Genomic DNA, 54,620 nt, shown 5'->3' with positions numbered 1-54,620 from the left:
GTGCGGCCCGGCTGATGAGGTCGGCGGCCTGGTCGATGTCAGTCTCGGTGGTGGTGCGGCTGATGCTGAGCCGGACTGTGGCACGGGCCTGGTCAGGGGTGAGCCCGATCGCCCTGAGGACATGGGAGGGCTCACCGCTGCCGGTACTGCAGGCCGAGCCGGTGGTGGCCGCGATGCCCGGAAGTCGGTCGAGGAGGTCCTGCGCCTCAATGCCGGGCAGGGTGAGGCTGAGGTTCCCTTGCAGTCGCCGGTGTGGGTGGCCGTTGACGGTGGCGCCCGGGAGTGCGGCCAGAAGGCGGCTCTGAAGCCGGTCACGCAGGGCCCGAGTGCGGGTCGGGGGCGGGACGGCGTCGGTGGTGATGAGGTGTGCGGCGGCGCCGAAGCCGACGATGGCGGGAACGTTGGGGGTGCCGGCCCTCAGGCCGTGTTCCTGTCCCCCGCCGGTCTGCAGAGCGGTGATGCGGGTGCCGCCGCGGACATAGAGGGCGCCGATGCCTTGCGGGCCATGGAGTTTGTGGGCGGACAAGGACGCCAGGTCGACTCCGAGTTCGGCGACATCGAGGAGTCCACAACCGGCGCTCTGGGCGGCGTCGGTGTGCAGGACGACGCCACGCGGTGCGGTGATCCCGGCAATGGTTGTCAGCCGCTGGATGGTGCCGATCTCGTTGTTGGCATGCATCACCGAGACGAGCACGGTGTCCGGCGTGAGGGCGGCGGCGACGTCGGCGGCGTGAACGAGCCCGTATGCGTCGACGTCCACATGGCTGAGGGTGTAGCCGTGGTGGTCGACAAGCCGCCGACAGGCGGCGAGGACGGACCTGTGCTCGATCGCGGTGGTGACGATGTGCCCGCCCGAGGGTCGGATGGCAAGGGCGGCACCGAGTATCGCGAGGTGGTTGGCCTCGGTGGCGCCGGAGGTGAAGACGATTTCCGGCTCGCTCTCGGCCGCGATCAGGTCGGCGACCTGGCGGCGGGCCGTGTGGATCGCCCGCGCGGCCGTGCGTCCGCGGGCGTGCGGGCTGGAAGGGTTGCCGTACTCACTGGTGAGGAAGGGCAGCATCGCCTCCAGAACGTTTTCGTCGAGCGGGGTGGTGGCCTGATGGTCGAGGTAGATCGGTCGGGTGTTCATGCGGCCCGCTCCCGGTGCCCGGTGGCGGCCGGTTCCGCCGCGGCGTACTTGCGCTCGCCGTCGACGAGGTCCCAGTAGACGGTGCGAGGCTGCTCGAAGACGGAGAACGCGGTGGCCAGGCACAGCCAGTTCCTGTTCGGCTGGGACCGGGCGAGAAGAAAGGCGTCTTCGAACAGTCGGCGGGCGCGTACGGCCAGAGCCTCGCGGGTCGGCTGCGGTCCGAACAGGTGCGGGTAGCTGCGCTGCCGCAGCCATGCTTCGGCCTGCGCCGCTCCTGCCTCGCCGTCCAGATGACCGCTGTCGGTGAGGGTCTGGGCCGCGAGTCGCTCCAGGCGGCGGGTGCGGCGGGCCTTCTCACCGCCGGGACACCGATCCCCGGTGATGCTCCATTCGTACCAGCGTGGCGGCTGGTAGCGAGCGAAGTCGACATCGTCGAGCTGGGCGGTGATCTGCGGAGGGATCTGCCCGCGCGTCAGGTCCGCGACGTCATAGCCGGGACCGAGGGCTTCCAGGGTCAGCGAACCGGGCCGGCCGGGGGCGGGCCGGTCCATGCGGACCAGGACGGTGAGGCGGTTGGTGAAGCGGTTGGTGGGCTCTGCGAGGATCACCGCCCGTCCATCGGCCAGCAGCCCGGCGGCCCGCTGCCCGATCTCCTCGACGGGGAACGTGTTGCCGCCGCGGTAGTACTGCCTCTTCTCCATCCCACCGTCCGAGCGGATCATCAGCGTCTCCATGCCGGTCGCGGCGGCCAGTACGTGCACGGCGGTGCGGAGAGCGGCCGCGCTGTCGCCGGGCTGGATGAGACAGGCGTTGAGCACGGGGAGGTTCAGCGAGCGCAGCAGAGCCATGGTCTGCCACTTCGGCCAGCGCCGGTCCTTTGCCGCCGTTTCCAGCTCGGGAGGTGTGAGTGCGTGCAACGGGCGGGGCAGGGGTAGTGCCATCGCGCGGCTCCTCCTTCCTCTCTGCTCAGACGGCATCCGCGCGGTGCAGGTCGGCGGTCAGCTCCGTGAAGGTGCGCTCACGGTGGGCGGTGAAGGGGTGATCCCGCCAGTCGTAGAAGTCGCCGATGCCGAGCTGGTCCGCGCAGACCCGGCGTACGAACTGCCGGGCGAATCCGGCCGAGGGCCAGTAGTAGTGCTCACCGGCTCGGGGTGAGAGGTAGAGGTAGGAGCCGCCCGCGACTTCCGGGAGAGCCTCCATGGAGGCAAGCCGCAGCCCGGGGCCGCCGGTCTTCTCGTAAGCGGTCCTGATCGCGTCCGGGTCGGGGACGGGGACCAGGTGCAGATGGCAGTGGCTGCAGCAGGAGGCGCCCAGCTCGCAGTCACGCGGGCCGTGTTCGGCCAGGATCACCGGCCCGTAGCGGGCCTGGATCAGCCTGCGCATCCGTTCGGCTTCCTCGGCGACCCGGGCGAGGGCGGAGGGGCTGACGTCGGCGGCGGCGTCCAGATGCTGCAAGGGCATGAACAGGCAGTAGCCCGGGGCCAGGGAACCGATGGTCGGCAGCAGCACCCAGCCACCGGAGGTCCGGGTGATGATCCGGGGCGCGCTCGTACGTCCGCTGAACTCGGTGCAGAACTGGCAGTCCGTCATGATCGCCTCTGACTTGGGTCTACGGGGAACTCGTCGGCGTATCGGCTCTTCAGGTCGGATTGCCGGCCGTAGAGAGGATGTGATGCGGCGGCACCGGAGTCAGCGACGTCCAGAGCGAACACGAGCAGACGCGCCAGGGGCATGCCGTGGTACAGACGCAGGACGGCGGGGCCGGCATTGACCAGCTCCAGCGTCAGGTGCCCGTTCCAACCAGGCAGAACGAAGGGGCTGGTGACGTGGACCGCCAGACCGACGCGAGCCAGGTGGCTCAGCCCGCCGATCACGCCCATCACCCCGGCGCCGAGCCGCAGAGGCTGTTCGACCGCGCCCAGCAGCATCTCGCCGGGCGTCAACTCGTAGTTCGTCCAACGGGTGATCGGCACACCGTAGAGGTTGTCGATGCTGGTCTGGTCGGCCAGGTCGATCACCTGCGTGCTCGGGGCGGCCAGCGGCTGCAGCGGCGTGCCGAGGGTCAACAGCAGCCCGTCGCCGCGAAGGGGGCCGGACCAGTCCAGAGCGTTCCGTTTGATCAGCTCGGTAATCCACTCGGCTGAGAGCATGGCTCATCCCCCATGATTCAGACAGCGCGGTGATCTTTGCCTTTGCGATCCAAGGCGTCTACCCGAAATGTTCCCCGGAATACTCAGCGATATCCGGATGTCCGGTCGGACATTTCAAGGTTTTCTTGGGATGAATTGCGGAGAAGTTCAGTTCTGCTGGCCGTGCGGACAGTGCACGCTGGGTGAGACTGCAACAGGGAGGGGGCGTCGTGATGACGTCGTTGCCGTCCGGGCCGTTGAAGGTCCCGGGGCCGGAGGGGTTTCGCGCCGATCTGCTCGCGTGCTCGCCAGGCTTCCTGGATCTGACGTGGGACCAGTTGAGGACGCTGATCGTGGTACGGGAGACGGGGACCGCGCTGGCCGCGGCGAAGGTGCTGGGGCGCGAGCAGTCCAGCGTGCAGAAGCAGCTCGACATCCTCAACCGCAACTTCCAGGCACTGACCGGTGAGTTGCTGGTGGTCAAACAGGGCCGAGGCCGCGACTTGCTGTTCACCCCGACCGGGCTGGAGGTCGTCGAACGGGCCCGGGCAACCTTCGCCCACTGGTTGCAGGGCATAGCTGATTCCCGTCGCCGGCTCGGCTCGACATTGACGGTGGGGACGACGGAGTTCACCCTCGGATTCCTGGGTCGGGTGTGGGAGCGGGTCGCCCCGCAGCTGCTGGAGCGGGAGGTCGAGCTGAAGGTCGTCCACGTGCGGACCCGCGACTTCTGGAAGCACCTGGATTCCAACCAGGTCGATCTGCTGTGTGGCGGGCTCGCGGCCGACGTCGCCTCGGAACGGGTGGCCCCCGAATACGACTTCCTTGAGTGGCACCGCGAAGGGCTGGCCCTGCTGACGAACCTGCCGGTGCGCGAACTCGCCGCAAAGACCGTCGGGGTCGACCGGCTGCGGAGACTGCCGTTGGTGATCCCCTCGCGCGGAGTGATCACCGACTTCGTCGAGCGCTGGTACGGGCCCGACTTCCGCTCGCAGCTGCAGATCACCGCCGAGATCGACGACATCTACTACGGACTCGCCCTGCTGCGGTCGCGCATGACGTACGGGTGCATGCTGTGCGCCCGCTCCATCGGCGAGGCAGCCGTCGACGGGCGCCTGCCCACCGGCGAGGGTTTCCGACTCATCGATCTCGCCGACGACTTCGCCCCTGTGCTGCAACTGGTCTCCGGCGTCTTCGCCCGCCGAGGGGAACGCGAGACGTATGACGCCTCCCACCCACTGAACATTCTGTGGGATGCCTTCCGCGACGAAGCGGCGTCGGGGAGGCCCCTGCCCTTGTGATCCCCGCTCTGGAGGATTTCGTGCTGCTGGCCTCGGTCAACCTCAACAAGCGTCTCGGCGCCACCGGCGCCCGCTCGAACGTCGCTGCCTGGCTACGCGAGCACGGCGTCGAGATCGTACTCGCGCAGGAGCCGTTCAAGCCCGCCGACCGGACGCCTCCCGTTCTGGCGGGCTTCACCTTCGCCGGCGGAGACGGTCGTCTGGCCACCTGGGCCGGTGAGAATCTCGCCCTCCCCACCGTGTCGTCGCCCGCCCCGTGGGTTCAGCGGGTGGAGCTGGAGTGGCTTGTCATCCTCCATGTGCATCTTGACGCCTATGCCGGCGTCTCCCGGGCCGCCCAGCTGGCCGAACTCGCCGCGATGGCGGTCGCCGAGCAAGGTCGCCCGCTGCTGGTCTGCGGGGACTTCAACCTCGCCCCCCGCCCAGCGGACGGCCTGTTCGGGGAGGAGGCAAGCGCGTTCACCAGCGAGGTCGAACGCACGGTCCTGCGGCAACTGCTGCGGGTCGGCGGCTTGGTCGACACCACTGCCGAGGAGGCTCCCGTCTTCACCTTCGAGCGGGCTTTCCACGGCCGGCCGACCCACTTCCGCTGCGATCTCGCTCTGCTCAGCGACCACCTGACGACGGCCACCGTCGTCACCGTCGATTCCTCGGTGCGCAGCGGTCCGGCCGCCTTCACGGATCACTCCGCGTTGCGGATCGACCTGCCTCTCTCCCCGCAGCTCGCCGAACCGGACGACGTGCTCTTCCCGCTGAGCGAGCTGACCGGCGGCGGCCCCGACGCCGCCCCGGTCGTACGGAAGTACCAGCCCCACAAGACCGCGATGGGCCGCCAGGCACCGTCCCCGGCCTCCCGGGCGGTGACCGAGCACCTGACCGGCCCGCTCGGCATCCGCAGCGTCCTGGACCATGGCTGCGGCCGCGGCGCCGACATCGCCCACTACCGCTCGGCGGGCCTGGACGCCGAGGGCTTCGACCCCTACGAGGAATTCGGCTGGCCCCGCCCGGCACGGACCGGATTCGACCTGGTCACCTCCATGTTCGTCCTCAACGTGCTGCCCGATCCCTGGCAGCGGATCCAGGCCCTCAAGGAAGCGGCATCCTTCGCCCGCTCCGGCGGGCACATCGTGGTGGTCACCCGCTCACCGGAGGAGATCGCCAAAGCCGCCGCCGACGGTGGCTGGAGCGTCCACCACGACGGGTTCTGGTCCAGCCGGCCAAAGGGGACGTTCCAGCGAGGCATCGCCCCGGACGAGATCACCGCGCTCGCCCGCCAGGCCGGACTCCGGCCCGCCCACGCAGCCCCGGTACTACCGCTGCTCGGGGTATGCCATGCCATCCTGACGAAACCGACAGCGTAGAAGAGGCCACCCGAGCATCCTTGGTCGAGGTGCGGCATGACGAAGCCCGCTTCCACCGGCCCGTTTCCACCGGCCCGCATCCACCGGTCCGAGGCCACCCGGGCGGGTGTACGCGGTCCGGTACCGGCTTCTCGGCCAGGAGTCAGCGGTTGCCGGTCCAGACGATCCGCTCGGCAAAGCCACCGCGCGCACTCGCCTTGGCCTCGCGGATCTTCTCCAATTGCTCCGTGTCGATTCCCAGATCCGCGGCGAGGGCGCGCACCACTTCGAGTACGTCCGCGAGCTCTTCCGGCGCCTCGGCATCGTCGGCCTTCAGGAACTCGGCGACCTCCTCGCCGAGCTTGTCCCGCAGGCGGTTGCGGTACTCCTCGGGGGCCGCGGTGTAGGTGAGGGGCTCGGCCCCGTGCCCGCGAATGATCTGCGGAATCCGGTCTCGCACCAACTTGCCGTGCTCGCCGCAGCGGTTCACCTGTCGTCACCCGCACCCGTCATCGCGAGGCGACACCCGTCGGCCACCCCTCATTCCGAGGCAGCTTAGGGACACCGCCCCACTACTCGCCATGCGAACCGTCATTCCCACCCGTTCGGGTACACACGGTCGCGGCGCCGACTTTCGGCTACGTGGTTCGCCGCCCGGACCTACCCGGTGGCGCCGTAGCGCACCCGCTCGGCCGGAGCCGCGACCGGATACCCCGCACGCTGCCCGGGACGGGCGACGGGGCCTGACGGCTCCGGATGCCACCCCTGCCGTATCGGTGGAGCGCGCATGCCAGGCTTGCCGTATGACGATCGTTGACGTATCCGCCGAGGTGTCCATCGCTTACCAGAGCTTCGGCGACCCCGGGGACCCGCCCGTGCTGCTGGTGATGGGGCTGGGCGGGCAGATGCTCGCCTGGCACGAGGACTTCTGCCGGGCGCTGGCGGACCGCGGCCGCCAGGTGATCCGATACGACAACCGCGACTGCGGGCTGTCCACCAGGTTCGACGCCCATCCGGTGGACACGGGCGCGTTCCTGGCCGCCGTCGGCTCGGGTGATCTCGCCGCGGCGTCCGCGATGGTGCCCTACCGGCTGTCCGACATGGCCGCGGACGGGCTCGGGCTGCTCAGCGCGCTCGGGATCGAACGCGCCCATGTGGTCGGCACCTCGATGGGCGGGATGATCGCCCAGACCATGGCCCTCTCCGCGCCGGAGCGGGTGCTGACCCTGACGTCGATGATGTCCTCCACCGGCGAGCCGGAGTACGGGCGGTCCGGCCCGGAGGCCCAGGCCGTGGTGTCTGCCCCGAAGCCCGGCGACCGCGAGGGGTATATCGCGGCGGCGGAGAGGGAGCTGGTGTGGGCCTCCCGGCGGTACGGCAACGTCGGGTGGCTGCGCGAGCTGGCCGCCGGCAGCTACGACCGGGCGTACTACCCGGCGGGGATCGCCCGGCAGCTTGGGGCGATGGTCCTCAGCGGCTCCCGGGCGGACGCGCTGCGTGAACTGCGGGTTCCCACGCTGGTGATCCACGGTCTGGACGACACGCTGGTGGACCCCAGCGGCGGGAGGCGCACCGCGGAGCTGGTGCCCGGTGCCGAGCTGCTGCTGGTCCCCGACATGGGCCACGACCGCCCGCGTGAGCTCTGGCCCACGCTCATCGACGCCGTGGTGGCCCACACCGCCTCGGCGGACCGGGGGCGCTAGCTGCCGGGCGCCTCCATGGCCGCCTTGAGATTGCGCAGCGTGGTACGGATGTTCCGCCGCTGGAAGTCGGCGAAGGTGTGCCCGCGGGTCACCACCCGGTCGAAGGCGTTGGCGAGGGGGTCGGGCCATCCGCGGCGGTCGTCCGTCCAGGTCTCGGTGACCTCGGTGCCCTCCCCCACCGGCGCGAACCGGTACTCCCAGGTCGCGATCGGCCCGCGCAGCCGGGGCTGCTTCAGCCCGATGGCGTGCACCCGGAAGCGGAACAGCCGGCCCTCCTCGGCGGCGGTCACCGTGCAGCGGGTGGTCCAGCGCACGCCCCCGCGCTTGTTGTGGCCCTCGAAGACCAGACCGGGCCGGGTGGCGGCCGCCCCCTGCCCGTCCGGCACGGTGGCGCCCAGGTTCTCCGGGCTCCACCGGCCCATCAGGGCGGGCTGCGAGACCTGCCGGTAGATCACGGCCGGGTCGGCCTCGATGAGAACGCTGTCACTGACGCTGAACACGCGCGGCATGGGGCTCCCTTTCGTCGGCCGCCCACGCTATCGCCCGGCACTGTCTACGCGGGATCCGGCCGTCCGCCCACGGGCTGAAGCGTCCCCGCGGCGGTGAACGCGTCGGTGATCGGCGCGATGAGGGAGGCGAGGCGGCGGGCACCCGCATCGCCGATCGGCGCCCACAGCGCGGCGCAGTGCTCGTCCGTCTCCCCTTCGATGCGCTCGCGCGCCGCGCTGCCGGCCTCGGTGAGCACGGCGTCGGAGTCGAGCCAGCCGCGCGCGACCAGGCGTGCCGTCGCCGCCTCCCACTCCTCGTCATCCCACCGGCGGGTCGCCCGCGCGAGAGCAGTGGGAAGGCGGCCGGTCGCGGTGTGCAGGACGAGGCAGTCGCACGGCCCGAGGCCGTTGTCGGCGAGGACGACGAGATGGGCGTCGCCGCGCCACTCGCGCGCCACCGTGATCTGCTGCCAGAGCGCGACCAGGGGATCGGGTGGCAGGGCGACCGAGGCGTTCGCGGCGGCCAGCACCTTGCCGGCGTAGTCGGCACCGGTGACGACCGGGTCGATCAGCGAGCGCGCCTCGGCGATCCGATTGTCCGTGAGCGGTACGTGGACGCGCCGCATGGCCCGTCCGGCGGCCCGGAAGCGGGCGGCCTGCCACCGCTCGGGCGGCGCGGCCTCCCAGACGCCCGCCATGGCCCGTACCGCACGCGGGCTGAAGTTGTAGAAGGCCGCGAGCGTGACCTGCCACGGCACCGCGCCCATCGCGGCCGACCGGAAGGCGAGATACGCGGCCCCGGGGTCGGTCACACCGAGCTCGGCCGCCTCCTCGGCGGTCTCGGGAGCGAGGTAGATGAAGAGGTGGGCGGCGGTGACGGCGCGGCTGACGGCCCGGACGGCGTCCAGGTCCATCGGCCCGGAGTCGGGACGGGGACGGGGACGGGCGGAGTCGGGACAGGGGTGGGTGTGAAGGTGCATGGCGATGGTGTCTCTCTGGTCGCTGTCAGGCGGATGTCTCGGCGGTGGCGGTCAGCACCGCGCGGCCGAGGGTGTGCCCGGCCATGGTGAAGCCGAGCAAGGCCGGTGTGGCGTCGGCGGGGACGCCCGTCGAGGGGACGTCGAGGGCGTGGACCACGACGACATAGCGGTGCGGGCCGTGTCCGGCCGGCGGGGCGGCGCCGAGGTAGCGGGCCACGCGGGCGTCGTTGGGCAACTGGTAGGCGCCCTCGGGCAGATGGGAGCCGGTGTCGTCGCCGGCACCCTCGGGAAGCTCGGTGACGGTGGCAGGGATGTCGGTGACCGCCCAGTGCCAGAACCCGGACCCGGTGGGGGCGTCGGGGTCGTAGACGGTGACGGCATAGCTCCTGGTGCCGTCCGGGGCGCCGCGCCAGGACAGCTGCGGGGACGCGTCCTTCCCGCCGGGCAGGCCGGAGGAGTGCTGCGCGGGCGGCCAGGCGGCACCGTCGGCGACGGTGCTGCTGGTGACGGTGAAGGAGGGGGCATGGGGGAGGCGGGCGAAGGGGTCGTTCACGGTCATGGCGGTCGTTGCGGTCATGGCGGTCGTTCCTCTCCGGACGATGGCGTCCTTCGTGGCTGGGCTACTGAATCGACCATAGCAGTAATAATCGATTATCCAGTCGATCGTCTATCGACTCGGCTAGGATGGGCTCATGACTAGTCAGACGGTGCGCTCCTCGGCCCCGCCCGGGAAGCAGATGCTCTCCGAGCAGGTCTACGGGCAACTGCGGGACGCGATCATGCGCGGGGACCACGCCCCCGGCGCCCCCCTCAAGCCGCAGGATCTCGCCAGGGAGCAGGGCGTGAGCCTGGCCGTGGTGCGCGAGGCGCTGGTGCGGGTCGTCGGCGAGGGGCTGGCCGACCGGCTGCCCAACCGCGGTTTCGCGGTCCCGTCCTTCTCCGATCGCCGCTGGCAGGAGATCGCGGAGGCCCGCCGGACCGTCGAGCCGGTCGTCCTGCGTATGTCGATCGAGCGGGGCGATGTCGACTGGGAGGCCCGCGTACGGGCCGCCCACCATCGCCTGGTGCGCACTCCGGCGTACGCCCCGGAGGAGGGCGAGCACTACACCGCCGCCTGGGCCGAGGCCCACCGGGCCTTCCACCGCGCGCTGCTGGAAGGGTGCGGCAACCACGCGCTACTGGAGACGTTCGACCGGTTGTGGACCGCCAGCGAGCTGGCCCGCCGCTGGTCGGCACACCGGAACCCCGACCGGGACGGTGCCGAAGAGCACCGAAGGCTGGAGGAGGCGGCGTTGGCCCGCGACGCCGACGCCGCGGCCGAGATCCTGGTCCGGCACCTCACGCTGACCGCGGCCGCCCTGACCGACGACCCCCAGCAGGCCACCTAGGCAGTGTCCTGCCCGCTGACCGGTACGGCAGGCCCGCGTGGTCCCGTCATACGGAAGGGCCCGCCGACCGGTCGCGGTCGGCGGACCCCTCTCACTGCGTTACCGCCGTCCCTGGCGGTGCTACGCGATGCTCAGCGGCCGGGCACTTCCAGCGACCCGACGAACGCGCCCCAGGCCGCGCCCCCGAACACAAAGGCGGGCCCGGACGGGTCCTTGGAGTCCCGCACCGCCATCCGCCCATCCGACAACCGCGCACCCTGCACACACGCGCCGCCCTGATTGTTGCTGTAGCTCGACGTGAACCAGTCCGCGTCAGTCATCACTGGCCTTCCTTGATCGCCGCCTGCACGAACGCACCCCAGGCCTCGGCCCCGAAGACAAAGGCGGGCCTGGACGGGTCCTTGGAGTCCCTCACCGCCATCCGCCCATCCGACAACCGCGCACCCTGCACGCATTCGCCGCCCTGAGCATTGCTGTAGCTGGACGTGAACCAGTCGGCACCATGCAGAGACTGGTGAGTCATCACTGCCACTCCTTGATCGCTTCCTTAATGACGCCCAAGGACTCCTCGGGTCCCGGAGCGAGACTCTGGAGGTCGGTGAAGGCGTCCCCGTACCGCTCCACGTCCTCCTCCTGGCGGTGCACCAACGCATTCGTCAGGTTCTCCAGGTAGATGATCGGCTTCAGCCCACCCTCCCGGAACCGCAGCAGGGCGAAGGCGCCATCCATGCCTGCGTGCGCGCCGGCCCTGAAGGGCAACACCTGCACACGCACCGACGGCAGTACCGCCACCTCAGCGATGTGCTGGAGCTGCGATCGCATGACCTCCACCCCACCCACCGAACGGCGTAGCACCGCCTCGTTGATGATCGCAGAGAACTTCAGCGGGGACGCCGACCGGGTCAGCACCTCCTGCCGAGTCATCCGGATCTCGATGACTCGGTCAATCTCGTCGTCACTCATCCCCGCATGAGCCCGCCGGTAGATACCCCTGACGTACTCCTCGGTCTGAAGGAGCCCCGGCACGAACTCACTCTGGTAGGTCTGCAGGGCACTCGCCGCCGCCTCCAGCCTCAAGTAGGCCCGGAAGCTCGGCTTGATCGCCTGCCGGTACTCCTTCGACTGCCACCAGTCCCGCTTGGTCTTGGTGACCGCCGCGTAGGTCTCCAGCTGGGAGCGGGTCTCACTGTCCGCCCCGTACATCTCGCACAGCGCGATCACATCGGAGGGCTCGACCACCGCGTTCTCCGCCGTCTCCAGACGGGTGATCTTGGACGCGCTCCACAGCATCCGATCGACCACCTGCGAGCCCGTCAGCCCGGCGGCCAGGCGCAGCTGCCGTAACTCGCTGGCGAGTTGCAGACGGCACAGAGCTGGCGAAGCCGACTCGGCGTCCGTGTTCATCCGGGGTTCCTCCTGTCCTGGGGCCAGTCTGACGCTCGGAGTTCCACCGGCGCAAGAAGAATTCTGCGCCAGCGCAGAATCTGCCGACCGGATGCGAACTCCTCACCCACCAGCGGGAATTAGCGGCGAATTTTGCCGAGGTAATTCCAGCGGAAGGCATCCCGAGATTAGCGGTCGCGCTGCCACGCTTACTGCGGAATTCACCGACACCACACCCCCGGAGGACGTGTCCGATGCCCCCCTGTGTCCTGACCGAGGAAGACGGCCGCGACGGCCTCTTCCCCCGCCCACACGTCGCCCCTCCTCCCGCCGCCGGGCAGCGCGTCCAGCTCTCCTTCCGGCCCGAGCCCCGGCGGGTCGCGGAGATGCGCCGGATGGCGGCCACCGCGCTGGACTGCGCCGGGCTGCTCGACCCGGATGTGGCCGGCGCCGTGGAGCTGCTGGTGAGCGAACTGGTCACCAACGCGGTCACCCACAGCCCGGGCGGACTGGTCTTCTTCTCACTGGTCTGCGACGCCGCCGACAAGGTGCGCATCGAGGTGGCCGACCACTCCCCCGGCACCCCGGTGGTCCGGCACCCCGGGCCGGACGCCGAGAACGGGCGCGGAATGCTGCTGGTCAGCGCGCTGGCCAGCGCCTGGGGCACCACCCCGCTGCCGACCGGCAAGCAGGTATGGGCGGAGCTGCCGGGCGGGGGGTGTGACCGGTGAGCGGCGAGAAGCGGACGCCCTGGGTGGGGGACCTGGTGCTGGACGAGGACACCGGGCGGGAAGGCATCGTGACCGACGTACGGGACGGTTCCGTCTGGGTGCTCCGTCCCGAACAGGGGCCCGGGACCTGGACCGTGGAGGACCCCGACCGGCTGGCCCTGCTGACCTCCCGCGAGGAACTGGGGAACCGGATGTGGTGATCACGCCAATCTGAGTGTGAGCGGCGGCCCCCGGATGACGGAACAGGGCCGCCGAGCAGGCACGGAGCCGATCCTTCCGCCCCACCCGACACTCACCGCACATCCGTTCGACACCCGTTCGGCGCGCTTTGTCCGTGCAGCGGCACCGGCGAAGCGGCATGGCCGATTCCGACCCGTATGTGTTTCAAGATCGCGGGAAGGCCCGCCGCCGTTGTGAAGGTCTCGTGGCAACGTGTGGGGCTCCCGTGGCCGTTGGGGTCTTCGGGTGAGCTTCTTCATGGGGGAGAACGATGCGCTCACGTGCCTCGGGCACGTCTCTTCGACGTGCCCGCAGATCGTCGTCGGGTTTCGGCCTCGTCGCCGCCGTCGCGGCCCTGTCGCTGGCCGCCTCGGCCGCACCGGCCCTGGCCGCGCCGACCGTTCCGGATCCGGGTCCGGCCTCGGTGTGGGGCAAGGCGGACGGGCCCCGATTCGACGTGCCACCGGTGAAGGTCGGTGTCACCCGCCCGGTTCCCAACAAGGCCGAGGCGCCCGCCTCCTCGGCCGAGGCCGCCTGGGAGGCGGCGCAGCGCGACCGCGCGGGCCAGTCGGCCTCCGCGCGGAAGTCCGCCGAACGGAAAGCGGCACCGAAGGCCCGATCCACGGCCGGGGCGTTGAGCTTCGTCCCGGAGGGGCAGGGCGCGGTGCCCTGGCACCGGATGTCGGACTTCCGGATCACCGACTCGCTGGTGGCCCGGATCAACCTGTCCAACGGCAACCTGATGCTGGCCGCCACCGACTTCGAGGTGGCGGGGGTGGGGCAGAAGCTGCGGCTGGCGCGGACGTACAACTCCTTCGACGCGAGCTGGGGCAAGGTCTCCCAGCGCTGGTGGCAGGAGTACGAGCGCTATCTGCACGTGTGGACCACCGAGGTCACCTTCTACGACGCCACCGGGGCGGCGGTCCGCTTCGACAAGGCGGCCGACGGATCCTTCACCACGCCCAAGGGCTACTCCAAGGACCTGAAGAAGAACGCCGACGGCACCTTCACGCTCACCGACCGCAAGTCGGGGTTGAAGGACACGTACGACGCGAACGGCACCCTCACCAAGGTCACCGACCGCAACAAGGGCGCCATCACCGTCACCCAGCACGACGAGGGCGGCGAGCACAAGGGCTTCAAGCTCACCGAGACCCGCTCCGGCCGCTGGGTCGACCTGGTCAGGACCGATCCGAGTCAGTGGCAGGCCAAGGACCACACCGGCCGCACCGCCGTCTTCGACCTCGACCCGGCCGGCAACCTGGTCCGCACCACCGACACCGAGGGCAAGTCCACGGCCTTCGGCTATGACGGCGACGGACGCATCACCAAGATCACCACGCCGGAGGGGCGGGTGACGGTCTTCACCTACGACGAGCAGAACCGCGTCCGCTCGATGCTGCGGGCCACCGCGTTCAACGGCTCCGGGCACACCGGCCCGACCTACACCTACGCGTACTCGCACACCACCGACCCCAGGGCGGCGGGGACGACCACGGTCACCGACCCGGAGAGCCACGCCACCAAGCACGAGCACGACAAGGACGGCCGGGTCACCAAGACCACCGACGCCCTGAACCGCAACCGCTCCACGACCTTCGACGCCAACCACAACATCCAGACGGCGACCGACGCCATGGGCACCGGTTCGACCGGCGGGAATGTCACCACGTACGGCTGGGACGGGCGCAACAACCCGACCTCGGCGGGTCTGCCCACCGGCGCCACCGCCTCGGTGACCGGCTACCAGACCATCGCCGGCGCCGATCTGCCCGGCACGATGCAGACCGCGGACAAGGAGAAGACCGACTACACCTACGACACGGTCGGCAACACCACCTCGGTCGCGGTCACCGGCACCGGCGGCGGCAAGCAGACCTTCGACTACAACAAGGCCACCCCGACCTGCGGCGGCTTCGAAGGCCAGCGCTGCAAGGTGACGGCGAAGATGACGGACACCAAGTCGGTGTCCACCTCCTTCACCTACGACGCCAAGGGCAACCTGACCAAGGTCACCCCGCCCGCCCCGCTGGGCACCACCACCTACCGGTACGACGAGCAGGGCCGCGTGGTGAGGGCGCTCGACGGGCGGGGCGTGGCGGTCCTCTACGAGTACGACCAGCGGGATCGGATCACCAAGGTCGACTCCTCGAACTACGCCACGGTCACCTACACCTATGACGGCGACGGCAACCTGGTCCGGCGCTCCGACGGCTCCGGGGTGACGGAGTACGCCTTCGACCCGCTGTCCCGCGAGACGGTCCGCACCCTGCAGAACGGCTCGCAGACGCAGCTGGCCTACACCCCGGCGGGCAACGTCGACACCTACACCGACCCGGCCGGCACCACCGACTACACCTGGAACGAGGTCAACAAGCTCACCAAGCTGAAGGACCCCGCCGGCAAGGTCACCACGTACACCTACGACAACAACGACACCCGCACCAAGACCACCTACCCCGGCGGCACCGTCCAGAGCGTCACCCCGGACAAGTCCAACCGCCCGGAGAAGATCAAGACGACCTCTCCCCAGGGCACCCTGGTCGAGCTGACCTACTCCTACGACCGCGGCACCACCAGGAAGCCGGAGGACGACGGGGGCAAGATCCTCACGAAGACCGACGCGGTCGGCGGCTACAAGACCACCTACACCTACGACAGCGCCGGCCGCTTCTCGTACGCCAAGGACGAGAAGAACGGGGCCATCGCCGACTCCTGGCAGTACTGCTACGACCAGGCCGGCAACCTCACCAGCCAGGGCACCGACAAGGGCTGCCCGCGCGGCACCACGTACACCTACAACGACGCCCAGCAGCTCACCTCCAAGTCCGGCTCCACCGGGACCTGGTCCTACGACAAGGTCGGCAACGAGACCGCCGGCGCCTCCACGCCGGAGTACACCCGTACCGGTGAGCAGTGGTCCGACTACTCCCAGATGACCTCCATCACGGTCGACTCCAAGACGTACGCGGGCCAGTACGCCTCCACCGACCAGAGCGAGCGGATCAAGCTCGGCGACACCTTCTTCCACCACGGCCCGCTGGGCCTGTCGGCGAAGACCACCGCCGGGGTGGACATGGGCTTCAACCGGGAACCCGGGGGCACCCTCAACTCCATGACGACCGGGGGCAAGTCCTACTACTACCTGACCGACGCCCTCGGCAGCGTCGTCGCCCTGGCCGACGGCGACGGCAACAAGGTCAACTCCTACACCTACAGCCCCCGCGGCGTCCGGCTGCTGGCCCGCTCCAGCGAGCCGGTCGCCCAGCCCTACCGGTTCGCCGGTGGCTACCAGGACCCCACCGGCCTGTACCACCTCGGCGCCCGCTACTACGACGCCAACATCGGCCGCTTCACCCAGACCGACCCCTCCGGTCAGGAGAAGAACCCCTACCTCTACGCCGACGGCGACCCGGTCAACCGGATCGACCCCAACGGCTTGCTGTGGCAGGAGGCCGCCGAGGCGCTGACCCCCCTCGGGGACATCAAGACGGCTGCGGAGTTCGGCGGAGCCGTTCGTGACGGCGAGTGGGGCAAGGCGGCCGGCATCGGCTTCGGCTGGTCCTTCGGGAAGGCCGTCTCCAGTGCCTGTGTGGCGGGAGCGGTGAGCCTCGCCGGACCCACGGGAGCGGTGGCGGCACCGGCCTGCGAGATCGCCGGGGACGCGGCCGGCAACTTCGCGGAGGATCAGACCACGGAAGCGTGGTCATAAGGATGTGATCCGCTTGCCGATCGCAGCACGCTGACCGTTCGCCGCGAACGGGCCGCCCGGCCCGTTCGCGGCGAGCCGGTAGGGATGGAAGGGATCGAAGGGATCGAACATGTTCGCCATTGCTGACGATGTGCAGGGCAAGGGTGCCTGGATTCCGGACGGCTGGGCAGTGCCCGTCTTCCTGATCGCGATCGCCGTGGTCGTGGCGATCGTCGGCTTCCTGCGGTGGTACGGCACCAAGTGAGGCACTCCATGAGACACCGATCAGCGGGGGCGCCCAGGGTCTTCGGGATCCTGCTCGTCCTGTGGGCCGTGCTCATGGCCGTCTTCGTGGCCGTCGCGCTGGCGAACGGAGGCGGCTGGACACCCTTCATAGCCGCCCCCGCGGTGGCGCTGGCGCTGGGCGTACTCCTCCTCCGGCGAGGGCGGCACCGGCCCTGAGGAGCTGTCCTCACCGGCGCCGCGGAAGCCGGTCCACGGGAGCGGCGGCCAGGAGGAGCAAGAGAGCAGACCGAAGGAGAGGAGCCATCACGGTGGCCACCAGTCCAGACGACGGCGAGATGCTCGGCCAGGAGGACCAGCGGTTCGGCTCTGCCATGACCTCCGTCGGACTCCGGGTCGCACTGGCGGCGAGCGTCGCGCTGATCGTCATAGGTGTGTTCGCTGCTGTCCTCGGAATGGGCCCAGCCGTCTGGATCATCGTCGCCGGTGTCGTCATGTCCGCGGGGTTCGGCCTGGCGATCCGTTTCAAGCCCTCACAAGGGACCGGATATGACTCATGACGACGCGTGGTACGCCCTGGCGGACAGCCACCTGCCGGCCGACGAAGCGCGCATGATGCCCGACGGGACGGCCGGAGCTGACTCCGTCAATCCGCCGCGTGGTCGCCAGCCTGCCTGACAGGGTCCCGGAGGTCCCGGAGGTTTTGCCATGAGTGGACCAGCGAGGGCAGGGCGTGGGCGACCTGTGCCGCATAGCCCTCCGCCGACGGGTGGCAGCCGTCCTCGCAGAACATCCGGGACGGATCGGCCAGAAAGGCGTCCGTGGGCGGCGTGATGACCTCCGCCCCGGCGGTGGCGGCGGCATCCCGCTGGAGCTCGCGGAGCCGGTCGGCGCGGTGGACGGCGGTGCGGCGGATCCAGCGCCGCAGTCCGGTGGAGGCGCGGTAGTCGGGGCAGGTGAGGACGGTGACCGTCCATCCGCGCTCGCGCAGCGCGGTGACGCAGCGGCCCAGGTGCCGCGCCGATGAGCGCAGCCGGACCGGGCGGACGGCGTCGTTGCCCCCGATCACGATCACCGCCGCTCCCGGCCCGTCCGGTGCGCGGCGCACCTGCCCACCGAGCGCCTTGGCGGTGGATCCCGTACGGGCGCGTACCCGCAGGCGTACGGGTCGCCGCAGGGCCTCGGCCAGCGCGGTGGCGAGCTGGGCCCCGACGGTCGGCTCACCGCCGCGTACGCCGACGCCCAGGGCGAGCGAGTCGCCCAGCAGCAGCACCGGCAGCGCGGTGCCGCCTTCCGTCCCGTAAGTCCCGCCAGGGTTGGGGACGCGCAGCGCGGCGGGACCGAGCGGCCGGGTCATCACCGCGTGGAGGCAGCCCATGACGACCAGCGCTCGCACCCGCCGCCGCAGCTCGGCCGCGAACCGGCGCCTCCGTGCCGCGCTCATGCGACGGGAGCCCCCTCGAACGCGGCGGCCAGCTCCCCCAGCGTCATCCCCGGAGGAACGCGCAGGTCATCGGTCCGCCTGCCGGTCCGCTCGGTGACGGTGACGGCGAGCTCGGCCAGGCTCAGCGAGTCCAGGTCCAGATCCGCGACGACCGCGTCCGGCCGCAGCAGTTCTCGTTCCAGGCCGAACTCCTCGACGAGCAGATCCACCAGCATGTCGTACACGGCGAGCACTCCCTTCACAGACGGACACGAAGCGGCCTGCGAGGACTCCCGGATCCGTCCTCCCCCTCCCCCGCCCGGCCGCGCACTGCACCGCTCCACTCCACCGGATGCGCCACAGCACCGCAGCACCACACACGACAAGCCGCCCGAACGCCGTCAGGCACCTCGACCGCCACCTGCCAAGAAGCCGAATGGCGTACGTCATACCCGCCTGTTCCGGTCCAGCGGGGCTCACGGAGCTCAGCGCGGCATGCGCCGCCGTGCGGACCGGGCGCCAACGCATCCAGCCGGACCAAGGCTCACCCTGGGCGGGCTCCGCTGACCACCAGGGTCGCGGCGCTCCGGGGCCCGTCCGTCCTCGGGGCTAGGACCTCGGTACGAACCTCAGCGAACCCCGCCTCCTCCAGGGCCTTGGCCCACACATGCTCCTGGAGCACCCAGCGCCGCATCGTGGTCGCGCCCCCTTCCGGCGTCCGGGCCGGGACCTCGGCGGCCACGACGTCCGTCCGCGCCGGTGCGCCGCCCAGGAAGTGCGCGAGGGTCGAGAACACCAGGCGGCCGCCCGGCCTGAGCGCGGTCAGCGCGGCGGGCAGCAGCTCACGCGGATCGGTGAAGTCCAGCGCCCCGAAGACGCTGTAGAGCACGTCGTACCGGGCGGGAGCTCCGCGCAGATGCGGTACGGCGTCAGACCGCACGGTACGCAGGCGGGGCGCGAGATGCCCGAAGAGGTCGAGCGCCCTCGCGTGCTGGGCGGGTGAAGCGTCCACCGCGACGACCTCGGCGGCCCCGGCGTGGACCGCGAGGTGCGCGGCATGCCGTCCGGCCCCCGCCCCGAGGTCGCCCACGACCCGACCCGACAGGTCACCCAGGAGCTCCGCTCCGGGGCCGCCGTCCTGGCTCCAGATCCAGTGGAAGGCGTCGGGTACGGCGCGGTCGCGCTCGGCGCGGGTGCGTCCGTAGTGGTGCCAGAGGTCGGTGGAGGTCATCCGCCTCATGATCGGGGGTGGGGTACGTCGGTGGGCGGGGTTCGGGAGGGCGTCACCCGGACGATGCCCGCTGCGCCCGGCAGCGGAGCTGACCTCCCGTCACGGGTGCGTACCGGATCCGCTCCCTCCGCCCCCGAGTTCACTCGAACGCGGGCATCCTTGGCACAGGTGGAGAAGCGTGGACGGTGAGGGGGCGGCGAGTGGCGCGGGCACGAGCGCGGAGGCGGGCGGCGTACGGGACGGGGCGCGGGTGGAAGACTCTGGCCGGGGTTCTGCTGTTCGCGGCTCTGCTCGGAGGCATCGTCTGGGCGGTGGCCCGGTTCGGGCTGGAGGCGTCCGACCAGATGGCGAGCGTGGTCGGCGGCACGGCGGGGGTGCTGGGGCTGGCGGTGGCGGTGGTGGCGCTGCGGGCCGCCGGGGCAGGGGGCGGCGCGGCGAGCGCGCCCGCCGGTGCCGGGGCCTGGGTGCCGGGGGCGGCCGTGCACGCCTCCTTGCGCCCGCCCACGCCAGGCGCGCCGGTACGCGGGCGGGAACGGGAACTCGCCGTGCTGGACGGGCTCCTGCGCTCCCGTACCGGGGGCATGGCCGTCGTCTGCGGGGCCGGGGGGCTCGGCAAGACCACGCTGGCCGCAGAGGCCGCCGCCCGGGCCGAGCGTGCCGGGCGGGCGGTGTTCTTCGTCCGCTGGCGGGACGACCCGGCCCGGCTGGCCGAGGACCTGACCCAGGTCGCCCAGGACCTCGGCCTGACGGACGCCCGGCTCGAAGACGCCCGGACCGGCCGGGCCGCGCTCGTGGACGTGGTCTGGGAGCAGTTCGCGGCGGCACGCGGCTGGGTGATCGTGATCGACAACGTGGACACCCCGGCCCGGGTAGGCTCCGCGACCGAGCCGGTGGCCCAGTACCGAGGCTGGCTCCGGCCCGATGGACCGGGGCTGCTGCTGGTCACCAGTCGGGACACGGCCCCTACCACGTGGGGCCCGCGCGCCGTCCTGCTGAATCTCGACCCACTGGAGGAGGCGGCGGCGGGCGCGGTGCTGCGTGACGCGGCCCCGGGTGCGGGGACGGACGAGGAGGCGGCGGCGCTGGGGGCGCGGCTGGGCGGGCTGCCGCTGGCGCTGGAGGCGGTGGGACGGTATCTCGCCTCCCCGACCAGCCGCTACCGCCGATTCGCCGACTACCAGGAGGCGTTGGGCCGGGAATTCGGCGAGCTGCTGGGGGCCGAGCAACCGGGGGCGGCCGCCGACCCGGCGCTGGCGCGGTCCGTCGTACGTCATACCTGGGACGTGTCACTGGAGCAGTTGGACGCCGATGGGCTCCCGCTCGCCCGTCCGCTGCTGCGGCTGCTCGCGCTGCTGGAGGCCGCGCCCATTCCCCGTACGCTGATCACGCCGGGGCTGGTGACGGACGCGATCGGTGAGCCTGCGACGGCCGCCGGGGTGGAGGCGGCGCTGGCAGGGCTCCACCGGTACGGGCTACTGGGGACCCCGCAGCAGAGGACAGACTCCGAGAGGGAAGAGCCGGGGCAGCTCGTGCTTCATCCGCTCGTACACGAGGTGATGGCCCTGCCGGTCAACGGGACCGACCTCGCGCCCTGGCACCGTGCCCTGGACGGCCATCTCGCGCAGGCCGTCCAGGACACGGTCGCGGCCGGGAGAGCGGGCTGGCCGACCGCCCGACTCCTCGCCTCCCATATGGTCACGTCCCTCGGCCGCGCGTCCGAGGAGGAGTTCATCGCCAGGCGGAACACCCTGGACTCTCTGGCCGACATCCTCAGAGCAGCCGGGGCGCACGCTGAAGAGCTTCTGCTTCGTCGTGAGGTGCGAGAGGCCGAGGCCATCCAGCTGGGTCCTGACCACCCCGACACCCTGACCAGCTACAACAATCTCGCCAACGCCCTCCACGGCCTCGGCCACTACCAACAGGCCGCCGACCTTCACCGCCAAACCCTCACCACCAGCGAACGCACCCTCGGACCCGACCACCCCGACACCCTCACCAGCCGCAACAACCTCGCCGACACCCTCCACGACCTCGGCCACCACCAACAGGCCGCCGACCTCCACCGCCAAACCCTCACCACCAGCGAACGCACCCTCGGACCCGACCACCCCGACACCCTCACCAGCCGCAACAACCTCGCCACCGCCCTCCACGGCCTAGGCCACCACCAGCAAGCCGCCGACCTCCACCGCCAAACCCTCACCACCAGCGAACGCACCCTCGGACCCGACCACCCCGACACCCTCACCAGCCGCAACAACCTCGCCAACGCCCTCCACGGCCTCGGCCACCACCAGCAAGCCGCCGACCTCCACCGCCAAACCCTCACCGCCCGCGAACGCACCCTCGGACCCGACCACCCCCACACCCTCACCAGCCGCAACAACCTCGCCACCGCCCTCCGTGCCCTCGGCCACCACCAACAGGCCGCCGACCTCCACCGCCAAACCCTCACCGCCCGCGAACGCACCCTCGGACCCGACCACCCCCACACCCTCACCAGCCGCAACAACCTCGCCATCGCCGAAGCCGCCCTATCCCGCCACCGCCCCCTCTGGCGCCGCCTCCTCCCCAGGTCATAGCTCACGCCGCCAACGTCCCCGGCCCGATCACCCCCTCCCCGAACCGCGCCCGCGCCCGGTCCGCCACCGCCTCCAGCCGCCGCACCTTGTCGTCGGCCGGGTCCAGGGACAGCTGGTGCGCGGCGTTGGCGGCCGGGGTCAGGCCCTCGGCGCGCAGGGAGAGGGCGCGGACGCGGGCGCGTTGGAGGGCGAGGACGTCGTACAGGGCGTAGGCGGTCGTGGTGAGCGCGGTGGAGTGGGCGGTGGGTTCGGGCAGGGTGCGGGTCCGGGTGGTGGTGGAGCGGTCGGCGTAGCGGACGGTGAGGGTGAGGGCGCGGCAGACCTGCCCTCCGGCCTCGGTGCGGAGGCGGGCGCCCAGTTCGCCGGTGAGGGCGAGCAGGGCGCGCCGGTGGCGGTCCGGGTCGAGTTCGTCGCGGTCAAAGCGGCGTTCGGCGGCGAGGGAGCGGGCGGCGGCGTTGGGGGTGACGGCCGAGCGGTCGATGCCCTGGGCGCGTTCCCAGACGTCCCGGCCGCCCCGGGCGCCCAGGATGCGCTGGAGTACGGCGAGGGGCGCGGCGGCGACCCGGTCGATGGTGTCCAGGCCGTAGCCGCACAGGGCGCGGGCGGTGGCGGGGCCGACACCGTGCAGGGCGGCCACCGGTTTGTCGCGGAGGAAGGGTTCGGGGTCGTCGACGACGAGGGTGGTGCCGGGGGGCGCCTCGCGCGCGGCCATGCGGGCGATCAGGGGGACGGGGCCCGCGCCGATGGCGCACTCCACCCCGTACCGGGCGAGCGCGCGGACCCGGAGCACGGCGGCCAGCTCGGCCGCCCCGCGCCCGAAGTACCGTACGGCGCCGCGCAGGTCGGCCAGGGCGGCGTCCGGCGGGACGGCTTCCAGGACGGGAGTGAACTCCTCTAGCAGGGAGAGGAGTTCGGGGAGGAGGGAATCGCCGTCCGGAGAAAGACGGAAACGGACGTGGAGGATCATCCGGCGCTCCCCTGGCTCTGGTGCCAGAGCTTCCGCTTCTTCGGGACGACCGCCCCGTCCCCGGCCGGGCGCAGGTCGGACCAGGGGTTGAGGGTGTAGCCGTTGGGCATGGTGATGCGGCGGCCGGTGGCCTCGCCGTTGGCCTGGGCCATCTCCCCCTCGGCAGGGGCCGGTTCGGCTAGTTTCGCGGCGACCGCGTCCAGGCCGCCCCGCTCCCGTAGCTCGATCAGCTCGGCGAGGTTCCAGGCCACCGCGCCGACCACGCTGAAGCTGCGCGGGCCGCGCCGCTGGATGGTGCCCCTGACCAGCAGCAGCCAGGAGTGGAAGACGGTGTGCGCGCACCGCTCGTGGCTGTCGTCGAAGAAGGCGAGGTCCACCAGGCCGGTGCCGTCGTCCAGGGTGGTGAAGATGACCCGGCGGCCGGAGCGGATGGGCGGGGTCTGGGTGGCCACCTTGGACCCGGCGACCAGCACGGTCTGGCCGTTGCGGGCGGTGCCCAGGCGGCGGGCGGTGAGGACGCCCAGCTCGTCCAGGAAGCCCTGGTGGTCGTCCATCAGGTTGCGGGAGGCGTCCATGGAGAGCACGCCCAGTTCGGCGCTGAGCCGTTCGGCGTCGCTGAGGTCGGGCAGGCCGACGGGGGCGGCGCGGCGGCCGCCCGCCAGGGGCAGCTGGTCGCCGCCCGCGCCCGTACCGCGTCCGCTGCGGTGCAGTTCGGCGAGGTGCAGCAGCAGATCGCGGCGGTTGGCGCCGAACGCGTCCAACGCGCCCACCTGGGCGAGCCGTTCGGCGACCGGGCGGCCGGGGCGGGCCCGCTGCCAGAAGTCGAGGAGGGAGGCGTACGGTTGGCCGGCCTCGATCCGGGCGGCCTCGGCCTCGCTGATGCCGTGGACGTCGGAGAGGGCGAGGCGGAGGGCCCATACCTCCTGTGAAGCCGGAGAGCCGGACACCAGTTCGATTCGGTGGGCGGCCGCCGAGCGGTTCACGTCCAGGGGGAGGACCGGAACGCCCTGGCGGCGGGCGTCGGCGAGCAGCAGCCGCTTGGGATACATACCGGGGTCATGGGTGAGCAGCCCGGCGTAGAAGGCGGCCGGGTGGTGGGCCTTGAGCCAGGCGGACTGGTAGGTGGGCACCGCGAAGGCGACCGCGTGCGCCTTGCAGAAGCCGTACGAGCCGAAGGCCTGCACGATCTTCCAGGTGCGTTCGATGACGTCCTCGGTGTAGCCCCGGGCCGCCGCGTGCTGGGCGAACCAGGCCTTGATCTTTCCCTGCGACTCCGGGTGGGAGAGCCCGCGCCGGACCGCGTCGCCCTCCTCGCGGCCGCAGCCGGTCATGATGGCCAGGATCTTGATGATCTGCTCGTGGAAGACCACCACCCCGTAGGTCTCCTTCAGCGCGTCCTCCAGGTCGTCGTGCGGGTAGCGGACCGGTGCCCGGCCGTGCCGGGCCTCGATGAACGGGCGGACCATGTCGGCGGCGACCGGGCCCGGCCGGAAGAGGGAGATGTCCACCACCAGGTCGTGGAAGGTGGACGGCTGGAGGCGGCCGACCAGGTCGCGCTGGCCGGGTGACTCGATCTGGAAGATGCCCAGCGTCTCGGCGGAGCGGATCAGCCGGTACGTGGCGGGGTCGCCGGGCCGCACCTGGCGGTCGTCGTCCAGGTCGATCGTGCGGCCGGTGGCACGCCGGATCTCGGCGACCGCGTGGGCCATCGCGGACTGCATCCGCACCCCGAGCACATCCAGTTTGAGCAGCCCCAGCTCCTCCACGTCCTCCTTGTCGAACTGGGACATCGGGAAGCTCTCACCGCTGGTGGGGACGACCGGGGTACGGGAGGGCAGGGAGGCATCGGAGAGCAGCACCCCGCACGGGTGCATGGCCACCCCGCGCGGCAGCGCGTCCAGCGCCTCGACCAGGTCCCAGAGCTTTCCGTACTCCTCCCGCCGGGTGGAGAGTTCGCGGAGTTCGGGGAGTTCGTCCAGGGCGGCGCGGGCGTCCTTGGCGCGGATGTGCGGGAACGCCTTGGCGAGGGAGTCGATCTCGGCCGGGTCCATGGAGAGGGCGGCGCCCACATCCCGGATGGCGTGCCGCACCCGGTAGGTCTCGGGCATGGCGACGGCGGCGACCCGCTCGGGGCCGAAGCGGTCCAGGATCGCCCGGTAGACCTCCAGCCGACGCGCGGACTCCACGTCGATGTCGATGTCGGGGAGGGCGGGGCGGCGGACGGAGAGGAAGCGCTCCATGAGGAGGTCCTGCTCGACGGGGTCGGCGTGGGCGATACCGAGCAGGTGGTTGACGAGCGACCCGGCGCCGGAGCCGCGCGCGGCGACCCGGATGCCCAGGCCCCGGGTGTCGTCCACCACCTGGGCGACGGTGAGGAAGTAGGAGGCGAAGCCGAGGCGTTCGATGGTGCGCAGCTCGTCCTCCAGCCGGTCCCAGTACTCCCCCTTGCGCTCCAGGCCGCGCAGCACCATCCCGGCGGCGCAGCGGGAGCGCAGCACCCGGTCGGCGGTGCGCGCCCCGGCGCCGACGAGATGGGCCTCGGGGAAGTGGACGGAGCCGATGCCGAGGTCGTCCTCGGGGTCGACCAGGCAGGCGGCGGCCGTCTCCTCGGTGAGGGCGAGCAGCCGGTGGGCGGTGTTGCGGCGGTAGCCGGCGGCCTCGGCGACCCGCTCGGCGGTGGCGGCCATCGCGGCCGGGTCCTTCAGCCAGCGCTCCCCACTGTCCAGGCCCTTGCGAGGATCGATGGGGACCAGGCGGCGGGCCGCGTCGAGCACGTCGGCGACCGGGCCCTGCCCCGGGTCGGCGTACCGCACGGCGTTGGCGAGCACCGGGCGTACGCCCTGCTCGGCGGCGAAGCCGAGGGTACGGGCGGCCTGCCGCAGCGAGCCGGGGCCGGTGCCGGTACGGCCGTGGTGGACGACCTCCAGCCGCAGCGCGTCCCCGTACACCTCCCGCCAGGGGGCGAGCAGCCGGGCGGCCCGGTCGGGGCGGCCGGCGGCCAGCGCGCGGCCGACCTCGGAGTCCGGGCCGAGCAGCACGGTGAGGTCTTCCCCGTGGTTGCCGGCCCAGGGCAGCAGCGGGCTGCCGGTCCGGCCGGTGCCGGCACCGGTGGCCAGCCCGCCGGAGGCATCGGACGCACCGGAGGCGTACGGGGACGAGCCCGGGTCGGCTGCCCCCGCGCCCCCCGTAGAGGCACCGCCGATCGGGTCGTCCTGGGCGTGCGCGGCGGTGATCATCCGGCACAGCTCGGCCCAGCCGCGCCGGGAGCGGGCGAGGAAGACCGCACGGGGCGCGGACTCGTCCACGAAGGCGCCGCCGCGTACCGGGGCGCGCCGGCGCTCGGTGGCCCCGGGCCCCTCCGCCCGGACCCGCTCGCCGATGGCCAGGTCCACCCCGAACAGCGGGCGGACGCCCTCCTTCGCGCAGGCGGCGGCGAAGCGGACCGCGCCGGCCACGGTGTCCCGGTCGGTCAGGGCGACCGCGTCCATCCCCCGCTCGGCGGCGCGTGCCGCCAGCCGCTCCGGGTGGGACGCCCCGTACCGCAGGGAGTAGCCCGAAACGGTGTGCAGATGCGTGAAGCCCGGCACCGGCACCCCGCACCTCCTGGATCGTTCGTCTCTCTCACCTCCCCCTCCTCCACCATAGACCACGTTTCGAACGCTCGTACGATTCACATTCCGCCGCCCCCGTCGGCCACCCCGGGTCCGCCATTCGGCCCGCCCCCGCCTGCATGGACGGGCCCCGCCCCGGAGCGTGGAGGGCATGAAGCTCGCCCAGGAGTTCCGTTCCGCCGTCACCCCCCGCGCCGCCCTGCTGGTCGTCGGCGTCCTCGCCCTCCAGCTGCTGTTCATCGCCTCCTATGTGGGCGCGCTGCACCACCCCAAGCCGACGGATGTGCCGTTCGGCGTGGTGGCCCCGGGCCAGGCGGCCGAGCAGACGGCCGGACAACTGGCCGCACTGCCCGGCGACCCGCTGGACCCCCGGGTGCTCGGCTCCGAGGCCGAGGCCCGCCGGCAGCTCGGCGACCGGGAGATCGATGGCGCCCTGATCGTGGACCCGCGGGGCGGCACCACCGACACCCTGCTGGTGGCCTCCGGCGGCGGCACGGCGCTCGCCAACGCGCTGGAGCAGATCATCGACCAGGCGGAGAAGGAGCAGCGGCGGACCGTGCGGACGGTGGACACCGCGCCCACCGCCCGGGGCGACTTCAACGGCCTGTCGGCGTTCTACCTGGTGGTCGGGTGGTGTGTGGGCGGCTATCTGCTGGCCTCCATCCTGGCGATCAGCGCCGGCTCCCGCCCGGCCAACCCGCAGCGCGCGATCATCCGGCTGACCGTGCTCGCGCTCTCCGCGATCGTCGGGGGCCTGGGCGGGGCGGTGATCGTCGGGCCGATCCTGGACGCCCTGCCGGGCAGCACGGCGGCGCTGTGGGGGCTGGGTGCCCTGGTGGTCTTCGCGGTCGGCGCGATCACCCTGGCCCTCCAGGCGGCCACCGGGATCGTGGGTATCGGGCTGGCCGTGCTGCTGGTGGTGATCGCGGGCAACCCGAGCGCGGGCGGGGCGTTCCCCGGCCCGATGCTGCCGGACTTCTGGCGGGCGATCGGCCCCTGGCTGCCGCCGGGCGCGGGCACCTGGGCGGCCCGCTCGATCGCGTACTTCCGGGGCAACGCGATCTCCGGCCCGCTCCAGGTGCTCTCGGTCTGGGCGGTCGCCGGCACCGTGGTCACCCTGGTGCTGTCCGCGCTCCGGCGCCCCGGGGAGGACGAGGAGGAGGACCGGCCGATGGGCGAGAGCTGGCCGGAGGAGGAGCGTACGGCGGAACAACCCCCTCCCGCATGACCACTCCAACTGAAGTGATTTACTGGAGGCGCTGAGAGAAACCATCGCAGCCATCGGCAGCCACCGGCAGCCATCGGCTCCAGGTGAGGGGGCACCCATGCGCCAGAACCCGGCCCGCCGGGCCGCGCTGCTCGACGCCGCCATCGAGGTCCTCGCCCGGGAGGGTTCGCGCGGGCTGACCCAGCGCGCCGTCGACAAGGAGGCGGGGGTGCCGGTCGGCACCGCCTCCAACTACTTCCGCAACCGCGACGAGCTGCTGGTGCAGACCGGGGCCCGGGTCTACGAGCGGCTGGACCCCGGCGAGGACGCGCTGGCCGAGCAGCTCGCCCCGGTACGGGACGCCGCCTCGTACGCCGCGCTGATGCGGCAGACCGTGGCGCGGATCACCGCCTTCCGCTCCGGCTATCTGGCCCTGCTGGAGCTGCGGCTGGAGGCCACCCGGCGGCCCGGACTGCGGACTCTGCTCACCGAACGGGTCCGGGCCGACGTGGACGCCAACGTGGCCCGGCACGGGGACGCGGGTCTGCCCGGCGACGCCACCGGCGTCCTGCTGCTGTACCTGGCCATGAACTGGCTGGTGGTCGAGGAGCTGACGCTGCCGGACGTGCTGCCCGAGGCGGTACGCGACGAGTTGATCACCAGCGCCGTACAGCGCGCCCTGCTGTCCCCCGGGCCGGACACCGAGTGATGATCCCCCCATGACCGAGACATCGTTCGACCCCTACGCGCTGCTCGCCCGGAGCCGGATCGGGACCCTGGCGACCATCAAGGCGGACGGTCGCCCGCAACTGACCCCGATCCAGCCCTCCTACGACCCGGAGACCGGCCTCGTCCAGGTGTCCACGACCCTGCGCACCGCCAAGGTGGCCAATCTGCGCCGGGACCCGCGCGCCACCCTGATGGTGCTCAGCGAGGACGGCTGGTCCTGGGCCACCGCCGAGGGCACGGCCACCCTCACCGGTCCCGGCACCGATCCGGGCGCCCCCGAGGTGGAGGCGCTGGTGGAGTACTACCGCCGCGCCGCGGGCGAGCACCCGGACTGGGACGAGTACCGGGCGGTGATGGTCTCCGAGCGGCGGGTCCTCATCACCATGACGGTCGACCATGTGTACGGCACGCGGGTCGCCTGACCCCGTATACGACAGGGCCCTGGACGGAGGTCGCGTCCAGGGCCCTGCTGTGTGGGGGGAGTCGGTGCGCCGGGAATCCCGCCGGCGCACCGCCCGTTCATCAGACGGGTGCCGGACCGTCAGCCGATGGTGGCGCCGGTGGCGCTCAGCGCCTCGGTCACCGGCTGGAAGAAGGTCTCCCCACCCGAGGAGCAGTCCCCACTGCCACCCGAGGTCAGACCCACCGCCGCGTCACCCGAGAACAGCGACCCACCGCTGTCCCCCGGCTCCGCGCACACATCGGTCTGGATCAGACCCTCCACCACATCACCGTTGCCGTAGTTCACCGTGGCGTCCAACCCCGTCACCGTGCCCTCGTGCACCTGCGTCGTCGACCCCGACCGCGTCACCTTCATCCCCACCGTCGCCTCGGCCGCCTTGGCGATCGCCTGCGTCCCACCGCCGTACAGGTTCACCTCGCTCGGCGCCGACACATCACCCTCGTACTTCACCAACGCGAAGTCATTGCCCGGGAACTGCGAATCCACCATCTTCCCCACCGGCGCACCCCCCGCCGACTCCGACCACTCACTCCCCGTCTCACCGCAGTGCCCCGCCGTGATGAAGTGCGGCGCACCGTCCTTCACCACGTTGAAGCCCAGCGAGCAGCGCCCACCGCCGGAGTGGATCGCGTCACCGCCGGAGAGGAAGGTGCGGAACTCGCCCTGGGTGCGCTTCAACTCCGCCTTGCCGCCCAGCTCCTTGACCGCCGAGGTCACCTTCGCCAGATCCGCACCCTTCACCGTACGGTCGGCGGTCACGATCACCGTGTTGGTCTCCGGGTCGACCGCCCAGGAGGTCCCCGGCACCGACGCGTCCTTCTTCAGCTCACCACGGGCCGCCTTCAGCTCCGCCAGCGTGTTCTCCACGATTCTGGCCTCACCACCCGCCGCACGCACCGCGTCCGCACCCGCCTGATCCACCACATTCACCACGAGCTTCTTCGCCGAGGCGTCATAGAACGCACCCGCCGCCTCGCTCCCGAGGTCCTTCTGCAGCGACGAGGCCAGCGAACCGGCCGCCGCCACCGACAGCGTCCGGACCTGCACCTGTGCGCCGGTGTCCTGGCTGGCGTTCGCGGTCTGCACCGTCACGCCCGCGCCGACCAGAGCCGCCACGGCTCCGCCGGCCATGAGTATCCGCTTCTTCGAACTACGCCGATGGTTCACGTTTCGTCCTTCGCCTTCCTGTGGGGGCCATGCCAACCAGATGCGTGGGGGCACCGGATGGCACGGAGGATGGGCCGCTCACTATTCCGATACCGCCGAGTAGCCCACAAGGACGGTCACCGGACGGGCACCCGACCTTCACGGCCCGCCCCCGGGGTGGTCACCGGTCGGGCCGTTACCGGAAGTTACGGTTCGCAATCTTCACACCGAACGGGAACACCCTCCGCCGGAAGGTACGGACCACAGCCGTCGAAGGTATGGACCACAACACTCCCGACACCCCGGCGCCCGCCCCCGCCGCGCACCGGTCCGCCCCGACGCGCCCTCCCCAGCGCCGGACTGATGGGCCATCATCGGATCAGCTCGACTGAAGGGGGCGGGGGCGTGCGAGGTCGAGTGCGCGCGGCTGACGGCCGGCATCTGATGGTGGAGCGCCTGGGGGACCCGCAGGGAAGACCGGTCTTCCTGCTGCACGGCACACCCGGCAGCAGACTCGGTCCGGCACCCCGCGGCATGGTCCTCTACCAGCGCGGAATGCAGCTCATCGCCTATGACCGCCCCGGCTACGGCGGTTCGGACCGGCTGGCCGGGCGGAGTGTGGCCGCGGTCGCCGAAGACGTGGCGGTCATCGCCGACACGCTGGGGCTGAAACGGTTCGCTGTGGTGGGCCGCTCCGGTGGCGCCCCGCACGCGCTGGCCTGCGCGGCGCTGCTGCCGGACCGGGTGACCCGTACCGCCGCGCTGGTGACGCTGGCGCCGCGGGACGCGGACGGGCTCGACTGGTTCGAGGGGATGACCGCCTTCAACGTCAGCGAGTACACGGCCGCCACCCAGGACCCCGGCGGGGTGGCCGCCCGGCTCACCCCGCGCGCGGACGCCATCCGCGAGGACCCGGTGCGGCTCCTGGACGACCTGCGCCGGGAGCTGACCGCCTCGGACCGGATGGTGGTCGCGGACGCCGGGGTCCGCTCGATGCTGCTGCGCAACTACCAGGAGGCGCTGCGCACCTCGGCCTGGGGCTGGATCGACGACGCGCTGGCGTTCTGCATGCCCTGGGGATTCGACCCGGCGGACATCCCCGGCGAGGTGCTGCTCTGGCACGGCGAGCAGGACGTGTTCTCGCCGGTCGGCCACTCCCGCTGGCTCGCCGAGCGCATCCCGGGGGCGACGGCCGTACTGGAGCCGTCCGCCGCCCACTTCGACGCCCTGCACGCCCTGCCCCGGGTGCTGACCTGGCTGCTGGACACCGGGGACGCCGAAGCCGCCTGAGCCGGTACCGGGAGCAGCCGGACCGTACGGAGACGGCCGCCCGGTCACGGGACCGGGCGGCCGACCCGGGACGGGGCGGCCGGGGACGAGGGCGGCCGCGCCGTCCCCGTAGCCGATCCTCGGCCCCGGCCCGTACGGATCTTCCCCTCACACCGCCAGCGGCTCCAGGTCCCGGTGCACGCGGCGCTCGTCGCGGGCCATCCGGGTCAGCGCGTGGTCGTCGCCGACCAGCCGGGACAGCTCCTCGGCGGTCTCCACCCGCAGCAGCGCGGCCTCGTCCTTGCGGCCCAGCGCGCCGAGGGTGACCGCCATGTTGGAGGCGATGCCCAGCACCTCGGGATGGTGGGCACCCATGACCTCGCGCAGCGCGGCCACCGCGCGCCGCTCGATGGCCAGGGCCTCCTCCAGCTCGCCGAGGTCGGCCTTGGCGTTGGCCAGGTTGACCGTGCAGAACAGCACATGCGGGTGGCGCTCGCCCAGCACCTCCCGGGTCGCCGCCAGGGTGGTGGCGAGCAGCTGGTCGGCGGCCTCCGGGTCGCCGCAGCCCCACTGGTAGATGCCCAGGTTGTTGAGGGCGGCCAGGGTGTAGGGGTGCCGTTCGCCCGGGACCTTCATGTACTGGTCGACGACCTCCTGGGCGGTGTCCCGGGCGGCGACCGGGTCCCCGGCCGCGTACAGGTCGGCCGCCAGGTTGAGGTCGCAGGCGAGCGAGTCGGGGTTGGCGGAGGTGTACTTGGCCCGGTAGCGGGCGCGGGTGGCGGTGGTGAGCCGCCGGGCGTCCTCCAGCAGCCCGGCCTTCCGCAGCGAGACCGCCAGGGACTTGGCGGCGGCCAGGGTGCCGGGGAAGGCGCGGCCCAGGGTGCGCTTGTAGCTGTCGTAGGTGCGCGAGAGCAGGGCGACGGAGTCCTCGTAGCGGCCGACCTCGCGCAGGTCGCGGGCGAGCGAGGCGGCGGAGGACAGGGTGTACGGGTGGTCGGGGCCCAGCACCTCGGTGCGCCGGTCGTAGACGTCCTGGTCGATCTCCCGGGCGCGGGCGTACTGGCCGACCATCCGCAGGTTGAGCGCCAGGTTGTTGGCGGCGGCCAGGGTACGGGGGTGGGACTCGTGGAAGATCTGGTTGAAGCCCTCGTGGGCCTCGGTGGCCAGCTCCATCGCCTCGCCGTACTGGCCGAGGGTGCCGAGGTCCATGGCCAGGCCGCTGGTGGTCATATAGGTGTGCGGGTGGGAGGCGCCCAGCACCCGGCGCTGGCGCTCCAGGGTCTCCTCGTCCAGCTCCTTCGCCTCCACGTAGCGGCCCTGGGTACGCAGGATGTTGGAGAGGTGGAAGCGCAGGTAGAGGTACTGCAGATCGTCGTTGCCGAGCAGTTCCCGCCAGTCGTCGCGCAGTTCGCCGCCGAGCGCCCAGGCGCTCTGGATGTCGCCGCGCTTCCACAGGTAGCGGACCCGGTCGATGAGCAGCCGGCGGGTCTCCGGCTCCTTGCAGAAGCGGGCCTCGGAGGTGGTCAGATGCGGCCAGATGGTGGCGAACCGGGGCCAGGTCTCGGGGTTGTCGATCGGTTCGTCGTCGTCGGGGCGGGCGCCGGCCAGGATGCGGTGCACGGCGTGCCGGGCCTCGCGCTGCTCGGTCTCCGACAGCTGGGAGCGGATCACCGCCTGCACCAGGCGGTGCAGCTGGATGGAGTTGGAGACCTGGTCGACCTTGGCCAGGGCGAACCGCCCGATCTCCCGGATCACCCGCCCCAGCACCAGTTTCTCCTGCAAGGAAGCGTCGTACGGCTTGAGCGCCTCGATCATCTCCTTGCTGTAGAGCAGGTTGGCGTGGATCGGCTCGGGCGCGAAGAAGGCGCAGAGCTGGAGCAGCCGCACCGCGGCCGGTGAGCGCTCCTGGAGCCGTTCTATGGAGACGTTCCAGGTGGCGGCGACCGGTTCGGGGTAGCCGGCCGGCTGGTTGAGGGCGAGGGTGCGGGCGGCGGCGCCCTCCAGCTGCTCCAGATAGGTGGAGACCGGGGTGGCGGTCTCGGCGATCCAGGCGGCGGCCTGCTCCACGGCGAGCGGCAGGTCGCCGACCGCCTCGGCCACCCGGTCCGCGTCCTCCGGCTTGAGCCCCCTGGCCCGGCGTTGCAGATGCTCGACGGACTCCTCCCGCAGGAAGACGTCGACCGGCAGCGCGTCGCCGTACTGGGACCAGGTCTGGTTGCGGGAGGTGACCAGGATGTGGCCGCCGCTGGGGAAGAACCGGCCCAGCCGCTCGGGGTCGTCGGCGTTGTCGAAGACCAGCAGCCAGCGGTGCGAGGGCACCCCTCGGCGCAGCAGGTCCACGGCCTCCTGGGAGGCGGTGGCCATGTCCTCGCCGCCCTGGGCGCCGAGCCGGACGGCGAGTTCGGCGAGCGAGGCGATGACGTCGTCGCTCTGCTCGGCGGAGATCCACCACACCAGGTCGTAGTCGGCCATGAAGCGGTGCACGTACTCCAGGGCCACCTGGGTCTTGCCGACGCCGCCGAGGCCGTAGAGGGTCTGCGGCTGCGGCAGGACGACCGCCATGCCGCCGCCCAGCTGGTCGCGCATCCGCTCCAGCACCACCGAGCGGCCGGTGAAGCCGGCGTTGCGCGGGGGCGCGTTCCAGATCTTCGGCACGGTGCCGGGGAACCGCGGCCCGGGTGGCACGCCCTCGCTCAGCGGGGTGGCGGGCCGGTCCAGGGCGCGCAGCAGCGAGGCGGTGGCGTGCACCTCGTCCAGGCGGAAGAGGTCCACCGGGTTGCGGTCGATGTACGGGGTGGTGAGCCGGACGTCGCCGACCCGCACCGGCAGCAGCTGGCGGCGCCCGGCGGCGGAGTCCTCGGCGGCGGCCCGCTCCCACACCTGCACGGCCCGGGCGGACTTCAGATACGCGGCGGAGAGCAGCACCACCGTGCGGGCGGCGTTCTCGGCGGCCTCCCGGGGGTCGGAGCCGGTGATCGCCGGGTCGGCGGAGACGTCCCGGGGGACCACCCGGAACCCGGCGCGGGTGAGCACCGACTCGACCCAGTCGGCCCACATCCGGTTCTCCGCGACGTACGACAGGAACAGGTCCGCGGGGAGCGCGGGGCGGCGCCGGGTGAAGGCGTCGCGGACCCGCAGCCGGGCGTCCTCGGGGATCGCCGGCATGGCGGTGACCTGCCCGTCGGTGACCACGGCGGTGAGCCGTTCGAAGGCAGACAGCAGCGAGTTGGCGATACCGGCGTCGTCGCCGAAGGTGGCCAGCGTCTCCTCGTACGCGTAGTAGGGCCGGTACGGGATCTCCACCGCGCCCCAGTAGGCGGCCAGCTCGTCCCCGACGATCCCGGACGGGAAGCCGTCGAACTTCAGCCGGGCCAGGGCCCGCCCGGCGTCGGCCTTCTCCTTCTCGCCCTCGTCGATGCGCATCGGCACCGGGAAGATCCGGATGCCCCGGCCGCCGTACCGCTCGGCGATCTGCCGGGCCACCGCCGCGGCGCCGTCCATGGACTGGTCGCTGAGGGTGAAGCAGTCCACCAGCGCGTCCGGCAGGTGCACCGTACAGATGTCGGCGATATCGCTCAGCCCGGTCCGGCTGTCGATCAGCACGTAGTCGTAGCCGGCCTTCATGTCCTCGCGCAGCGCGTCGAAGAAGTGCCCGCCGCCCAGCCGGTCGTAGAAGTTGTCCCAGTCGAAGGTGGACACCGTCGCCGAGTACTCGCGGTTCTGCCGCCCCGCCGAGACGAAGTCCAGGGTGCCGCCGTCCGGGAAGCTCCAGCCCAGCGCCTCCGGGGCGAGGGAGACCGCGTGCGGCTGGATCCGGGCGTAGTCGCGGTGCCAGTCGTCGGGGCGCTGCACCGGGCTGGTGGCGGCCCAGGCGTACTCGGTGATCAGGTCGATCACCCCGGTGGTGGCGCCCAGCGTGGACGGGTCGAGGAAGGGGTGGAAGAACCGGTGCAGCCCGGGCGCCTCCAGGTCCCAGTCGACGGCGAGCACCCGTTTGCCGTTCGCGGCGAGTATCCAGGCGGTGTTGGCCAGCGCCATGGTCCGCCCGGTGCCCCCCTTGTACGAGTAGAAGGTGATGATCCGTCCGTCGCGACCGGGTGTCATCCGAGGTCCTCCGCATCGGGCGCGCTCTGGTGCGTCTCCGGTTGGCCGTGCGTGGTGCCGTACTCCGAGGCCATCGGGCCGCGCAGCCGCGGCCGTTCGGTGTGGCGGCCGCCGGCGGGCGGGTAGACCGCCGCGTGCCGCAGATACTGCTGGGCGGCGGCCTCCACCACCTGCGGCAGGATCTGGCCGAACGCCTCCATGCTGGGTACGCCGCGGGCCGCGGCCCGGCTGGCGGGGCGGCCCTGCCCGGTCTGCACCGGCATGGTCTGCTCCAGTACGCGGTGCAGCTCGGCGTCATGGGCGCGTTCCTGGTGGTCGGCCGGGTTGCGCGGGACGACCACGCTCACCCAGGGCCGGTGCTCGGCGTCCAGCGCGGCGAGCCGGGCCCGGCGCTCCTCGTCCCTCAGCGCCCAGCGGTCCAGCAGCAGGATCTCCGGCTGGGAGGGTGGCGCCTTGGTGTCCCCCGGGCCGCCCTCGTGGTCGAAGGAGCCCACCGTGGCCTGGTAGTTCAGCGAGCGGACCAGGTCCTCGGCCACATAGGCCAGCGGCCGGGCCGCCTCCGGGTGGTACGGGTTCCAGTCCTGCGCCGACTCCCCGTAGTACTCCGCCTCCCGCCCCTCGGGCAGGTCGTGGCGGGTGGGCGCGGCCACGGTGACCTTCAGCGGCCGGGGCCCGCGCCCCGAGGTGCCGAAGGCGCTGGGCGCGGCCCGGTAGTCCACCGGCCGCCCGGGGCTGATGCCGACGGTGTCGGCCACCGCCACGATCCGCTTGGCCAGCTCGTAGACGGCCCGCTCGTACTCCTCGGCGAATATCCGCAGCTTGATCAGCCCGTACAGCCCGTCCGTCACATACCGGTCGCCGAAGTCCCGGTGGTTGAACTGCAACCGCTCCGCAGGGCCCGGCAGCTGCTCGGGCGGCACCGGCACCCACAGCGCGGGCACGATCGCCTCGGCGGGCCGGTTGTGCCGGGCGTGGTGGTAGATGGCCCGGGTGGCGAAGGCGTACCACTCCTTGCCGCACATCTCGCTGGCGAAGTAGCGGGGCGAGAACAGCGGTACGAACACCCGGCAGGTGGCCAGCACCTCCCCCAGCCGTTCGGACCACCCCTCCCCGGAACGTATCTCCCGGTCCATGAACCCGGCCGAGGCCCCAGCCGGCAGATCGGTCATCGCCATCACATGGCCGCACAGGTCCCGGTAAAGCCGCTCCACCCACATATCGGGGTCGGGGCCCCCGGCCGCGTACCGGGGGGTGTGGGCGTAGCTGAGGAAGAAGTACGGCCGAAGGTCAGCCGCTCGGCGCTGCGGTGACGTCACCCATGACCCCCGTCCCTCCATGACCGCCCGGTCCCCCGGGCACGAGGGTGCGAGCTGATCCATCATTCCGGAGCGGCCGTCGTCCGCTCCCCCCTTGTTCGGTCATTCCCCACCGGTTTTCGGTCAACCGGCAACCGTGCGAACGCCGTTCGAAACCCCCCGCATCCCATGCAGCTCCTTGCGCACCCCCTCGGCGAACAACTTGCCCCCGGTGGTCAGTTCGGCGGCCCCCTCCAGCAGGTCCAGCGCCCGCTCGGCCTGCTCGCGGTACTCCCCGCCGCCACCCCGCCCGGCCTCGTACGCGGCCAGCCCGGCCCGCTCGTACGCCCCCGCCAGCAGCGCCGACACCGGCAGCCGCGCCCCGCCCCAGGGCGCCGGCCGCAGCCACCCCCCGTCCATCGCGTACAGGTCCGCCACATCCAGCAGCGCCCGCAACCGGGCCCGCCGGAACCCGGTCAGCAGCGCCCGCGCCAGCACCTCCGGCTCCCCCGCCAACGGCACCCCCAGCGCCCCGTACCCATGCCGCCCCACGGCCGGTTCCGTCCCCCGCACCGGGGTCAGCACCGTCAGCCCGGCGGCCGCCTCAGCCCCCACCCCCGCCTCCCGCAGCAGCCCCCACGCCGCCCCCAACCGCGCCGCCCACCCGGCGGCCTCCGCCTCACCCAACCGCCCGGCCACCACCGCCCCCACCGCCCCCCGCCCCGGATCCACATCGTCCAGATCCACCCCGCCCCCCGACCGCACCGCCCGCCACCCCACCCCGTCCACGTCCACGTTCACGTCCAACCGAGGGATCCACCGCTCTCCTCCCCCCACCCGCACCAACAGCCCCCCATCCCCCGTCGGCCGCAACACCACCGCTCCCCCCGCCCCCGGATCCAGCTCCCCCAGCCCCGGCAACGCCACCGGCCCCTCCCCCACCCGGGGCACCCGCACCGCCAGATCCAACCGGCCCCGCACCACCGCCGCCCCCACATACCGGGCCAGCCCGAACGCCTCCGAGCCGCTTTCCAGCCCCTCCCAGCACCCCAGCAACCACCCCCGCGCAAACGGATGCGCCAGCACCCCGTCCAACGCCTCCGGACGCCGCCGCTCCACCTCCCCCGCCAGCTCCCACACCTCGGCCCACTCCTCGCCGCCGCGCCCGTCCAGCGCACCGTTCAACTCGGCCAGGACCATCCGGGTCAACTCCAGCTGCTCGGCGGCCAGCGCCTCCGGCTCGATCAGCGCCGCCGGCACCCCCCGGGTGGCCGTCCGGTCCTCCACCCCCCGGATCAGCGCCGCCAGGTCCTCGCAGTACACCGAACGATGGTCGAACCCCCCGTCCTCCCCGTACCGATGGGTGTACAGCCCCCCGCCGCAGGACCGCACCAGCGGACAGCGCCGGCACTCCTCGCTCACCCCCGCCAGCCCCAGCTGCCGAGCCCGCACCCCCGGATGCGCGGCCACCTCGTCCAACGTATGCCGCCGCACATCGAACCCCGTCGCCGCCGCACCCTCATAGGCGCTCTTCAACGAGTCCACCTGCTCCAGCGTCCCGTCGGTCTCCACCACCACCAGATCGGTCGGCGCCAGCCCCAGCGACTCCGTCAGCGCGGGCCCGCCGCCCAGGGTGGAGAGCACCGACTCGAACAGCCGCACCGGCACCGGCCGGCCCTGCTCGTCCCAGCGGTCGAACACCGCCAGCAGCCAGTCCGCGTACGCGGTGGGCGAGCCGTCCGGCCGCACCGGCGGCTGCGCCCAGGTGGCGTGCGGCAGCAGGAAGTCGATCCGCGGCGGCCGTAGCTCCATCAGCGCGTCGTACACCGCCACCGGGTCGTTCCGGACGTCCACCGTGCACAGCAGGCCCAGGTCCAGCTGCCGGTAGCGCTCCTCCCGGAGCAGCCCCACCGCCCGCAGCACCAGCGGATGGCTCGACCGCCCGTCGGCGAAGCGCCGGTGCCGGTCGTTGGCCGCCTTGTCCCCGTCCAGGGAGATCCCCACCCGGACGCCGAACTCCGCGAACAGATCAAGATAACGGGGCGACAACTGCAACCCATTGGTATGAATCCGCAGATCAAGCCGCGTATCCGAACCGGCAAGCGCCCCCGTCAGCTCCTCGCACACCCGCCGCAACCGGGCCGGCCCCGCCAGCAAGGGCTCCCCTCCGTGCAGGATCACCGTCACGGAGGGCAGAGCATGGGTCTCGGCGTGCTCGGCCAGACGCCGAGCCGTCCACGAGACGGCCTCGTCGGTGATCGCTTTGGGGCGGGTGCGCCAGCTCTGATCGACGTGCTCGTAGACATAGCAGTGGTCACACGCGAGGTCGCAGCGGCTGTGGACCTTCAGGACGATCTCGCGAAAGGGGACCAGTGGTCCTGTCATTCCGCCAGTCTAGGGCGGTTCATGACCTTGTACGGCGCTCTTCGGTGATGCGCCGCGGACCGTGTCAGATCGCGGAGTTGAACGTGGGAACCCGCTCGGTGCGGTCACTCACCGAGGGCAGCAGCCGGCCGAGCTTGCGCTCCGCGGCGGCCCCGCGGACGTCGATCTCGGCGAGCGGGACACGGTGCGGCTTCGCGGCGGCGAACGCGGCGGGGATCTGAGGAGTCACGACGGCCGTCCTAAGGGAGTGGGGTCGATCTTGGCTGGCGGCACCATTGCAGTGTCGGCGGCACGACTTTACCCTCATGGCCACCCACGGCAAATCAGCGCGTGGAGGGGTGGCGGGCAGGTGGCGAACGCCCATCCCGAGGGGCCCGGACCAGGCGCTTCGACCAATCAAACCCGGCCCCTTGCACCGCACGGGTGACGCCGCAGACGGGGGTGGGCGATGACGCAGTCCCAGGACCACACGCGGAGCATGGTCTTCCGCAACAGCGACCTTCCGGGGCTCTTCCACCGCGCGGACGAGACCGCGGTGGCCCGGCAGCGCGAGGCGGTCCAGGACACCCGCCTCCAGTTATGGCTGCTCGTCCTCGGCGCGCTGGTGTTCGCGCTGCCCTTCCGCGCGGCCGGGGCGCTCAGCGCGGCCGCCTACGCCGGGGTCCTCTGGGCCACCTGGCGGGCCTCCCGCCGCCGCGCCGCCTCCCAGTGGCAACTGAACCGCTCCGCCGCGGAGTTCATCAAGTCCATGTGCTGGCGGTACGCCGTCCACGGCACCCCCTTCACGGCCGACCGCTCCGACGCCGACGCCGAGTTCCTCTCCCGCCTCGAACAGGGCCTCGCCGAGCTGCGCAAGACCGGCTGGTCAGATCCCCGTACCACCGACGCGCCCGACAGCGCCTCAGAGCTCATCACCCCGGCCATGCGGCGGCTACGCGAGCGACCCTTTCAGGTACGCAAGGAGACGTACGTCCGGGACCGTCTGATCGAGCAGCGCAACTGGTACCACCGCCGTACCGTCGTCTCCCGCCGCGCCACCACCCTCTGGTCGGCCACCATCTCCCTCCTCACGGTCGCCGCCCTCGCCCTCGGCGTGCTGCGGCTCCTCTCCTTCGAGTCCCCCGCCGTCACCGCCGCCCTGCTCTCCTCCGCCGCCGCGGCGTGCGTCGCCTGGAGCGAGATCCGCCGCCACCAGCCGCTGATCGCCGCGCACTCCCTGGTCGAGGAGGACCTCGCGGCGATGCACACCGCGATGGAGACCACCGTCGGCGAGGACCGCTGGCCCGCCGCCGTCTACGAAACCGAACGCATCGTCAGCCCCCAACACACCGACTGGCTCGTCCAGCACCGTAGGTAGCCGCCGCCGGCTTGCGGGTCTTCGGCCGCGGGTCGGTGGCCTCGCTGCCGAAGACCCGCACCGACCACGTCACCCCCGGGTGACCCCGTCGCGCCAGATCACCGTTACCGGCCGCCCCCGCCCCAGCGCGTACGCGACGATGTCCCCCGTGCCCCCCAGCCCGCGTGCCGGGCAGCCGTCCCAGACGGCGATGAGGCGGTCGCAGTGGTCGGTGATGTACGCGCCGGCCGCGTAGTACGCCTCGTCGGTGGAGTGCGGGAAGTCGAGGCGGACCTCGCGCGTGGCCCGGGTGCGCAGGCAGTGGTAGCGGGCCAGCTCCCTCGGGTCGGCGAACCCGTCCTCGTAGTCGCCGCTGGGGATGACCGCGGTCAGTTCGGCGCCCCAGGCGAGGGCGATGTCCGCGAAGAGCTGGTCCGCGCCGGTGGCGAGGCTGGAGAGGGCTTCCAGGCCGGTGCCGCCGCCATGGCCGCGGAAGGCCTCGTGGATGGCGGCCCGGACGTGCGCGTGCAGCTCGGGCGGGATGTCCCGGTGACCGGTGACTCCGATGCGCTTCATACGCCCCCCGATCCCCCCACGGTGACAGCCCCGCCGTCCATGGTGTCAAACCGGGCCGCCGCCGGGCAGGGCGCGAACACCCCGGACGGTGAGCCGTCCGGGGTGCTCACGGTTGCTCAGGCGCCCCGGCGCGAGGCGGGGTTCACCAGGCCCGGACGCGCCGCTCGCCCGCGGCGACGGGCACGTCCAGGGTGTTGCCCGGCGGCGGGAACGGGCAGATGAAGTGGTCCGCGAAGGCGCACGGCGGCAGCAGCGCGCGGTTGAGGTCGACGGTGATGGTGCCGTCCGCCTCCGGGGCGCCGGGCCGCAGGAAGCGGAAGCGGTAGGAGGAGCCGTCCTCACCGGTGGCGTCGGCGAAGACGGCCCACAGCGAGCCGTCGTCCTCGACCGCGACCCGCAGGGTGTGCTCGGTGCCGGCGAGGGTGAACACCAGCTCGCCGCCCAGGCCGAGTCCGCGTTCGCGGCCGTCGGCGTTCTCCACCCGGACGCGCTGCTCGCCGTCGTAGGGCGTGAAGACACCCGGCACGGCCCACTGCTCGTCGTACGGGGTGGCCTCGATGCCCTGGAAGGCGCGCCGGGCCGGGGAGGCGGGGTCGAAGTCGCGCACGGCCCACTGGCCCTCGCGGCGCAGCACGAGGAGGTGTCGTTCGCCGGCGGCGAGGGAGGCGTGCTCCGGGAGGCCCTGCTCGGCGGTGAGCCGCAGTTCGCCGTCGACCGGGCGCCCGTCGGCGGTGAGGCCGTCGGCGGGGGCCGCGGTGAGGAGGACGTGCTCCCCGGCGTCCCGCCAGAGGCCGGGGACGCCGGGCAGCCGCCCGTCGGGGTGGTCGGAGAGCCAGTACGTGCCGGTGAGGGCAAGTGGACCGTAGGGGGCCGAGACCGCGGCGGTGCGCTGCTCGTGCCACTGCTTCCAGTCCTGCACGGGATCGCTGCTCATGCCGCCAGCGTACGACCCCCGGCCGGTACGCCGAAGGGGCGTCTCAGCAGTCGCAGGGGCAGCAGCAGTCGCAGCCGTCGCAGTTGCAGTTGGGGCCGCAGTCGCAGCTGTGGCAGCAGCCCTCGCGCTTCTTGCGGGACCAGGGGCCCTCGTACTCCTTGGCGCAGCAGATCTGGCAGGTGCAGAACAGCCCGATGAAGGCGGCGCAGCCGGCCAGCAGCCCGCGCGGCTTCTTGGGCTGCGGCTGCCCGTGCCCGCCCCCGAAGCCCCCGCCGTGCCCGCCGTGACCCCCGCCGCCGGGCGGCATCCCGCCGTGGGCGTGCCCGCCACCCGCGTACGGCCCACCCGCGTACGGGCCGCCGACGGCATAGGGATTGCCGTCCACCGGACCCGGGCCGTGGCCCGGCGGGGGGCCGTAGGGGCCCGGCTGCTGGTGGGAGCAGGAGGGGGAGTCGAAGGCCCGGTCGATGGAGACCCGCAGCTCGTGGGCGAGCAGGACGTGGACGAGCTTGTCGTCGGTGAAGTCGGTGTCACGCAGGGCGAGCCGGATGCCGTGCAGGGCGTCGTCGGCCAGGCGGCGGGCCTCGGCGAGGCCGGTGCCGGTGGCGGTGAGCGGGTTCCAGGCACCGGCGGCCGCGTCGGCCTCGCGGTCCTCGACGGCGTCCAGCAGATGGGCGAGGCGGCCGAAGAGCCGGCCCGCCTCGGCGAGCGGCGCCGCGTTGTGCGGGCGGCCGGCGAGCACCGCGGTGTGGGCGAAGGCGGCCGCGGTGGCGGTCTCGGTGGGTTCGGTGACGGTGAGCAGCGGGGTGCCGGGGCCGGCCAGGGCCTCGATGCCGGTCTGCCGGTCCACCGCGTCGACCAGCAGGGCGGTGTCGAAGCCGAGGGAGCGGCCGGTGCGGGCGCCGGCCCGGTCCCAGCCGCGGGCGACCCGGCGGGCGGCGGCGGCCATGGGGCGGCGGGCGAGCAGTCCGTCGCCGTCGGCGAGGTGGTCGCGCATCTTGGCGGAGGCGAGGACCAGCGAGACGGCGGCGGCGAGCCGGGCGCCCTCGCCGCGGGCGACCGGCGCGGTGCGCATGGCCCGCAGCGGGCAGGGCCCGGCGGTGCGCCGGGCGGTGGGGTCGGGCGCGGCCTGAGCCTCCGTCAGTACGGAGATGAGCAGTCCGTCGTAGTTGGTGGCGATCCGGGCGAATTGCCCGTGATCGGCGCGGAGTGCCAGGCAGAGTCCGCAGAGATGGGCCATCCACTCGGTCTTCAGCCCGTCGGTGAGCCGGTGCGAGCAGGGTCTGACGATGCCGAACATCTCGTGTCCCCCCGTGTGTCGTTCGATTGCGCGGGCATCGTATCGGCAGGTCGTTCACCCGTCCGCCGGTCCGCTCACCCGTCCGGCCTGAATGTCATATGTGAGTTACGGAGACCGTTCGTCAGGGGGCTTGCGCAGGCAGGACCTTGACGAATCGCCACATCCTCTGCACCAGTACCGTCACGAATCCCTCGCGCGGCGACTATCCACTTGGCGCGGGATCCGCATGATGGACGACCATAGGGATAGCGGAACCACCAGTGACCGCGTTGAAAGGAGGCGTCCATGGGATCGGTGCGCAAGGCGAGTGCATGGCTTGGCCTCGTCGAGGACAGCGACGAGCGTTACTACGACGACGAGTACGCCGAGGGTGAGCGCAGCAACGACGCCTGGGTGACCGACCCGCGGGTGCGGGTCGCCTCCGAGTCCGCGCAGGAGGAGGGGCGCCGGATCGCCACGGTGACCCCGGACGGCTTCCGGGACGCCCGGAACATCGGGGAGCTGTTCCGCGAGGGCGTCCCGGTGATCGTGAACCTCACCGCGATGGACTCCGCGGACGCCAAGCGGGTGGTGGACTTCGCGGCCGGGCTGACCTTCGGGCTGCGCGGTTCGATCGAGCGGGTGGCGACCCGGGTGTTCCTGCTGACCCCGGCCGACACCCGGATCGTCAGCGGTGAGCCGGGGGCCCACCGCCAGGACGGCTTCTTCAACCAGAGCTGACCGGCAGGGCCGCTCACCGACAGACCGGTGGCCCCGGGGTCACCGGAACGCGTCGAGACCGGTGAGCGCCTTGCCGAGCACCAGTTGGTGCATCTCCACGGTGCCCTCGTAGGTGAGCACCGATTCCAGGTTGCCCGCGTGCCGCATGACGGGGTACTCCAGCGAGATCCCGTTGGCACCCAGGATGGTCCGGGCGGTGCGGCAGATGTCGATCGCCTCCCGGACGTTGTTCAGTTTGCCGAAGCTGACCTGCTCGGGGCGGAGCCGTCCGGCGTCCAGGCGCCGCCCGAGGTGGTGGGCGAGCAGGATGCCCTTGTGCAGCTCCAGGGCCATGTCGGCCAGCTTGGCCTGGGTGAGCTGGAAGCCGCCGATGGGCCGGCCGAACTGCTCCCGGCTGCGGGAGTACTCCAGCGCGGCCTCGAAGGAGGAGCGCGCGGCGCCCATGGCGCCCCACACGATCCCGTACCGCGCGTGGCTGAGGCAGCCCAGCGGTGCCTTGAGCCCGGTGGCGCCGGGCAGCAGCGCGTCGGCGGGCAGCCGGACGTCGTCCATGACCAGCTCACTGGTGACCGAGGCCCGCAGCGACCACTTGTGCCTGATCTCGGGGGCGGAGAAGCCGGGTGCGTCGGTGGGCACGGCGAAGCCGCGGATGCCCTCGTCGGTGCGGGCCCAGACCACGGCGACCCCGGCGACCGTGCCGTTGGTGATCCACATCTTGCGCCCGTTGAGCACCCAGTCGGTGCCGTCCTTCTTGGCACGGGTGCGCATGGCGGCCGGGTCGGAGCCGATGTCGGGCTCGGTCAGCCCGAAGCAGCCGATGGTCTCGCCGGCCGCCATGGACGGCAGCCAGCGCTGCTTCTGCTCCTCGGAGCCGTAGGTGTGGATCGCGTACATGGCGAGCGAGCCCTGGACGGAGACCAGCGAGCGGATGCCGGAGTCGGCGGCCTCCAGCTCCAGGCAGGCCAGCCCGTACTGGACGGCGCTCGCCCCGGCGCAGCCGTAGCCGTCGAGGGTCATGCCGAGCGCGCCGAGGGAGCCGAGCTCCCGGGCCAGCTCGCGGATGCCGGGCAGCTCGCCGGACTCGTACCACTCGGCGATGTGCGGCAGCACCCGGTCGGCGGCCCAGGTGCGGACGGTGTCGCGGACGGCGAGCTCCTCGGGGTCGAGGAGGTCGTCGATGCCGAGCGGGTCGCCGGCGTCGAAGGGCGGGAGCTTCGCGGGTGCGGACATCGCGGGGGACCTTTCGGGCGCGGGCTCGGGCTCAGGCACGGAGGAACGCGGGAAAACTAGCAGTGGTAGTCACGGCCGTTCGCCGACGTTACGGCCCCCGGTGCCGCGCGTCCAGGGTGACCCGGGGCGCAGCGCCCGGCGCGCCCCACCGCGGGGCTGCTCAGCGGGCTCCGTTGCGGGGCGCGGTCGCGGGCCGGACGGGGCCGGGCCGGGCGGGCAGCCGGGCCGACTCGGCGGCGGTCCGGGCGCGGGGCACCCCGTCGCCCTGGGTACGCGGCTGCTCGGCCGGATGGTGGTCGGTGCCGCCGAGGCGGGCGTCGGCGTCGGCCGGGTTCTCCATCACCTTCGGCAGCCGCACCGCCATCAGCGCGCCGAGCAGCAGCAGCCCGGCGCTGACCGCCAGGGTGAGGTGCAGCCCCTGCACGAAGGCGTTCCGGGCGGTGCGGTGCAGCGCCTCACCGACCGGGCCGCCGAGCTGGGCGGCCGTGCGGTAGGCCTCGCCGAGCGAGTTGGCGGCGGAGGCGGCGGCCGGCCCGGGCACTCCGGGGACGTCCCGCAGCCCGGGCGCGTACGCGGCGTTCATCACGCTGCCGAGGAGCGCGATGCCCATCCCGGCGCCCAGCTGGTAGGAGGTCTCGCCGATCGCGGCCGCGCCGCCCGCGCTCTCGGCCGGGGCCTCGCTGAGCATCGACTCGTAGGCCCCGAACAGGGTGGTCTGGAGCCCGAAGCCCAGCAGCACGAACCCGGTGGTGAGCAGCACCGGCCGGTCGTCGTGGTTCATGAGGAGCAGCAGCAGCACGGCGGCGGCGGTGAGCACGAACCCCCAGCCGACCATCCGGCGCGGGCCGATCCGGGCCAGGGTGTACGAGCCGGTGGCGCCGGCGGCCATGGCGGCGAAGGTGAGCGGCAACAGCCGCAGCCCGGTCTGCAGCGGGCTGAGCCCCAGCACCAGCTGGAGGTACTGGACGGCGATCAGCTCCAGGCCGACCAGGGCCAGCATGGCGAGCACGATGCAGCCGACGGAGGTGGTGAAGGCGGGCCGGGCGAACATCCGCATGTCGATCAGCGGATGGGTACGCCGCTTCTGCCGGCGCACGAACAGCGCCAGCACCCCACCGCCCACCACCAGGGCGGCCAGGGTGGCCGGGTCCAGGGCGTGGCCGGAGCCGGCCCGCTTGACGCCGACGACCACGCCGAGCACACCGGCGGCGGCCATCAGGGCGCCCAGCACGTCCCAGGGGCCGTCGTCGCCACCGCGGGACTCGGGCAGCAGCCGGCGGCCCAGCGGGAGGATCACCGCCATCAGCGGCAGGTTGATCAGGAAGACCGAGCCCCACCAGAAGTGCTCGACCAGGAAGCCGCCGAGGACCGGTCCGGTTGCGGCGCCGACGGCGGCGACCGCGGTCCAGATTCCGATGGCGGTGGCCCGTTCGCGCCGGTCGGGGAAGACGGCGCGGAGGATCGACAGCGTGGCCGGCATGATCATCGCGCCGCCGACGCCGAGCAGCGCCCGGGCGGCGATCAGCACCGCGGGCGTCTCGGCGGCCACCGCGAGCGCGGAGGCGGCGGCGAAGATCCCGTAGCCGACCAGCAGCACCCGCCGGCGTCCGACGCGGTCACCGAGCGTGCCGAAGAGGATCAGCAGCGAGGCGCACACCAGCGGGTAGGCGTCGACGATCCACAGCAGCGCGGTGGAGCTCGGCCGCAGATCCTCGGTCACCGCGGGGACGGCGACGTGCAGGACGGTCGCGTCGAGGGCGACCAGCAGCAGACTCACGCAGAGGACGATCAGGACGACCCAGCGGTTGGCACCGCCGCCGGTGGCGCGGGAGCGCGCTCCGGCCATGGTCGTCAGGGACATGTACGTACCTCCCGCAGATGGATGTCCCTCGCGCCCGGCGGGCGACCGGCCGGAGGGGGACGTGTCCGGGGCGGCCCGGCATCGGGGCGAGTGATGTGCCAGCGTACGCGAGTCCGCCGGTGGGGCGCGTGGTCCAGCTCTCACGGGGCAGACGCACGGCTGTGGCGTAGGCCACGGGTACGCGGGCATCCGGCGCCTCGACGCTACCCGCGGGTAGGGCCGCGGGGCGCGCCGCCCCGCCCCCGGCACCCGGTCCACCGGAACGGCTCCGGCGGCACCCCGAAGGGAGCGATTCCGCGCCGGTGCCACCCGGGTCCCCACCCCCGGCGAATTCCCTCCGCCCTACAAACAAACGTCCGGAAGAGCCCCCGGCTAATACCGCCCCGAGGTCACCGACGGTTATGCATAAGCAGGGAATAAGCAGCACCCCGAGACGGATCCCACATCACATCGTCATCACGAAGAGAGCGGATGGGCGTGGGCTGTCACTCACTCCCTGTAACGTCGATCGGGTGCGTACCGACATCTTTGCCCGTCTGGACCGGGAGCCGGAACCGCCGAAGATTGAGATCCCGCGGATGAGCCGCACCCGTCTCGCCCTCTTCGGCGGGACGCTGGCGTTCTACCTCGCGATCGTCGTCGCCGTGCTGGCCTCGTCCTGGCTGGTGATCATCGACTGGAAGGTCATGCTCTTCCGGCCCTACCAGCAGTGGCCCGAGGTGCACGCGACCCTCGACTACTTCGTGGTGCTGGGACAGCGCGGTCCGACGGCCGTGATGGTGGCCGCCTGGCTGGGCTGGCGCTCCTGGCGGCAGCACACCCTGCGGCCGCTGCTGGTGCTGGGCGCGGCGCTGCTGCTGCTGAACGTCACGGTGGGCGCGGTGAAGCTCGGCCTCGGCCGGCTGGGCCCGCACTACGCGACGCAGGTCGGCTCGACCGAGATGTTCGCCGGCGGCGATATATTCCCTTCCGGCCACACCGCCAACGCCGTGGTGACCTGGGGCATCCTCGCCTATCTCGCCACCACCCCGACGGCCCGGCGGGTGCTGTCGGCCGTCTCCGCGGTGGTGGCCCTGGGGGTGGGCCTGACCACGGTCTACCTCGGTACCCACTGGCTGAGCGACGTCCTGCTGGGCTGGGCCGCCGGACTGCTGATCCTGCTGGCCCTGCCCTGGTGCGAGCCGCTGATGGGCCGGGCCGAGGCCGTGGTCTTCGCGGCCCGCGAACGGCTGCGGGCGCGCCGCCGACGACTGCCGACGGTGCCGGTCGCGGCGGGCGGCGCCTGGCCGGCCGCCCACCGCGGGCGGCTCGGCGCGCCCGCCCCGGAGAGTCCCGCCGAGGAGGCGGCCCTCGACCCGGTCGGCGCCTCCGGCGGCACCCGCACCGCCACCCGGGCCACCCTCACCCACCACCCCCGCGCGCACAGCGCCCACTCCGCGGTCCGCTCCGAGCGCACCCCCGTCACCCCGGCCGGCAGCCGCCGCCCACCGCGCTCCCGCCCGGCAACCGGCGGCTGACCCACCCGCGCCCAGCGGTACGCGAAAGGGGCCCGGTTCCTCTCCCTCTCCAGGAACCGGGCCCCTTTCCCCTGCCCTCGGGGCCGCTCAGCCGACCCAGCAGCGGGTGACGGTCTGGTCGGTGACCTCGAAGTTGATCCGCCCGGCCACGAACTCCAGCGTGATCACGGTGCCGGGCGGCAGGGAGCGGACTTCTGTCCAGCCGCGGTCGCGGGCCAGCCGCTCCGCCTCGGTCTCGTCGAGTCCCACATACGCCTCGGGCGCGTCGGCGGGCTGTCCGGAAGGGGTCGGAATCGATGCCATGCACCTCACCGTAGGCGGCCGCGCACCACGGCGGAAGCGGGCGATCCGCGCCGACCCCCCAGCCCCACCACCCCCACATCCACCCCCGATCACGTTTCCGTCACAGGACCGCGACAGCCCACCCGTACGCGGTCCGTCACCACCCCGGGCCACCGCGGCCTCCCCACCCCACCCGACCGGCTGAATTCCGGAGGTCCGCCCAAATCCCCCGGGGCGCATTCGGAGGAATTCCACAACCCCGTCAGCTCCCCCCGCCGCCTTTCCACCCGAATGGCCCCGGCCCGCCCCTTCCCAACGCTTTCCGCCCCCACCCCATCCGCCCCCATCCGACCCCATTTCCCGCCCACCGTTTCCGGGTACTCGCCCCCGCCTCATTCGCCGGCCCGGGCCCTCCCCCGCGAACGTTCCAGGGCCCGTCCCAGCAGGTCCCGTACCGCCCGGATGTGCTCATCCACCACGGCCGGTTCCACCACCTCGAACTCCAACCCCGCCAGCACCACATGGATCACCAGCACATCCAGGCTGGTCCCGCCGGTGTGCAGCAGGCAGCTGGTGGCGCTCTCCGCCTCCAGCGTGCCGTCCATCGGCCCGAACGCCTGCCGGGCCTCCTCCAGCGGCGCGAACAGCCGGACCACCGCCCGCGCGGCGTACGCCCGCGTGGACACCCCCTCCGACACATACGCCGCCAGGTCCTCGGCGGGCGGCGGGCGGGGCGTGAACCGGGGCCCGTGCGGCGGGCGGGGCTCGATCCGGTCCGCCCGGAAGGTACGCCAGTCCTCCCGGTCCACGTCCCAGCCGACCAGGTACCAGCGGCGCTCGGTGCACACCAGCCGGTGCGGCTCGACGGTGCGCCGGGTCTCGGCGCCGCCGTGGTCCCGGTACCCGAAGCGCAGCCGCTCGCTGTCCCGGCAGGCCGCCGCGAGCTCGGTCAGCACCCCGGGGTCCATCCGGGCCTCGGGCGCCCGCAGCATGGGCACGGTGAACGCGGTCAGGGCGCCGATCCGGCGGCGCAGCCGGTCCGGCAGCACCTGCTCCAGCTTGGCCAGGGCCCGTACCGAGGTCTCCCCCACCCCCTCGATACCCGTGCCCGCGGCGGTACGCAGCCCCACCGCCACGGCGACCGCCTCGTCATCGTCGAGCAGCAGCGGCGGCAGCGCGGCCCCGGCCCCCAGCTGGTAGCCGCCGCCCGTCCCCGGTGAGGCGTGCACCGGATAGCCCAGCCCGCGCAGCCGGTCCACATCCCGGCGCACGGTACGCGGGGTGACGCCGAGCCGGTCCGCGAGGTCGGCGCCGGACCATTCGCGGTGCGCCTGGAGCAAGGACAGCAGACGCAGCAGACGTGCCGAGGTGTCCCACATACAAGGAGTCTGGCACCCCTCCCGGACACCTCTTGTCCTCAACAACCGACCTATCGACCGCCGCCCCGCCGCACCAGCCCCGCAGCCTTGTACCGGGCCGCGTACCCGGCGTCCAGCACCGCGCCGCGCACCCGCTGCACCCCGTCCCGCACCCGACTGCGCCGCCGCCCCTCCGCGCCGCGGCCCACCAGCTCGGTGAAGAGCGCCTCATGGCGTTCGGCGATCGCCACCGGGTCGAACCGGCGCGAGTTGGCGAGCGCGGCCGCACCGGCCCGGCGCCGCAGCTCGTCGTCCTCGATATAGCCCAGCAGCGCCTCCGCCACCGCGTCCGCGTCCCCGACCGGCACCAGCCGGCCGTCCACCCCGTCCTCGATGATCTCCCGCGGCCCGTGCGGGCAGTCGGTCGACACCACCGGCAGCCCGCACCGCATGGCCTCCACCAGGGTCATCCCGAAGGACTCCAGCCGCGAGGTCGACACCGCGATCGACCCCTTGACCAGCTCCGCGTCCAGCGGGTTGGCCGTCCCCATCAGCGCGACGTGCTCCCCCAGCCCCCGCTCCTCCACCAGCGCCCGCAGCGCGTCCTTCTCGTTCCCGGTCGCGTCCCCCGAGCCGTAGATCCGCAGCCGCCAGTCCGGACGGGCGGCCACCACCTTGGCGAACGCCTCCACCAGCAGGTCGTACCGCTTCACCCGGGTCAGCCGCCCGGCCGCCACCACGTACTTCGCCGCGGGGTCGGCGGGCCCGACCTCCGGCTCCGGCACGCTGTTCGGCACCGCCTCGATCCGCACCGCCGCGGGCAGCTTCAGCCGGGTCCGGTACGACCGGGCGTCCGCCTCGGTGACCGTGGTGACGGCGTCCAGCAGCCCGTACCGGTGCCCGATCTCCCGGCGCAGCCGGTAGCCGTGGCTGTCCAGCGTCAGATGCTCCTGCCCCACCCGCACCGGCCCGGCGGGGGCCTGCCGCGCGATATGCACGTTCAGCCCCGGCCGCGTCCCCACCACCACATCGGCGTCCAGCCCTTTCAGATGCGCCGCGATCCGGGCGTCCGTCAGCCGGCTGTACTGCTTCCACCGCCCGTCCCCGCGCGGGAACACCTTCGCGGGGCGCTGGTAGTCCGGGTGGTCGCCGGCGTACTCCGGCGACTTCTTCCTCAGGTCCACCAGGTGCTTCATCACCACCCCGGCGGGGGCCCCTAGCGTGGGCTGCTCGCGGTGGCGGAAGACCGAGACGATCTCGACCTCGTGCCGCTCGGCCAGCGCCTGGGCGAGGTTGAAGGTGGTACGGATGGTGCCGCCGATTCCGTAGGCGTTGTGCAGCAGAAAAGAGATGCGCATCGCGTCGCCGCGTCCCCCGGTGTTGACGAAACCAGGACGTACCCCTGGCCCCCCGACCTTACCGGGCCCCATCGCGGGCGGCGTGGGCGGCTGGCGCCGCCGTTGACCGGGTCCGCCCGGTGGGTGCGCTGACGCGTCTGCGTCTGGCCCGTACAACCGCCGGGCGGTGGCGTCCGACTGATGCGGGCCCTCGGCCCGGGAGATTGGCCACCGCGGTGGGGGGGATAGCCGCCCCACCGGTCGGGGGGGTCCGTGCGAGCGGTGCGGGCCCCTCGGCACGGCAGGGCCCATACGCGGGGCACAGCCCCGGTGGGCGGTACGGGGCAGGAGCCCGGCGTGGCCGTATCACCCGCCGGGCGGCGCCGTCCAACCGATCCGGGCCCTGGCCCGGGAACGCATCAGCCACAGCGAGACGGGTCAGTGCGCCGCCGGTCGGGTGGGGGTACGCAGGGTCGCGCGCGCTGGGGGCACCCCCTGGACGAAGTCCTTGGGGGACCGCCGAACGTAATGAGGCGGTCGCTTGAGCGTCGAACGGTGCGCGCGAGCGGCGAGCACGTGAGCCCGGAGCGCCCACGCCCCCACCCACCGGAGAGCGGACCCGACCGCCGGGCCTGCGAGAGGCCACCGGACCGCAACCGGCACAGACCCACCCGCGTCAGCGAGGCCACCGGGCAGCGGTCAGGCCCGAACACCGGCGGCGCAAGCCGCCCACGCGAGGCCCGGCCCGCGAACGACGACCCGCCGACACTAGAGCGGCAGCGACAGGAGCGTCCCCGGCCGGATCCGGTCAGGGTCGGCGCCGATCACCTTGGTGTTGGCCTGGTAGAGGGCCTTCCAGCCGCCTGGGACCTTGAAGCGGCGGGCCAGCGCGGAGAGGGTGTCGCCGGGTTGGACGGTGTGGGCGCGGCCGGAGAGGCCGTACTGCTTGGAGCACGTGGGCCAGGCGGACCAGCCCTGCCAGCGCAGCACCTCCTGGGCGACGGTGATCTGCTCCTGCTTGGTGGCGAGGTCCGCGCGGGTGGCGTACTTGAGCCCGCCGTACGCCTCCCAGGTGGACTGGCGGAACTGGAGGCCGCCGTAGTAGCCGTTGCCGGTGTTGATGTGCCACCGGCCGCTGCTCTCGCAGTCGGCGACGCAGCCCCACGGCCACTGGTCGGTGCGGCAGTCGGCCGCGGTGGGGGCCGCGCCCGGGCCGGGGGCGGGTGGTGGCGGGTGGCCGCCGGGTGCCGCCGCCAGGGCGGTTGGCGCGGGCCCGGCCAGGAGCAGCAGCACGGCCGGCACCAGCACCGGCCAGAAGCGGATCTTCGGCATCGGGCCACGCTAGGCACGGCGGAGGCCACGGCAGGGCCACCGCGCGGGCGGCAGGGCACGGGCCCACCCGGTCGGCCGACGCTACCGCCGGCAACCGCCGGCCCCCACGGGTTTGGTCCGTACGCGTGACCCGGGCCGCGGGTCGCCCGTTGAACCCTTCACAGACGTGCCGGGATCCGCCCGGCATCGCACGTGATGAGTCCGAGGAGTCCCCCGTGTCCCGCATGCTCGACGTCAGCGAGGACGTACGCGCCGAGATCGGCGACGAGGAAGCCGACCGGCTGCTCGCCGGCGAGAACGCTCCGGGCAGCTACGACTGCACCTCCTGCCGCACCCCGGGCGACTCCGAGCAGGAGCGCACCAGCACCGTGCTGTTCGTGGGCGAGGAGACGGCCGTGCTGGCCTTCGCGCACGCCAGTTGCATCCCCTCCCAGGTGGTGAGGGTCGCCGAGGACCAGCTCCAGGGCGCCGTCCGGTCGATCACCAGCACCGAGCAGCAGCCGCAGCAGCCGCATCAGCCGGCGCGGCCGGCCCCCGCCGCCACCGACCAGGCGGTGCTGGGTGTCACCAGCGGGCTGGTGCTGATCGAGGGCGAGCTGCACCCCGCGCTGGTGGTGGAGCCGACCGCGCCGATCGCCCGGCCCGGGTCGGACGGGTTCGCCGACGAGTTCCTGCCGCTCCTGATCGAGCAGGGCTTCCTCCCGGTGTCGCAGGTGAACCAGGTGCCCAGCCCGGTGGCCGGCTGGTCGGTGCTGCTGGCCATGGGGCAGCTGCACGCGATCCTCCAGCCGGGCACCGGCGGCGGCAGCCCGGTGGCCTGGTGGCAGGCGCACCAGCCGCTCCAGGTGACGGACGGCTGGCGGGCCGCGGCGAACAAGTCGCACACGGTGCTGGTGTTCGCCGCCCCGGTGGGCTCGATCGGCCAGCAGCCGCGTGAGGACCTGCTGCGGGACGCGCTGGAGAAGGCGGCGGCCGACGGCCGACTGGTGGCGGGGTCCATGCCGCTGGCCGGTACCTGATGCCGGAGGGGGCCGCCCCAGGCGGCGGCGGGGGCAGGGGCGCCGGGGGTACCGGCCGGCACGGCCGGGCGGCGGGCGGTCCGGACCGGTCCCATCCCGTACCGGAGGGGCCCCGGCCGCATCCCCCGGGCGGCGGGGTCGTTGGCACCTACGTGCACCCATACGAACCATCTCGCCAGCCCTACCACCCGATTCCGGCCATGCGCCCGTCCCATGACGGGGGGTCGGGGCATGCGGCGCCCGGCCATTCCGGCTCCGGACAGGCCGCTATCGGGCATATGACCGGCCATCTGTCGGTGAGCGGTTCGGTGGCGGGTTCGGCCACCCCGATCTACGACGCGCTGTACTCCGAGTATCTGCGGTCCTTCCGGACGCTGCCGTTCGACCGGAGCGGTGAGGAGGACCTCGGGTTCCGGGCGTTCGGCACCGGCAGTGGCGGATACGCGGCGCAGCACGCCGGGTTCGGCGGCGGCTGGCAGCAGGTCGGTCCCGTGCACCGGGGCGGGCACCACCATGTGCCGGCCGCGCTGCCGCCCGCTCCCCGGCGGGGGCTGTAAGCAGTACGGAACGGGTACGGCCGCGGGGCCAGGGCGAACTTCGTCGTCAGCACGTCCTCCGGGTCCATCCGCATCCCCGCGAGCATCTCGCGGTAGGCGCGGGCCACCCGGGCCGGGGTCTCCC

General features: G+C 72.6%; 51 protein-coding genes and 1 pseudogene (1 of these 52 running past the window's edge). 20 read left to right on the top strand and 32 right to left on the bottom strand.

From position 1 onward, the window contains the following. The 4 genes in view from ABZ945_RS25340 to ABZ945_RS25325 are tightly spaced (at most 25 nt apart) and all read right to left on the bottom strand, a layout consistent with a single transcriptional unit that may run on beyond the window. A protein-coding gene (locus ABZ945_RS25340) for a cysteine desulfurase family protein (RefSeq protein ID WP_361273672.1) crosses the window boundary here: on the bottom strand, positions 1-1,129 show its 5' portion. 35 nt of this gene lie to the left of the window's left edge; only the first 1,129 of its 1,164 coding nucleotides appear in the window; it begins with the start codon at positions 1,127-1,129; its stop codon lies beyond the left edge, outside the window. Beyond that, positions 1,126-2,070, bottom strand: coding sequence for a hypothetical protein (locus tag ABZ945_RS25335; protein WP_361273669.1), 945 nt, complete (start codon positions 2,068-2,070; stop codon positions 1,126-1,128). The genes ABZ945_RS25340 and ABZ945_RS25335 overlap by 4 nt, the downstream gene beginning before the upstream one ends. 25 nt (positions 2,071-2,095) lie before the next feature. Next, the gene (locus ABZ945_RS25330) at positions 2,096-2,719 is read right to left on the bottom strand and encodes a hypothetical protein (RefSeq protein ID WP_361273667.1); all 624 of its coding nucleotides are present in this window, start codon (positions 2,717-2,719) and stop codon (positions 2,096-2,098) included. Continuing rightward, positions 2,716-3,279: a hypothetical protein gene (locus tag ABZ945_RS25325; protein WP_361273664.1), complete on the bottom strand. Its 564-nt coding sequence runs from the start codon at positions 3,277-3,279 to the stop codon at positions 2,716-2,718. The genes ABZ945_RS25330 and ABZ945_RS25325 overlap by 4 nt, the downstream gene beginning before the upstream one ends. A 212-nt stretch (positions 3,280-3,491) precedes the next feature. Between ABZ945_RS25325 and ABZ945_RS25320 the strand changes: the two genes are divergently transcribed. Then, a complete protein-coding gene (locus ABZ945_RS25320) occupies positions 3,492-4,559 on the top strand; it encodes a LysR family transcriptional regulator (protein WP_361273762.1) in 1,068 nt (355 codons plus the stop codon). Continuing rightward, positions 4,556-5,920 carry an endonuclease/exonuclease/phosphatase family protein gene (locus ABZ945_RS25315; RefSeq protein ID WP_361273662.1) on the top strand — a complete coding sequence of 455 codons (1,365 nt, stop codon included), beginning with the start codon at positions 4,556-4,558 and terminating at the stop codon, positions 5,918-5,920. The genes ABZ945_RS25320 and ABZ945_RS25315 overlap by 4 nt, the downstream gene beginning before the upstream one ends. 142 nt (positions 5,921-6,062) lie before the next feature. On the opposite strand, the gene ABZ945_RS25310 is transcribed toward ABZ945_RS25315, so the two are convergent. Beyond that, positions 6,063-6,389, bottom strand: a complete 327-nt coding sequence (locus ABZ945_RS25310) for a nucleoside triphosphate pyrophosphohydrolase (protein ID WP_361273659.1) — start codon at positions 6,387-6,389, stop codon at positions 6,063-6,065. 313 nt (positions 6,390-6,702) lie between these two features. Here ABZ945_RS25310 and ABZ945_RS25305 point away from each other — a divergent pair, with 313 nt between their 5' ends. Next, positions 6,703-7,602: an alpha/beta hydrolase gene (locus tag ABZ945_RS25305; RefSeq protein ID WP_361273656.1), complete on the top strand. Its 900-nt coding sequence runs from the start codon at positions 6,703-6,705 to the stop codon at positions 7,600-7,602. Here ABZ945_RS25305 and ABZ945_RS25300 read toward each other — a convergent pair. From ABZ945_RS25300 to ABZ945_RS25290, 3 genes are all read right to left on the bottom strand, one after another. Next, positions 7,599-8,111: an SRPBCC family protein gene (locus ABZ945_RS25300; RefSeq protein WP_361273653.1), complete on the bottom strand. Its 513-nt coding sequence runs from the start codon at positions 8,109-8,111 to the stop codon at positions 7,599-7,601. The genes ABZ945_RS25305 and ABZ945_RS25300 overlap by 4 nt on opposite strands. Positions 8,112-8,155: 44 nt before the next feature. Further along, positions 8,156-9,004, bottom strand: coding sequence for a hypothetical protein (locus tag ABZ945_RS25295; protein WP_361273651.1), 849 nt, complete (start codon positions 9,002-9,004; stop codon positions 8,156-8,158). 91 nt (positions 9,005-9,095) lie between these two features. Then, entirely contained in the window at positions 9,096-9,629 is a 534-nt protein-coding gene (locus ABZ945_RS25290; protein ID WP_361273760.1) for a YbhB/YbcL family Raf kinase inhibitor-like protein, read from the bottom strand. A 133-nt stretch (positions 9,630-9,762) separates the two neighbouring features. On the opposite strand from ABZ945_RS25290, the gene ABZ945_RS25285 reads away from it, so the two are divergent. Next, entirely contained in the window at positions 9,763-10,458 is a 696-nt protein-coding gene (locus tag ABZ945_RS25285; RefSeq protein WP_361273648.1) for a GntR family transcriptional regulator, read from the top strand. Between the two features lie 131 nt (positions 10,459-10,589). Here the strand turns inward: ABZ945_RS25285 and ABZ945_RS25280 are convergent, their stop codons facing one another. Genes ABZ945_RS25280 through ABZ945_RS25270 form a run of 3 tightly spaced genes read right to left on the bottom strand, consistent with a single transcriptional unit; the run spans position 10,590 to position 11,862 of the window. Continuing rightward, positions 10,590-10,778, bottom strand: coding sequence for a DUF397 domain-containing protein (locus ABZ945_RS25280; protein WP_361273645.1), 189 nt, complete (start codon positions 10,776-10,778; stop codon positions 10,590-10,592). Further along, on the bottom strand, positions 10,778-10,981 hold the full coding sequence (locus ABZ945_RS25275) for a DUF397 domain-containing protein (RefSeq protein ID WP_361273642.1): 204 nt from the start codon (positions 10,979-10,981) through the stop codon (positions 10,778-10,780). Before ABZ945_RS25275 ends, ABZ945_RS25280 begins: the two co-directional genes overlap by 1 nt. Next, a complete protein-coding gene (locus tag ABZ945_RS25270) occupies positions 10,981-11,862 on the bottom strand; it encodes a helix-turn-helix transcriptional regulator (protein WP_361273640.1) in 882 nt (293 codons plus the stop codon). The genes ABZ945_RS25275 and ABZ945_RS25270 overlap by 1 nt, the downstream gene beginning before the upstream one ends. Before the next feature lie 233 nt (positions 11,863-12,095). Here ABZ945_RS25270 and ABZ945_RS25265 point away from each other — a divergent pair, with 233 nt between their 5' ends. The 3 genes from ABZ945_RS25265 (at position 12,096) to ABZ945_RS25255 (ending at position 16,503) form a co-directional block, all read left to right on the top strand. After that, positions 12,096-12,572: an ATP-binding protein gene (locus tag ABZ945_RS25265; RefSeq protein WP_361273638.1), complete on the top strand. Its 477-nt coding sequence runs from the start codon at positions 12,096-12,098 to the stop codon at positions 12,570-12,572. Then, positions 12,569-12,772, top strand: a complete 204-nt coding sequence (locus ABZ945_RS25260) for a hypothetical protein (protein WP_361273636.1) — start codon at positions 12,569-12,571, stop codon at positions 12,770-12,772. Before ABZ945_RS25265 ends, ABZ945_RS25260 begins: the two co-directional genes overlap by 4 nt. A gap of 290 nt (positions 12,773-13,062) precedes the next feature. Then, the gene (locus ABZ945_RS25255) at positions 13,063-16,503 is read left to right on the top strand and encodes an RHS repeat-associated core domain-containing protein (RefSeq protein WP_361273634.1); all 3,441 of its coding nucleotides are present in this window, start codon (positions 13,063-13,065) and stop codon (positions 16,501-16,503) included. On the opposite strand, the gene ABZ945_RS25250 is transcribed toward ABZ945_RS25255, so the two are convergent. Continuing rightward, a complete protein-coding gene (locus ABZ945_RS25250; protein WP_361273631.1) occupies positions 16,498-16,623 on the bottom strand; it encodes a hypothetical protein in 126 nt (41 codons plus the stop codon). The two genes, ABZ945_RS25255 and ABZ945_RS25250, sit on opposite strands and share 6 nt — an antisense overlap. Between ABZ945_RS25250 and ABZ945_RS25245 the strand changes: the two genes are divergently transcribed. From ABZ945_RS25245 to ABZ945_RS25235, 3 genes are all read left to right on the top strand, one after another. After that, complete coding sequence (locus ABZ945_RS25245) at positions 16,613-16,747, top strand: hypothetical protein (protein WP_361273628.1); 135 nt, start codon at positions 16,613-16,615, stop codon at positions 16,745-16,747. The two genes, ABZ945_RS25250 and ABZ945_RS25245, sit on opposite strands and share 11 nt — an antisense overlap. 8 nt (positions 16,748-16,755) lie before the next feature. Beyond that, on the top strand, positions 16,756-16,944 hold the full coding sequence (locus ABZ945_RS25240) for a hypothetical protein (RefSeq protein WP_361273625.1): 189 nt from the start codon (positions 16,756-16,758) through the stop codon (positions 16,942-16,944). 92 nt (positions 16,945-17,036) lie between these two features. Then, complete coding sequence (locus ABZ945_RS25235) at positions 17,037-17,285, top strand: hypothetical protein (RefSeq protein ID WP_361273622.1); 249 nt, start codon at positions 17,037-17,039, stop codon at positions 17,283-17,285. An 86-nt stretch (positions 17,286-17,371) separates the two neighbouring features. On the opposite strand, the gene ABZ945_RS25230 is transcribed toward ABZ945_RS25235, so the two are convergent. The 3 genes from ABZ945_RS25230 to ABZ945_RS25220 form a co-directional block, all read right to left on the bottom strand. Continuing rightward, positions 17,372-18,169 (bottom strand): GDSL-type esterase/lipase family protein, encoded by a 798-nt coding sequence (locus ABZ945_RS25230; RefSeq protein ID WP_361273619.1) that lies wholly within the window; start codon positions 18,167-18,169, stop codon positions 17,372-17,374. Next, positions 18,166-18,384 carry a phosphopantetheine-binding protein gene (locus ABZ945_RS25225; protein WP_361273757.1) on the bottom strand — a complete coding sequence of 73 codons (219 nt, stop codon included), beginning with the start codon at positions 18,382-18,384 and terminating at the stop codon, positions 18,166-18,168. The genes ABZ945_RS25230 and ABZ945_RS25225 overlap by 4 nt, the downstream gene beginning before the upstream one ends. 308 nt (positions 18,385-18,692) lie before the next feature. Continuing rightward, the gene (locus tag ABZ945_RS25220) at positions 18,693-19,379 is read right to left on the bottom strand and encodes a class I SAM-dependent methyltransferase (protein ID WP_361273616.1); all 687 of its coding nucleotides are present in this window, start codon (positions 19,377-19,379) and stop codon (positions 18,693-18,695) included. Positions 19,380-19,579: 200 nt separating this feature from the next. Between ABZ945_RS25220 and ABZ945_RS25215 the strand changes: the two genes are divergently transcribed. After that, complete coding sequence (locus ABZ945_RS25215) at positions 19,580-21,961, top strand: tetratricopeptide repeat protein (RefSeq protein ID WP_361273614.1); 2,382 nt, start codon at positions 19,580-19,582, stop codon at positions 21,959-21,961. 1 nt (position 21,962) lies between these two features. On the opposite strand, the gene ABZ945_RS25210 is transcribed toward ABZ945_RS25215, so the two are convergent. Together ABZ945_RS25210 and ABZ945_RS25205 are read right to left on the bottom strand one after the other, a co-directional pair. Continuing rightward, on the bottom strand, positions 21,963-22,928 hold the full coding sequence (locus tag ABZ945_RS25210; RefSeq protein ID WP_361273612.1) for a hypothetical protein: 966 nt from the start codon (positions 22,926-22,928) through the stop codon (positions 21,963-21,965). After that, a complete protein-coding gene (locus ABZ945_RS25205; RefSeq protein ID WP_361273609.1) occupies positions 22,925-26,515 on the bottom strand; it encodes a DNA polymerase III subunit alpha in 3,591 nt (1,196 codons plus the stop codon). Before ABZ945_RS25205 ends, ABZ945_RS25210 begins: the two co-directional genes overlap by 4 nt. Positions 26,516-26,690: 175 nt before the next feature. Between ABZ945_RS25205 and ABZ945_RS25200 the strand changes: the two genes are divergently transcribed. The 3 genes from ABZ945_RS25200 (at position 26,691) to ABZ945_RS25190 (ending at position 28,897) form a co-directional block, all read left to right on the top strand. Next, complete coding sequence (locus ABZ945_RS25200; protein ID WP_361273606.1) at positions 26,691-27,767, top strand: DUF3533 domain-containing protein; 1,077 nt, start codon at positions 26,691-26,693, stop codon at positions 27,765-27,767. A gap of 97 nt (positions 27,768-27,864) precedes the next feature. Beyond that, complete coding sequence (locus ABZ945_RS25195; protein ID WP_361273603.1) at positions 27,865-28,455, top strand: TetR family transcriptional regulator; 591 nt, start codon at positions 27,865-27,867, stop codon at positions 28,453-28,455. 10 nt (positions 28,456-28,465) lie between these two features. Further along, positions 28,466-28,897 (top strand): PPOX class F420-dependent oxidoreductase, encoded by a 432-nt coding sequence (locus ABZ945_RS25190; RefSeq protein ID WP_361273601.1) that lies wholly within the window; start codon positions 28,466-28,468, stop codon positions 28,895-28,897. Positions 28,898-29,016: 119 nt separating this feature from the next. Here the strand turns inward: ABZ945_RS25190 and ABZ945_RS25185 are convergent, their stop codons facing one another. Then, positions 29,017-30,105 carry a S1 family peptidase gene (locus ABZ945_RS25185; RefSeq protein ID WP_361273598.1) on the bottom strand — a complete coding sequence of 363 codons (1,089 nt, stop codon included), beginning with the start codon at positions 30,103-30,105 and terminating at the stop codon, positions 29,017-29,019. A 384-nt stretch (positions 30,106-30,489) separates the two neighbouring features. On the opposite strand from ABZ945_RS25185, the gene ABZ945_RS25180 reads away from it, so the two are divergent. Next, on the top strand, positions 30,490-31,374 hold the full coding sequence (locus ABZ945_RS25180; protein WP_248637218.1) for an alpha/beta hydrolase: 885 nt from the start codon (positions 30,490-30,492) through the stop codon (positions 31,372-31,374). Between the two features lie 147 nt (positions 31,375-31,521). Here the strand turns inward: ABZ945_RS25180 and fxsT are convergent, their stop codons facing one another. The 4 genes from fxsT to fxsA all read right to left on the bottom strand — a co-directional run bounded on the left by fxsT (position 31,522) and on the right by fxsA (position 39,366). Continuing rightward, complete coding sequence (gene fxsT, locus ABZ945_RS25175; protein ID WP_361273596.1) at positions 31,522-35,457, bottom strand: FxSxx-COOH system tetratricopeptide repeat protein; 3,936 nt, start codon at positions 35,455-35,457, stop codon at positions 31,522-31,524. Then, the gene (locus tag ABZ945_RS25170; RefSeq protein WP_361273593.1) at positions 35,454-36,773 is read right to left on the bottom strand and encodes a TIR-like protein FxsC; all 1,320 of its coding nucleotides are present in this window, start codon (positions 36,771-36,773) and stop codon (positions 35,454-35,456) included. The genes fxsT and ABZ945_RS25170 overlap by 4 nt, the downstream gene beginning before the upstream one ends. 123 nt (positions 36,774-36,896) lie before the next feature. Further along, on the bottom strand, positions 36,897-39,137 hold the full coding sequence (gene fxsB / locus ABZ945_RS25165) for a radical SAM/SPASM protein FxsB, inactivated metallohydrolase extension form (RefSeq protein ID WP_361273591.1): 2,241 nt from the start codon (positions 39,135-39,137) through the stop codon (positions 36,897-36,899). A gap of 64 nt (positions 39,138-39,201) precedes the next feature. Beyond that, on the bottom strand, positions 39,202-39,366 hold the full coding sequence (gene fxsA, locus ABZ945_RS25160) for an FxSxx-COOH cyclophane-containing RiPP peptide (protein WP_248637020.1): 165 nt from the start codon (positions 39,364-39,366) through the stop codon (positions 39,202-39,204). A 219-nt stretch (positions 39,367-39,585) separates the two neighbouring features. On the opposite strand from fxsA, the gene ABZ945_RS25155 reads away from it, so the two are divergent. Next, positions 39,586-40,494, top strand: coding sequence for a DUF4231 domain-containing protein (locus tag ABZ945_RS25155; RefSeq protein ID WP_361273588.1), 909 nt, complete (start codon positions 39,586-39,588; stop codon positions 40,492-40,494). 69 nt (positions 40,495-40,563) lie between these two features. Here the strand turns inward: ABZ945_RS25155 and ABZ945_RS25150 are convergent, their stop codons facing one another. The 3 genes from ABZ945_RS25150 to ABZ945_RS25140 form a co-directional block, all read right to left on the bottom strand. Beyond that, positions 40,564-41,049, bottom strand: coding sequence for a hypothetical protein (locus ABZ945_RS25150; protein WP_361273585.1), 486 nt, complete (start codon positions 41,047-41,049; stop codon positions 40,564-40,566). A 142-nt stretch (positions 41,050-41,191) separates the two neighbouring features. Next, positions 41,192-41,983 carry a DUF1684 domain-containing protein gene (locus ABZ945_RS25145; protein ID WP_361273583.1) on the bottom strand — a complete coding sequence of 264 codons (792 nt, stop codon included), beginning with the start codon at positions 41,981-41,983 and terminating at the stop codon, positions 41,192-41,194. 43 nt (positions 41,984-42,026) lie between these two features. Continuing rightward, positions 42,027-43,283 carry a DUF5685 family protein gene (locus tag ABZ945_RS25140; protein ID WP_361273581.1) on the bottom strand — a complete coding sequence of 419 codons (1,257 nt, stop codon included), beginning with the start codon at positions 43,281-43,283 and terminating at the stop codon, positions 42,027-42,029. Positions 43,284-43,568: 285 nt separating this feature from the next. Here ABZ945_RS25140 and sepF point away from each other — a divergent pair, with 285 nt between their 5' ends. Further along, a complete protein-coding gene (gene sepF, locus ABZ945_RS25135) occupies positions 43,569-44,003 on the top strand; it encodes a cell division protein SepF (RefSeq protein WP_361273578.1) in 435 nt (144 codons plus the stop codon). A gap of 39 nt (positions 44,004-44,042) precedes the next feature. On the opposite strand, the gene ABZ945_RS25130 is transcribed toward sepF, so the two are convergent. Together ABZ945_RS25130 and ABZ945_RS25125 are read right to left on the bottom strand one after the other, a co-directional pair. Continuing rightward, entirely contained in the window at positions 44,043-45,233 is a 1,191-nt protein-coding gene (locus tag ABZ945_RS25130) for an acyl-CoA dehydrogenase family protein (RefSeq protein ID WP_361273576.1), read from the bottom strand. Positions 45,234-45,393: 160 nt separating this feature from the next. Next, entirely contained in the window at positions 45,394-47,094 is a 1,701-nt protein-coding gene (locus ABZ945_RS25125) for an MFS transporter (protein WP_361273574.1), read from the bottom strand. 512 nt (positions 47,095-47,606) lie between these two features. Between ABZ945_RS25125 and ABZ945_RS25120 the strand changes: the two genes are divergently transcribed. Beyond that, the gene (locus ABZ945_RS25120; protein ID WP_361273572.1) at positions 47,607-48,611 is read left to right on the top strand and encodes a phosphatase PAP2 family protein; all 1,005 of its coding nucleotides are present in this window, start codon (positions 47,607-47,609) and stop codon (positions 48,609-48,611) included. A gap of 87 nt (positions 48,612-48,698) precedes the next feature. Here ABZ945_RS25120 and ABZ945_RS25115 read toward each other — a convergent pair whose 3' ends face one another. The 4 genes from ABZ945_RS25115 to ABZ945_RS25100 all read right to left on the bottom strand — a co-directional run bounded on the left by ABZ945_RS25115 (position 48,699) and on the right by ABZ945_RS25100 (position 52,920). After that, positions 48,699-48,914 carry an I78 family peptidase inhibitor gene (locus ABZ945_RS25115; RefSeq protein WP_361273569.1) on the bottom strand — a complete coding sequence of 72 codons (216 nt, stop codon included), beginning with the start codon at positions 48,912-48,914 and terminating at the stop codon, positions 48,699-48,701. A 371-nt stretch (positions 48,915-49,285) separates the two neighbouring features. Continuing rightward, positions 49,286-50,272, bottom strand: a complete 987-nt coding sequence (locus tag ABZ945_RS25110) for a YafY family protein (protein WP_361273566.1) — start codon at positions 50,270-50,272, stop codon at positions 49,286-49,288. Positions 50,273-50,322: 50 nt separating this feature from the next. Beyond that, on the bottom strand, positions 50,323-51,609 hold the full coding sequence (locus ABZ945_RS25105) for a glycosyltransferase family 4 protein (protein ID WP_361273563.1): 1,287 nt from the start codon (positions 51,607-51,609) through the stop codon (positions 50,323-50,325). A 747-nt stretch (positions 51,610-52,356) separates the two neighbouring features. Then, positions 52,357-52,920: a transglycosylase family protein gene (locus ABZ945_RS25100; protein ID WP_361273561.1), complete on the bottom strand. Its 564-nt coding sequence runs from the start codon at positions 52,918-52,920 to the stop codon at positions 52,357-52,359. Between the two features lie 215 nt (positions 52,921-53,135). Here ABZ945_RS25100 and ABZ945_RS25095 point away from each other — a divergent pair, with 215 nt between their 5' ends. Both ABZ945_RS25095 and ABZ945_RS25090 read left to right on the top strand, forming a co-directional pair. After that, a complete protein-coding gene (locus ABZ945_RS25095; RefSeq protein WP_361273559.1) occupies positions 53,136-53,939 on the top strand; it encodes a hypothetical protein in 804 nt (267 codons plus the stop codon). 278 nt (positions 53,940-54,217) lie between these two features. After that, positions 54,218-54,496, top strand: a complete 279-nt coding sequence (locus tag ABZ945_RS25090) for a hypothetical protein (protein ID WP_361273556.1) — start codon at positions 54,218-54,220, stop codon at positions 54,494-54,496. A gap of 29 nt (positions 54,497-54,525) precedes the next feature. Here the strand turns inward: ABZ945_RS25090 and ABZ945_RS25085 are convergent. Beyond that, positions 54,526-54,620 (bottom strand): annotated as a pseudogene (locus tag ABZ945_RS25085) (GTP cyclohydrolase I FolE); the annotation flags it as partial.

The organism is Streptomyces sp. NPDC046887 (assembly GCF_040644755.1).
Lineage (GTDB): Bacteria > Actinomycetota > Actinomycetes > Streptomycetales > Streptomycetaceae > Streptomyces > Streptomyces lichenis.
This window is presented reverse-complemented; position numbering and strand designations above follow the sequence as displayed.

What these genes read in the sequence shown, in the direction of transcription:
- ABZ945_RS25335 (WP_361273669.1), bottom strand. Translation starts at nt 2,070, where the DNA reads ATGGCACTACCCCTGCCCCGCCCGTTGCACGCACTCACACCTCCCGAG.
- ABZ945_RS25330 (WP_361273667.1), bottom strand. Translation starts at nt 2,719, where the DNA reads ATGACGGACTGCCAGTTCTGCACCGAGTTCAGCGGACGTACGAGCGCG.
- ABZ945_RS25325 (WP_361273664.1), bottom strand. Translation starts at nt 3,279, where the DNA reads ATGCTCTCAGCCGAGTGGATTACCGAGCTGATCAAACGGAACGCTCTG.
- ABZ945_RS25320 (WP_361273762.1), top strand. Translation starts at nt 3,492, where the DNA reads ATGACGTCGTTGCCGTCCGGGCCGTTGAAGGTCCCGGGGCCGGAGGGG.
- ABZ945_RS25305 (WP_361273656.1), top strand. Translation starts at nt 6,703, where the DNA reads ATGACGATCGTTGACGTATCCGCCGAGGTGTCCATCGCTTACCAGAGC.
- ABZ945_RS25300 (WP_361273653.1), bottom strand. Translation starts at nt 8,111, where the DNA reads ATGCCGCGCGTGTTCAGCGTCAGTGACAGCGTTCTCATCGAGGCCGAC.
- ABZ945_RS25295 (WP_361273651.1), bottom strand. Translation starts at nt 9,004, where the DNA reads ATGGACCTGGACGCCGTCCGGGCCGTCAGCCGCGCCGTCACCGCCGCC.
- ABZ945_RS25290 (WP_361273760.1), bottom strand. Translation starts at nt 9,629, where the DNA reads ATGACCGTGAACGACCCCTTCGCCCGCCTCCCCCATGCCCCCTCCTTC.
- ABZ945_RS25285 (WP_361273648.1), top strand. Translation starts at nt 9,763, where the DNA reads ATGACTAGTCAGACGGTGCGCTCCTCGGCCCCGCCCGGGAAGCAGATG.
- ABZ945_RS25280 (WP_361273645.1), bottom strand. Translation starts at nt 10,778, where the DNA reads ATGACTGACGCGGACTGGTTCACGTCGAGCTACAGCAACAATCAGGGC.
- ABZ945_RS25275 (WP_361273642.1), bottom strand. Translation starts at nt 10,981, where the DNA reads ATGACTCACCAGTCTCTGCATGGTGCCGACTGGTTCACGTCCAGCTAC.
- ABZ945_RS25270 (WP_361273640.1), bottom strand. Translation starts at nt 11,862, where the DNA reads ATGAACACGGACGCCGAGTCGGCTTCGCCAGCTCTGTGCCGTCTGCAA.
- ABZ945_RS25265 (WP_361273638.1), top strand. Translation starts at nt 12,096, where the DNA reads ATGCCCCCCTGTGTCCTGACCGAGGAAGACGGCCGCGACGGCCTCTTC.
- ABZ945_RS25255 (WP_361273634.1), top strand. Translation starts at nt 13,063, where the DNA reads ATGCGCTCACGTGCCTCGGGCACGTCTCTTCGACGTGCCCGCAGATCG.
- ABZ945_RS25245 (WP_361273628.1), top strand. Translation starts at nt 16,613, where the DNA reads ATGTTCGCCATTGCTGACGATGTGCAGGGCAAGGGTGCCTGGATTCCG.
- ABZ945_RS25250 (WP_361273631.1), bottom strand. Translation starts at nt 16,623, where the DNA reads ATGGCGAACATGTTCGATCCCTTCGATCCCTTCCATCCCTACCGGCTC.
- ABZ945_RS25240 (WP_361273625.1), top strand. Translation starts at nt 16,756, where the DNA reads ATGAGACACCGATCAGCGGGGGCGCCCAGGGTCTTCGGGATCCTGCTC.
- ABZ945_RS25230 (WP_361273619.1), bottom strand. Translation starts at nt 18,169, where the DNA reads ATGAGCGCGGCACGGAGGCGCCGGTTCGCGGCCGAGCTGCGGCGGCGG.
- ABZ945_RS25225 (WP_361273757.1), bottom strand. Translation starts at nt 18,384, where the DNA reads ATGCTGGTGGATCTGCTCGTCGAGGAGTTCGGCCTGGAACGAGAACTG.
- ABZ945_RS25220 (WP_361273616.1), bottom strand. Translation starts at nt 19,379, where the DNA reads ATGACCTCCACCGACCTCTGGCACCACTACGGACGCACCCGCGCCGAG.
- ABZ945_RS25210 (WP_361273612.1), bottom strand. Translation starts at nt 22,928, where the DNA reads ATGATCCTCCACGTCCGTTTCCGTCTTTCTCCGGACGGCGATTCCCTC.
- ABZ945_RS25200 (WP_361273606.1), top strand. Translation starts at nt 26,691, where the DNA reads ATGAAGCTCGCCCAGGAGTTCCGTTCCGCCGTCACCCCCCGCGCCGCC.
- ABZ945_RS25195 (WP_361273603.1), top strand. Translation starts at nt 27,865, where the DNA reads ATGCGCCAGAACCCGGCCCGCCGGGCCGCGCTGCTCGACGCCGCCATC.
- ABZ945_RS25190 (WP_361273601.1), top strand. Translation starts at nt 28,466, where the DNA reads ATGACCGAGACATCGTTCGACCCCTACGCGCTGCTCGCCCGGAGCCGG.
- fxsT (WP_361273596.1), bottom strand. Translation starts at nt 35,457, where the DNA reads ATGACACCCGGTCGCGACGGACGGATCATCACCTTCTACTCGTACAAG.
- fxsB (WP_361273591.1), bottom strand. Translation starts at nt 39,137, where the DNA reads ATGACAGGACCACTGGTCCCCTTTCGCGAGATCGTCCTGAAGGTCCAC.
- ABZ945_RS25155 (WP_361273588.1), top strand. Translation starts at nt 39,586, where the DNA reads ATGACGCAGTCCCAGGACCACACGCGGAGCATGGTCTTCCGCAACAGC.
- ABZ945_RS25150 (WP_361273585.1), bottom strand. Translation starts at nt 41,049, where the DNA reads ATGAAGCGCATCGGAGTCACCGGTCACCGGGACATCCCGCCCGAGCTG.
- ABZ945_RS25145 (WP_361273583.1), bottom strand. Translation starts at nt 41,983, where the DNA reads ATGAGCAGCGATCCCGTGCAGGACTGGAAGCAGTGGCACGAGCAGCGC.
- ABZ945_RS25140 (WP_361273581.1), bottom strand. Translation starts at nt 43,283, where the DNA reads ATGTTCGGCATCGTCAGACCCTGCTCGCACCGGCTCACCGACGGGCTG.
- sepF (WP_361273578.1), top strand. Translation starts at nt 43,569, where the DNA reads ATGGGATCGGTGCGCAAGGCGAGTGCATGGCTTGGCCTCGTCGAGGAC.
- ABZ945_RS25130 (WP_361273576.1), bottom strand. Translation starts at nt 45,233, where the DNA reads ATGTCCGCACCCGCGAAGCTCCCGCCCTTCGACGCCGGCGACCCGCTC.
- ABZ945_RS25125 (WP_361273574.1), bottom strand. Translation starts at nt 47,094, where the DNA reads ATGTCCCTGACGACCATGGCCGGAGCGCGCTCCCGCGCCACCGGCGGC.
- ABZ945_RS25115 (WP_361273569.1), bottom strand. Translation starts at nt 48,914, where the DNA reads ATGGCATCGATTCCGACCCCTTCCGGACAGCCCGCCGACGCGCCCGAG.
- ABZ945_RS25110 (WP_361273566.1), bottom strand. Translation starts at nt 50,272, where the DNA reads ATGTGGGACACCTCGGCACGTCTGCTGCGTCTGCTGTCCTTGCTCCAG.
- ABZ945_RS25105 (WP_361273563.1), bottom strand. Translation starts at nt 51,609, where the DNA reads ATGCGCATCTCTTTTCTGCTGCACAACGCCTACGGAATCGGCGGCACC.
- ABZ945_RS25100 (WP_361273561.1), bottom strand. Translation starts at nt 52,920, where the DNA reads ATGCCGAAGATCCGCTTCTGGCCGGTGCTGGTGCCGGCCGTGCTGCTG.
- ABZ945_RS25090 (WP_361273556.1), top strand. Translation starts at nt 54,218, where the DNA reads ATGACCGGCCATCTGTCGGTGAGCGGTTCGGTGGCGGGTTCGGCCACC.